The following is a 56832-nucleotide window of genomic DNA, read 5'->3' as shown; positions in this document are numbered from 1 at the left end:
CTTCGGTGAAAACCAACGGCAGCAGCAAGACGATCAAGGACAACACTTAATCGCGAGGCTCTCCTGGCGTGCGCCGGGCGCTGTGGTCTTTGACGCTACACTCAAGACTGCGCCCAGCCACCCAGGCAATCGCAATCATGAGCCTCATGCGCATCGCGCTCTTACCGTTACTGCTGACATTCAGGCTGCCTGCCCTCGCCTACGAATCCGACTTTCATTTCGGTCTGACCTACTGGCTTGCGATTCAGGCCGGCTTTGATCATCAACAGAGCCACGACATCGCCCGCGGTGATGAACTCACCGATACTGGCTTGCTCGACGCTAAACACGCGATCATCTGGCAGCTGTGCATCAAGCGCCAGGAAGACGCCAGCAAGCTCACCCGCTACCTTCACTTTCGCGCACAGAATCCACCGCCCGCATTACCGGCCGCTCGACCGGTGGATAACACCGAGGTATTTGCCCAGGGGCAGATCAACAGTGTGCTCGCCGAGCCGGGTCACGGCCCGCAAGCGCATCTGCTCAAGTTCGGCCAGGCCCTGCATGGCTGGCAGGATTCCTTTTCTCATCATGGCGTGTCGGACCACCATGCGCCCTGCCCTGAGCAATGGGTCTGGACTCACGCGATTGATCGCGGCGGTGCTTTGCAGCATCAGGCCGACCGTACCTATGTCTACCCCTTTGACTGCCGTGAGGCGGCAAAAACGAGCTACGGCTATCTGCACCGCTACCGGCAGTCGATGAGCCTGACCACGACGGCCAAAGACTGGTCGGCGTTGGAGCCACAAGTGTTCGCCTTCTGCCAGCTCAAGACCAGAACTGCCAAGTCTCAATGGTTAGAAACCCACAATGTGCCGCAGGCCCGAGCGATTGCCGGTAACACCAGCCTGTCCGATGGTGATCAACGCTTCTGGGGTAGTCCCGCCATCGACTTGCGCCCGGCGCCTGCAAAGGTCACAGCGGCGATGCCTGCTGTGCCTGACTACGAACGACAAACCACCGGCTGGCGCCTGGATACCGAAGCCGATGCCCTGTTGCAATCGACACTGGAGAGTCTTGCGGTCAAGTCGTCACCACAGGCCAGGCAGTGGGCCAATGCATTCCTGCAGACCTGGCTGACCAGCCCGCCAGAGCAACTGCCTCAGACTTTGGCGCCGTTTTTTGGCGGCCGTCCGATGACGCTCGAAGATCAACCCATCGACAGGCTGTTGCGCCTGCGAATGACCGATCGCGGCCTGGCCGACGACGCTGAGTTTCCTCCGGGAAAATTCGTTGGCGATGCGCAGGGTTTTGTCACCGCTGATGAGCAAACCTGGCGCTCATTGCTGGTACCGCCGCGGGCACAGGAACTACCTGCGCTGGTGGGCAACGGCCAGAACGATGAGCTGTTCCTGATCGCAGTGCTCAGAAGCGCACCCAATGCGGTATTGATCCTCAAGGCCAGGTCCGTGGAGCAGGGCTATGCCGTCGAAGGCCTGGTGGTTCAGGTATTTCATTGAGTCTTGCGCTCAGCCGTGCCGACGATTACCGTTTGCCCAAGGCCAGGCCTATAGTCGCAGCCGGCATCATCCACGTCGCCCGCCCGCGCAAAGGGCTAAGCCCAGGACGGTACTCCAGGAATGCTCACTACGACTCCCGGCCTGGCAGTGGGCGAGCAGGTATTGGAGCCTTCACACCGACGCTTGCCGTGGAACCAATGTGACCCAGTAGCGGCTACGCGATTGCACGGTCAGCGGCAGGCTGGCGGCCAGCAAGGCCAGAATCCGGTCCGTGTCGTTCAACTGGAAGGTACCGGTGACCTTCAGCGACTCCAACCCCGGTTCCCAGCGCAGGATGCCCGGACGATAGCGGGCGACTTCACGCAGGAACAGACCCAAGGGCTGGTTGTCGACACTCAACACGCCGTCACGCCAGTCAGGCATATGCGGATCGAAGCGCCCCATGGCGCCGCTGCCATCAGCGTACAGGGTCAGTTGGTCGCCATAATGCAGCGCCAGTTCCCCGCCCTGCCCCGGCTGCACCTGCACCGTGCCATGCAGCACCGAAATCTGGCAGCTGTCAGCGTCGCGGCGTAGACAGATCTGCGCCTGGCCCGTGCTCACCCGGCCCAAGCCGAAGCTGACGTCAATCGGCTGCGCGCGATTGACGCTGAGGGCAATCTCGCCTTCGATCAGGGTCAATCGATGCTCAGCCATCTGCAGATCCACCGCAGTGGCGGTGTTCAGCTGTAACAAGCTGCTATCCACCAGACGCACACCGCGCCGCTCACCGACGGCAGTACGCAAGTCTGCGCGCCACACCGCCAGCGGCAACTGCTGGCTCAGCAACCAGCCACCTGGCACCAGTACGGCCAACGCCAGGCCTCGCTTGAGCAAGGCACGGCGATCGACCTGCGCACGGTCCAGGCTGGCCATCGCCAACGCTTGCGGCACCGCCTGAAAGCGTTGACGCAGGCCCTCGGCGCGTTGCCACAGCTGTTCGTGACGCGGATCGGCCGCACGCCAATGATCAAGCCGTTGCAGATCTTCGGCACTGGCCCGCCCTGAGTCGAGTAACGCCAGCCAGACTGCAGCAGTACGGGCCAGCTGCCGCGCCTCGGGGCTATTCGTACGGTTCATAGTTCGGCCAACAGGCAGTGCTCGTAGGCCTGGGCCATGTAGCGTTTTACCGTGCGTTCGCTGACCTGCAGGCGCTCGGCAATTTGCGCATAGCCGAGGCCTTCGAGCTGTGACCAGAGAAAGGCCCGCCGCACCTGCGGCGCCAGGCCGTCAAGCAGTTCATCCAGGGCTTGCAGGGTTTCCAGCAGCAACCAGCGCTGCTCCGGTGACGGTGCCAGGGCTTCGGGCAAGTTGGCTAGCGCCTCAAGGTAGGCTTGTTCGAGACTGCGGCGTTTGTAGAAGTTGACCAGCAGCCGTTTGCCGACGGTCAGCAGGTAGGCGCGTGGCTCCCGCAGCTCTTCGAGCACCTGAGGGCTGGCAAGCACGCGCAGAAAGGTATCCTGACTGAGGTCGGCAGCATCCCAGCGATTGCCCAGGCGTCGGTGCAACCAGCTTTCCAGCCAGGTGCGGTGATCACGGTAAAGACCGTGCAGCGTCTGCTCAGAAAGGATCACCGCTTCGCTCATCTCAACGCACCTGCGAGGGAAAGAATCAAATGAGATTGATTCTAATTAATACCCTGATACAAGCCAAGTGCTGTCATGGGATCTGCTGACTATATTCGCTGCGGTGAAGCAGCGACACCCCCTCGCCGCTGCCGGTGGTGTATCAACGCGTGGCCTGGAACCGCGGGCACTGTCCTTCGAGCCGATAATGCAGGGTTACCAACTGTCCGGACGCATCCTCGTAGGTCATCAACATCGGCGCCGCTTCACAACCGCGGGCCATGGGAGTCTGTTCGATCAGCCGGGCGACATCGATCGATGTGCCGTAGCGGTAGTCCTGAACAGCCGGGACGGTTTTGCCGGTTCTTGCCGCATAGGCCTGCACTGCCTGCTCATGGGCAACCAGACGCGCATCCTTCACTTCTGGTGCCGAGGCCAGCGCGCTCTGGCCGGTCAGCAGCAACAGCGCTGCCACTACCAAACCTTGCTTGCGCTTCATTTCGCCTTACCTCTCAGGTGATGGAACGAACTGCCGGGTCAAACAGTTTCGAGCTTACGCCTGCCGGCGGCGACCGGCTACAAGGCGATATCCAGTGCCTTGCGCAGTTGTGCGCCGCGGCTGTCGGCTGCGGCGCTGATCAACGCATAGTTGTAGTCGCCGTGAGACCAGTAACGGGCCTGCAATTGGCCATCGGTGCGCTCGCCACTGGGCATGCGCGTGAACTGTTCGCTCGGCGAGCGCAGGAACAGACTGATACGTTGGCCCTGGGCATCCTCGAACACCAGCAAGGCGGCTGGCCCCTGCTCGTTACTCAGCAAGCGTGCACCCAACGGAGTAAAACCATAGGACGACAAGTCCGGCAGGTTGCCGACGTGACGAAAATGTTGTCCCAACCAGGCCTGCAGACGTGCCGGATCACGCGCGCTGAGGTCCAGGGCGCTGGCATCGGCGAACAGCCGATGGGCCTGCAGCGCATCGGCCATTGGCGGGTTGGTGGCCATCAGGCTGGTCTCGCGCACCTGCCAGCCACCCAGGCCACCGATGCCCAGCGTCAGCAACAGCACCGCAGCATTGGCCCAGCGCCGCTGCCGGCGCCGACGCAGCTGACGACGGACATGGGCCGGATCAAGCCGTGGATTGGCGGCCTGCCCGGCAAAGCCTGACAAAGCGGCGCGCAGTTGCCGCGCGTCCCGACGCCAGCCTTCGACCTGCCGGGCCTGCTCTGGGTTGACGGCCAGGTACAGCTCCACCGCCCGCCGGCGTTCCGGCTCCAGGCACTCGTCGACATAAGCGTGCAGTTCGTCTTCTGACGGGATCAACTGACTCATTTCAACCTCCGCAACGCCGGGGACGCGGTAGTGCCCTCGGCCAGTTCGCGCAACGCCACGCGTGCCCGCGACAATCGCGACATCACCGTGCCAATCGGCACTCCCAAGGCCTGGGCGGCCTCCTTGTAACTCAGGCCTTCGACACTGACCAGCAGTAACAAGGCACGTTGCTCGGTGGGCAAACGGGCAAAGGCAGCCAGGCCAGACTGGGCCATGACAATGTCCTCGGTAGCGTTGCCGGCCTCCTCGCCGCGTCCGAACCAGGCCAGCCAGCGAGCATGGCGACGCTCGCGGCGTTTGCCGTCGATAAATTGCCGGTAGAGGATCGAGAACAGCCAGGCCCGCAGGCTGTCGTGTTCGCGCTGCTGGCCGTGGCGGCTAAGGGCACGCTCGACGGTGGCCTGGACCAGGTCGTCAGCGCTGCTCGCCTCGCGGGTCAGCCACAGGGCGAAGCGGCGCAGGCGCTCAAGCATCTCGCGTAGTTGGTCGTCATCGAGTTCGTTCATTACCAGGGCCTTGGCCTGTAAGCGATCAGTGTACGAGGCAGACGCTGTAGAGAAAAAATTATTCCACGAGGCGAGGAATAAATAGTTGTCCCAAACGTCGTACCGGCTCATTCACTGACCCGGATCGCCGCCATGAGCACTCCGTTACACGGTCGTCCCCGCGCCTTGCGCCTGGCTGCAATCGGCCTGGGCCTAAGCACCCTGGCCGCAGGCTTTGCCTATGCCGCCGGCTGGATCGGCAGCGAACGCCTGACCCCGAAGCATATCATCGACACCTTCGAAGCCCAGGCCGGACACTACCCCGGCTACCGTAAGAATCACGCCAAGGGCCTGTGCGTCAGTGGCTACTTCCTCAGCAGCAACCAGGCCCAATCGTTGTCCCGGGCCCGGGTGTTCAGCCAGCAACGGGTGCCGGTGATTGGCCGCTTCGCGATTGGCGGCAGCAACCCCTACAGCGCCGATACCAGCGTCCCGACCCGCAGCCTGGCGCTACAGTTGAGCAGTGACGATGGCCAGGTCTGGCGCACCGGCATGAACACCCCGCCAGTATTGGCGGTGAGCAGCCCCGAAGCCTTCTACCAGCAAGTGCTGGCGATGACTCCGGATCCGGCAACCGGCAAACCGGACCCAGCGCGGGTCCAGGCGTTTTTCGCCACGCACCCGGAGAGTGCGGCCTTTCGCCAGTGGGCCAAGGACTACAAGGCCCCGGACAGTTTTGCCAACTCAAGCTTCAACAGCATCAATGCCTTTGCCCTGATCGACGCCGCAGGCAACCGCCAGTATGTGCGTTGGAGCCTGTTGCCGCAGACGCCGTTCGCCGCCTTGCAGGGCCAGGTCGACGACCGTGACTACCTGCAACACGACCTGCAACAGCGCCTGCGCCAAGGCCCCTTGCGCTGGAACCTGCGCCTGACCCTGGCTGAGGCCGCTGATCCGGTCGATGACCCGAGCCAACCCTGGCCAGCAGAGCGTCGCAGCGTCGATGCCGGCACCCTGGTGATCGAACAGGTCGACGGCCCTGAGCAAGGTGCCTGCCGCGACCTCAACTTCGACCCGTTGATCCTGCCCAGCGGCATCGAACCCTCCGCCGACCCGATCCTGGCCGCCCGTTCGGCGGCGTACGCCGAGTCCTTCAACCGCCGCAGCGTTGAGGCGGCCCAGTTGGGAGCACGACCATGAGTACCGTCCCTGTTGCCTTCCATCCCCTGGCGCGCCTGCTGCACTGGCTGATGGCGGTGCTGATCCTGGCCATGCTGTTCGTCGGCGTGAGCATGATCACTGACCTGTCGCCGCGCCACACCTGGTTGCTCAGCTTGCACAAGGCTATCGGCCTGGCCTTGCTGTTGTTGGTGCTGGTGCGCATCGTTTTGCGCCTGACCTTGCCCCACCCGCCGCTGCCCGCTGATCTGCCGACAGCACAGCGCCTGGCTGCCGGCGCTGCACATCTGCTGCTGTATGGACTGATGCTGGCCATGCCGTTGATCGGCTGGGGCATGCTATCGGCCGGTGGCTACCCGTTGCCCTTGCACCTGCCGGCTCTGTTGCCTCACGACCTGCAATTGTACGCAGCGCTGCGTAAGGCCCATGGCTGGTTGGCCTACGTGCTGTTCGCGACAGTGCTGGTACACCTGGGCGCGGCGCTGGTGCATGGCCTGGTGCGGCGCGACGGGGTGTTGCGCAGTATGTGGCCCGCCCCTTTGCGCAACCGCCAGCTCGACAATCAGGGCTGAGGTCGGACTGTGGCCGCACCCGCGTCAGTCGTCCATACAGGCGGGCCGCTAAAGCATCGCGGAATGTGCTTTAATGCTCCGCCAAAAAATTTTCGATATATAAGGCGGCTATGGACACGGGGACACGACTCAAACTGGTGCGTGAACGCAACAAACTCTCCCAGCGGGAGCTGGCCCGTCGTAGCGGGCTGACAAACTCGACGATCTCCCAGATCGAGCAAAATCGCGTCAGCCCCTCGGTCAGTTCCCTGAAAAAACTGCTCGAAGGCATTCCCATGTCCCTTGCAGAGTTCTTCAGCTTCGACGAACCGCCGCGCGAGGAACGCTTCGTGTTCCGTTCCACCGAACAGCCCGACCTGGGCAACAGCGGCTTGCGCATGCTGTTGGTGGGTGCCAGTGTCGAAGGCCGGCAGATGCGCATGCTGCGCGAACTGTACGCACCGGGCGCCGACTCTGGCGACGAGCCGATCGTCCACGCCGAAGGCGAAGAGTGCGGCCTGGTAACCCGTGGCACCATCGAACTGCGGGTGGATGGCCAGGTCAGCATCCTCAACTCCGGTGACGGCTACTACTTCCCGACCACATTGCCCCACAGCTTCAAGAACATCGGCCAGGACGAAGCGGAAATCATCAGCGCCAACACCCCGGCAAACTTCTGAAGATCCGCCTCGGCAGGAGCGGGCTTGCCCTGCGATTAGGTGTTGACTGATACACCGAATCGCGGGGCGGGCGGACTCCTACCGATAAGCCTACATCCAGCCTAGCCAGTGCCACCAGGTCGCGGCAAACACCAGCATCAGCAGATAACCGATCACCGTCACCAGAATCCCTACGCGCGCAAACTGCTTGGCACTGAACGTTTCAGTCCCCAGACACACCATGTTCTGCGGCGCATTGATCGGCAAAATAAAGCCATAACTGACCACAAAACCCAACGCCATGGTCATCCCCAGACGACTGAAATCCCCCGGCAAGGTCTGCAACACCGCAATCAGAATCGGCAACAGCGCCGAGGTCAGCGCCGTCGCGCTGGCAAACCCCAGATGGATCAGAATCAAAAACGCCGCCAGGATCGAAAACACCCCCAGCGTGCCCAACTGATCCAGCCCGGTATTGGCCACCACCTGCGCCCCCAGCCATTGCCCGGCCTGCGTGGTCAGCAAGGTAGTTCCCAGACTGATCCCGACCCCGAAGACAATCACCGTACCCCATGGAATCCGTGCTTGTACATCCTTCCAGGTCATCACCCCGAAGCGCGGCAGCAACAGTATCACCAGCCCGGCATAAGTGGTCGAAGTGGTATCGAAACTATGCAGCTTGCCCTCGGTAGCCCAAGCCAGCAGCAGCAACAGTGACACCCCGAGCAAACGCTTCTGCGCCCCGCTCATAGGCCCCAGCTCAGCCAGGGTCTTGCTCACCGCCGCCTTACCACCGGGAATGCTGTCACTCTCTGGCGGCAACAGTTTGAGCACAATAAAAATCAGCACCGCCGACATGATCAACGCCCAGGGTGCACCAGCGATCAGCCAGTCGATCCACGACACGCGGGCACCGAGCATCTTGTCCATGAAGCCCACGGTCAACAGGTTCTGCGCCGCCGCGGTCTGGATACCGATGTTCCATATACTGGTGCCCTGGGCCACGATGATCATGATCCCGGCGGCGATGTTGGAGCGCTTGTCGACACCAAAGGCGGCAATCACCCCCATCATGATCGGTACCACACAGGCACTGCGAGCGGTGGCACTGGGCACCACCAGACTGAGCAGAATCGTCACCACCACGGCGCCGAGCAAAATGCGTCGGGTGCTGACACCGACACGGGCCAGGGTCACCAGGGCGATACGCCGATCCAGCCCGGTGTGGGTCATGGCCGCCGCAATGAACAAGGCACCGACTACCAGGGCCAGGGCGCTGTTGGAAAACCCGGTCAGCGCCAGACTGATGGCTGCGGAAGACCCATAGGTCACCGAAGGATCGGCTACCGTTGGCGCCGTACCGAGCAAAAAGGCCATTAGCGAAGTGATCATGATCGCACTGGCTTCGTACGACACCGCCTCGCTGATCCACACCACCACGGCAAACGCCAGAATCGCCAGAACCCGCTGCCCGGCTACCGGCAAGTCGGCCGGTAGCGGCAGCAACATCACGCCAATCAGGGCAGCAATCCCCAACAACAAACCAATCGGCACCTTGACCTGGGTCGATTGTGCTTCCGGTGCGCTAGCCGACGAACTCATGAGAATCTCCCTGCAATACATGTGCGAACATGATCGGAGAGTTGCCATGGCGAGGAACTGATACGTATCAACACCAGCGAATCCAGTATTGTCGGACAAGAATGTAGTGCACAAAAAAAATCACTACAAAACCTATTGACGCCATTCGTCGGCCCTTGCATGATGAGGCCGTCTCCCCGATCGGGGACACTGGCAAGGGTGTTCCAGGCAGCTCGAAGGATCCATGAGCTGTATGCGGATGGGTACTGCCCAAAAGGCAGCGTGTAAAAGCCCCCAGTTGTGACGCTGCTGTAGCAGCTTTCTTTCTACGCTACATGACGTGCGCCAAGTTTGAACTCAACTACGAATGGTCAAGGGGGCTTTATGATGAATCTGAACAATCAACCGACTGTTGACGAATTGGCCCGGCTGTTCGCCGCGCGCAAAGACACACTCGACAGCCACATTCTCTGGGTGTGCGAATCGGGTGAAGTACGCCTGGACAGCCTGGGGCCACTGACCGATGAAGCGCAGTTCGAGCAACACACGCCGAACATGCGCGCCCGGTTGAAGATGTACCGTCGCGGACAGGGCTACGTCGGCAAGAAAGCCGCCGCCGATACCCAGTACGTAGGACGTGTGCTGCAGACCCTGCAACATGAGTGGGCCGAGCTGCAGGACAAACCAGGTATCGCGGTGATCGACCGCCTCTGCTGAAGACTACCGGTGGGCTTGCCCTGCGATGCAATGCAACTGAACAACCGCAATCGCGGGACAAACCCGCGCCCACCACAACAGGTAGTACATTGAAGCCCGGTCCGTAAGGATCGGGCTTTTTTCATTGGCGTGCGACCCGGCTACAATGCCCGCTTTTATCCAGGAGCCTGGCCATGAACACTCCCGCATTCGGCACCGGCGATGCCTCCTATCAGGCCGCAGGCGGCATCGAAGGGCTGCGTCGTCTGGTCGATGATTTCTACCGTTTGATGGACCAGACCCCGAGCGCCCGCGCAGTGCGGCAGATGCACCCGGACAACCTCGACAGCTCGCGAGACAAACTGGCCTGTTTTCTCAGTGGCTGGCTCGGCGGCCCGGCGCTGTTCAGTGAGCGCTATGGATCGATCGCCATTCCGGCCTTTCATGCCCACTGGCCGATCGATGAGTCCCACAGTGAAATATGGTTGAACTGCATGGCGCAGGCCATCGCTCTGCAAGGCTACTCACCGGCGTTCGCCGAGTACTTGCTGCGCCAGTTGCACGTGCCGGCCCAGCGCATTGTCCAGGCCAGCCGCAACCGTCACTCTCAGGCCTGACGCCGCAATGGCGCCTGCGCCATGGGAAAGTCACCCGTAAGCAGCGCCCGGGCTCGGTCCACACCCCAGACCATGGCCCGGCTCATGGTTTCGCCCGGGCGATTGTCATAGTACTCCTCCACCATCGCCTTGCCATGGCGGGCGTATACACCAATGAACAATTGTGTAGCGCCGGTGCGCGCCAGCCTGACCTGTACATCAATGCTGGTTCCGTCACTGAGCTGTTCGTCGTGGCTGCGACTGTGCAGCTGCGGGTCCGCCCATCTCCAGTAAGTTTCTTCCCTGATCCGCATTGGTTACCCCTGTATTGATAGCAGCCGGACAAGTAAGACATACAAGCGCGCTGCAAGCGAGCGCCAAAGCCTTAACCGTTGAGCAAGGTCAAACAATGCAGAAAAAACCCCGCAACAAAGTGCGGGGTGATGTGAGCCTGTTCACTTTTTCATCGGGACCCTGGGCATGAAACGACCCTTCTTGGCGCGCTGCAGGGGGCTCGGCCTGGCCTGCTCGGCATCGTCCTGGGTCATATGGGCAAAGCCCAAGCGGAAAGCCGCCTGACCGCAACGCACCTGGCTGTTGATGGGAAATTCGTCGCCGTTGTCCTCGAAGTAGAACTCACTCATGCCCTGTCTCCCTCTGACAGCGGGCCGATACCGGCAAGCAGACGATTGCCCAGTAGAATACCGGCCCAAGTGATTCTGAGACTAGCCGGTCATTTACAGACCAAGCAGACGAAAAAACAAAAGCCCGACCAATGGCCAGGCTATTTTGTCGCACCCAGGCAGTTACCTGAGCTTGACCGCAGTACCCGTGACAAACACCACGACCATCCCGCCACGGGCCGATGGCATGCTGATCTCATAGTCCAGGCCGACCACCGCATCGGCCTGCAGGCTGCGGGCACGGGCCTTGATTTCATCGGTGGCCTGCTCACGGGCTTCTTTCAAGGCGCTTTCCAGGGTTTGCGAACGACCCCCGAAAAAGTCGCGAAAGCTGGCGAATACATCGCGCACCACGTTGATCCCCTGGACCGATTCGGCGCTGACCACATCCAGGTAGGCGGCGATCTGCCGACCCTCGACAGTGCCTGTGGTGGTGATAATCATGCTGCTCTCCTTCCCTTCGGTCTTGCAGGTTGTACGCCGGGCCCGTCCAGGCGACGGCAAAAAAAACAATGGTAACAAATGCCAGAGTTCGTCCACCGGCTATTTATCCAAGCGACCATTTGTGTAATGCGGCAGGCAGTTGTATGCCACGCCCCTGGCTGTGGCATTGGCCGGACTGGTGAGCAACAGCGCCGGGTTAGTCGATCCCGGTGGCGTGGTCGGTGCCCAGCACGCAGCCTTGTAGTTGTTCGGCGGCGGTGTCGAACAACTGATCCAACGCATGGAAGCGAGCCACCGCGACGAATACCAGCAGGCCTGCAGCCAACTGCACAGCCTGCAAGACAAGGTGCGCACCATGCGCTACTCAGGCATTGCCTTGAGCGGCTGCCCGGGCTGCCAGCAGGCGCGGACCAAAGACATTGATCAGCAACCCGGCCATGACCAGCAGTGCGCCCCAGCCTTGCAACGGCGTCAGGCGCTCATCCAGCAGCAGCGCCGAGGAACTCAGGCCCACCACCGGCACCAGCAGCGAGAACGGTGCCACCTTGCCGGCCGGATAGCGTGACAACAAGTAGCCCCACAGGCTGTAACCGAGCATGGTGGCGATAAATGCCAGGTACGCCAACGACAGGATCGAGCTCCAGCCAATCCCGCGCAGCGCGCTTTCGATCAGCACCGGCCCTTCCAGCCACCAGGACAAGGCGAAGAACGGTAGCGGCGGAATCAGCCCGCCCCAGATCACCAGGGCGACCAGATCGACGCTGCCAAAGCGCCGGGTGATGATGTTGCCCATGGCCCACATGGACGCCGCGCACAGCGTTAGCAGCAGTGCGAAGAACGGCACGCTGGCGCCGTTCTCGCTGCCGATCAGGGTCAGCCCCGCTGCCGCGACCACTAGCCCCAGCACACTGGCCGCACGCAGCCGCTCGCCTAGAAAGATCGCGGCAAAAAACAGGGTGAAAAAAGCCTGAGACTGCAGCACCAGTGACGCCAGCCCCGGCGGCATACCGTTGCCCATGGCCTCGAAGAGAAAGGCGAATTGCCCCAGAGAGATGGTCGCGCCATAAGCGATCAACCAGCGCCACGGCAATTGTGGGCGTTTCACCAGAAATACGGCCGGGAAAGCCACCAGGGCAAAGCGCAATGCCCCCAGCAACATCGGCGGCAAGCCATCCAGGCCGACCTTGATCACCACGAAATTGACGCCCCAGGCAACGATCACCACCAGCGCCAACAGCAAGTCCTTTAACGGCATGTTCCTCACCCGGTTTTGTAATATTTCGCAACAGGGTAACCATTTTTCAGGGGAGATCGCATGCCTGATTGCGACCGGCTGCAACCTGGGGGGACCAGCGGGCTCGCCCCGCGAGGCAGGCCTGAAAGACCCAGTCGAGGGCACTGCCGGCAAACTGACGATCCACCACCGGGATGCCATTGATATAGGTGCCAATCGCCACCCCCCGGACACACCAGCCCGCAAGAGCCGCCGTGGGCGTTCAACGCTTCAAATCAAATAACGCCAACGGCGTAACGATCAGAGGTTCGCCGACGCAATCCGGCTGTTGCCCCGCGCCTTTTCAAGCTTGATGGCAATGAACTTCGAGGTTGGCGTAAACGTGCGGTCGCCATAGCTTTCCAGGGGCACCAGTGGATTGGTCTCCGGGTAATACGCTGCGGCCTGACCACAGGGAATGTCGTAGGCCACCAGGGTAAAACCGCTCACGCGACGCTCGCGGTCATCCTCCCAGAGCGACACCAGGTCGACTTTTTCATTGGGTTTGAAGCCCAGGCGGCGAATGTCCTGCTCATTGGCAAAAATCACTTCACGCAGGCCAAACACTCCGCGATAGCGGTCATCCAGGCCATACAAGGTGGTGTTGTACTGGTCATGCGAGCGCAAGGTCTGCAGGACCAGATCAGGCTTGTCGCCACGCGCCAGCACCGCCTCGTTGATCAGTTGCTCCGGCAACAGGCTCGGGGTGAACTGGGCCTTGCCAGAGGCGGTGTTCCACTGTCGTTCAGCGGCAGCGTTACCCAGATGGAAGCCACCGGGATGCTGCAAACGGGCGTTGAAGTCCTCGAAGCCTGGAATAGTGTCGGCGATCAGGTCACGGATGCGGCTGTAGTCGGCCACGGTCCATTCCCAATCGATCGGCCGGTCGCTCAAGGTGGCCTTGGCGATACCGGCAATGATTGATGGCTCCGAGCGCAGCAGCGGCGAACGCGGTTTGAGCTGGCCGTAGGAGATATGCACCATGCTGAAGGTGTCTTCCACGGTAACGCCCTGCGGGCCTTCAGCCTGCACGTCGATTTCGGTGCGTCCAAGGCACGGCAGGATCAACGCATCACGACCGGTGACCAGGTGCGATCGATTGAGCTTGGTGGCGATGTGCACGGTCAGCTCGCAGTTGCGCAAGGCGTCGTGAGTGCGCGGCGTATCCGGTGTGGCCTGGGCGAAGTTGCCCCCCAGGGCGATGAACACCTTGGCACGTTTTTCCTCCATCGCCTGGATTGCCAGCACCGCGTTGTGGCCATGTGCGCGTGGCACCTGAAAGCGCAAGCGCTGTTCCAGGGCATCAAGCAGCCGCGCTGGCGGTTGCTCGTCGATGCCCATGGTGCGGTCTCCCTGTACGTTACTGTGACCGCGCACCGGCGACAGCCCGGCCCCCGGTTTGCCGACGTTGCCGCGCAGCAATTGCAGGTTGATGATTTCCTGCACGGTGGGTACCGAATGGCGGTGCTGGGTCACCCCCATCGCCCAGCACATCACCACCCGTTCGGCACGCCGGTACATACGTGCGGCCAGTTCCAGCTCGGCCAGGCTCAGGCCGGATTGCTCGACGATGTGCGCCCAGCTGGTGGCATCGACTTGCGCCAGGTACGCCTCCACGCCCGAGGTATGCTCGGCAATAAAGGCATGGTCGAAGACCGCCGGTTCACCATTGGCCTGGGCTTCGCGCTCCCACGTGAGCAGGAACTTGGCGATACCGCGCATCACCGCCATGTCGCCGCCCAGGGCAGGCCTGAAGTACGCAGTATTGGTCGGTTCGGAGCCATTGCTGAGCATTTCGAAGGGATGCTGTGGATGCTGGAAGCGTTCCAGGCCGCGCTCCTTGAGTGGGTTGAAGCAGACCACCTGGGCGCCGCGTTTCACCGCTTCACGCAGAGGCTCAAGCATGCGCGGGTGGTTGGTGCCGGGGTTCTGGCCGATGACGAAAATCGCGTCCGCCTCCTCCAGGTCGTGGAACACCACGGTGCCTTTGCCTACCCCGAGGGTTTCACCCATGCCTACGCCGCTGGCCTCATGGCACATGTTCGAGCAGTCGGGGAAGTTATTGGTGCCGAAAGCCCGCACGAACAGTTGGTAGAGAAACGCCGCCTCGTTACTGGCGCGACCGGAGGTGTAGAACTCGGCCTGGTCAGGGGAGTCGAGGCCGTTGAGGTGCTGCGCGACCAGGGCAAAGGCCTCGTCCCAGGAGGTTTCGACGTAATGGTCGGTGGCCGCGTCGTAACGCATCGGGTGTGTCAGGCGACCCTGGTATTCGAGCCAGTAGTCGCTCTGCCCGGCGAGTGCGCTGACGCTGTAGCGGGATAAGAACGTCGGGTCGACAGCGCGACCGGTGGACTCCCAGTTAACCGCCTTGGCACCGTTTTCACAGAACTTGACCATGCCATCTTCAGGCGACTCGCCCCAGGCACAGCCCGGGCAATCGAAGCCGTCGTTCTGGTTGGTCTTGAGCATCACCCGCAGGTTCTTGAAAGCATTCTCACTGCCCAGCCAGCTCTTGGTGACGCTTTTCAGCGCCCCCCAACCGGCTGCCGGAGCATTATAGTTTTTGATGTGTTCGTCTTGACTCATCAGGGGATTCCTCGATAGGCACGCAGAGATTAATTAATCTCAAGGCAAGGGCTGCTATACGGCTAAATCAAGCTGCCATATAAACAACAATCAGCCGGACACTAACTGCCTTCCCGTTTCAATTACCCTTTCAGGCTATTGAGCCTATTCCTACGCGTCCAATCGAAAGTAATTACAGACCGATCAAAACCTTCTATCACAGCTGAAGACCACAGAATACGCGGGGCGCAGCAGCGATAGACGACACTTATCAATTAGTCACTAAAAGCAATTTGACGCACCTCCCACACCTCCCTATGCTCGATACAAGGCACCACGCTTATTTAATTAATTTGTACACCATGCGTTCACCGCAATCACCGAAATTAAATTAAAAGAGGTCATCGCAACCGTGAATGCAAACGACACTACATTGGTCGATGGCTTCAATAGAAAGATTGATTACCTGAGGATGTCGGTGACCGATCGTTGCGATTTCCGCTGCGTCTACTGCATGGCCGAAGACATGCAGTTCCTGCCGCGCCAACGCATTCTGACCCTTGAAGAGCTGTATCAAGTGGCCGAGCGTTTCGTCGCCATGGGCACCCGCAAGATCCGCCTGACCGGCGGCGAACCGCTGGTACGCAGCGGCATTGTCGAACTCTGTGCACGTGTCGCGGCACTGCCGGGCTTGCGCGAATTGTGCATGACCAGCAATGGCTCACAACTCGGGCGCCTGGCCAAACCCTTGTTCGATGCGGGCCTGTCGCGCCTGAACATCAGCCTTGACAGCCTCGACCCAGAGCGCTTCAACGCGCTTACCCGCAGCGGTGATCTGCACCAGGTGATCGCCGGTATCGACGCCGCACGCGCTGCCGGCTTTCGCCGCACCAAACTCAATTGCGTGGTGCTCAAGGGCCGCAACGACGGCGAGATCAATGACCTGGTGCGCTTCGCCATCGACCGCGAGCTGGACATTTCCTTCATCGAAGAAATGCCCCTGGGCGTCATCAGTGAACACCAGCGCAGCGAGTCCTATTGCTCAAGCGATGAAGTCCGCGCACGCATCGCTGAACAATTCACCTTGATCGAATCGGCCGAATCCACCCAGGGCCCTTCGCGCTACTGGCGCCTGGCCGAAGCGCCGCAGATTCGCATCGGTTTCATTTCGCCTCACAGCCATAACTTCTGCGGCAGTTGCAACCGCGTGCGGCTAACGGTCGAGGGGCGGTTGTTGCTGTGCCTGGGCAACGAGCACGCCAGCGACCTGAAGCAGGTGTTGCGCGCGCATCCTGGCGACAGCGCCCGGCTGGACACGGCCATTCGCGACGCCATGACCCTCAAGCCCTACCGTCACCACTTCGACATCAACGGCGACGTGCAGATCCTGCGCTTCATGAACATGACTGGCGGCTAACGAGACACTGATGATTGTTCACCCCAAACCCAACCTGCTCAATATCCTGATTACCCTTAAAGGCTCGATTGCCAAGCGTATTGCCCGGCGCTGCATCATGGTCACCCTGCTTGCCTCATTGATTGTCCTGTTCGAGAACCTGCACCCAACCTTGTTTTCCCGGGTCAATGCCACGCCCTTCACCCTGCTCGGTCTGTCGCTGTCGATCTTCATGAGTTTTCGCAACAACGCCTGCTATGAGCGCTGGTGGGAAGGCCGTAAAGCCTGGGGCCAGGTGATCATTGAAATACGTTCGTTTATCCGCGAGAGCTGCGTGATCACCGATCGGCAACTGCGCGAAAGCCTGCTGCTGAATCTTTCCGGCTATGCCCATGCGCTGAACGCAAGGTTACGCGGCGAAGACGAACAGCACGCCGCGCGCAAATGGGTGCCTGCTGTGTCCAGCCTGCCCGCTCACAACATCAGCGATGCAATCCTGCAAGAGACTGGCAGGATCTGTTCGCGTCTGGCCGAAGAAAACACCATCAGTGAATGGCGCTACATGACGCTTGAGCAGCGCTTGCACGGGCTGTCCGAAGCCCAGGCCGTTTGTGAGCGGATCAAAAGCACACCACTGCCCTTCCCCTACACCTTGTTGCTACACCGCACGATCTACATCTTCTGCGTCCTGCTGCCGTTCGCCATGGCCCAGCCGCTGGGGTGGCTGGCACCGATCTTCACGGCGATTGTCAGCTACACCTTCTTCGGCCTGGACGCCATCAGCGATGAGCTGGAAGACCCGTTCGGGCACGATGAAAACGATCTGCCTACCGATGCCATGGTGCGCACGATAGTGCGGGAAATTCTCTCAGCTATAGGTCACACCGAACTGCCTGCGCCCCTGCAGCCGGTGGACTTCGTCCTCAGTTGAAGGCATAGGGTGGGAGCGGGTTTGCCCCCACCATTATTCATTGCTCTTGACGCGACCCACACAGATTGCCGGGCTTGAGGTGGGCGACAAAGTTGCAGGGACGACGGCGGGCATCGAGTTGTTCGGCGAGGATACCTTCCCACGCCGTACGGCAGGCACCAGTCGAGCCCGGCAGGCAGCACACCAGGGTGCCATTGGCCAGCCCGGCCAGGGCACGGGTTTGCACTGTGGAGGTGCCGATATCCAGGATCGACAAGGCGCGGAACAACTCACCAAATCCGTCGATATGCTTATCGAGCAAACAAGCCACCGCCTCAGGGGTGCTGTCTCGGGCGGTAAAGCCGGTGCCACCGGTCACCAGCACCGCCTGCACCTGGTCGTCGGCAATCCAGGTCGCCACCTGCGCACGGATTTTGTAGACATCGTCCTTGACCAACTCACGGGCCACCAGGCGATGGCCCATTTCCACGGCGCGAGTCGCCAGCAATTCGCCGGAGGTGTCGGTGGCAAAAGTGCGGGTATCACTGACGGTCAGTACAGCGATGTTGATCGGTACGAAAACCGCATCCATTTTCACACTCATGTAATAGCCTCAGGGTCGAAGAGTAATCTTCGGGGAAACTAGTGACTAAAACAAAAGCCGTCCAATCGATAGTTCACAACAGCCTATCCACACCCTCTATTGGCAAAACACCACAACCACCCGCTTCATCGACCGCACTTATCAACCAGTCACTCATACTCATTGGACGCACTTCTGCCCTGCGAGTAGGGTTGCGTAACCGCACTATGCTCAACCCCATACCACTTGCCAGGCTGCACCATGGACATCAAACAACTCAAGTTTCTCATCGCTCTGGATCAGACCAGACACTTCGGCCAGGCCGCTGCGCTGTGCCACATCACCCAGCCGACGCTGTCCATGCGCCTGCGCAACCTGGAGGACGAGCTGGATCTGGTGCTGGTAACCCGCGGCCAACGCTTTGAAGGTTTCACCGAAGCCGGCGAGCGCATCCTGGCCTGGGCCCGGACCTTGCTGGCGGCCTATGACGGCCTGCAGGCCGAGGCTGCCAGCTGCCGCGGGCAGATTGTCGGCAACCTGCGCCTGGGCATGGTGCCGCTGTCGAGCATCAATCCCATGAGTTTCCTCACGCCCCTGGCCCAGCGCTACCCAGAGCTGCATTTCCAGCTTTCATCGCTGAGTTCGGAGCAGGTCGTCGATGGTTTGAGTCGCAACCAGCTCGACCTCGGTATCTGCTATCTGGACCAGATCAACACCAGCTTCTTCGAGGTCATCGAACTGGGCTCTACCAACATGGGCCTGCTGTACGACACGCGCCACTACCACTTTGATCAGCCCGAGCTGCCGTGGGAGGCGATCAGCGACCTCCCCCTGGGAATGCTGTCCAAGGGCATGCACTACCGCCAATCAGTCGACCTGAGTTTCAGAAGCCGGGGCCTGCACCCGCAACCGGTGCTGGAGAGCGACTCCACCTACCAGCTGATCCAGGCGATCTGCGCCGGCATCTGCTGCGCAATCATGCCGCTGCACAGTGGGTTGGATGAGTTGAGCGAACACATTCGTATCGTGCCGATTGCCAGTGCTGGCGTGCACGCCCCGATCGGCCTGCTGCTGCGCCGCAGCGAACCGCGCTCGGCCCTCGCGCAAAAGTGTTTTGCCGAGGTAAAAATGCTGCTAGAGCGCCCATGACAGCGTTCATTTATAAGTCAAACCATGCGCTCGGCAAGTGCTTCGAGCCCCTCGTGAATGGGCTGAAAAGCGGCAGCGTAGCAGAGCAGCAACACGACGACCGGCTTACTTGCAACCACCGGCCCCATGCACACCAGCGACCGTTCGGCGCCTCAAGCAATTACGGCATATTTTTATGCTGTAATTAACTTTGTAGGCCACTTCACCCGTCGAGGGTACCGCCATGAAGATCAGACTGTCGGTTGTGCTGCTGCTTGCGGCTTTGTGTGCGCTTCCCACCTTGAGCCCTGCGGCTCAAACGCCTCCCCCACAAGCCGAATCAGCCCCCCTGAGCACCCGCCTGGCCCTGCGCGACCTATGGGTCGAGCATATTTTCTGGATTCGCAATTACGCCATCGCCAACCAGGCCGGCAACCATCAACAGGCCGATGTCGCCAGTCAGGAGGTAGTCAGTAATGCCACCGCGATTGCCAACAGCATCACCCCGCTCTACGGCCAGCCTGCTGCCGACCAATTGCTGAAACTGCTCGCCGGGCATTGGGGAGCGGTCAAGCAATACAGTGATGCCAGTGTCAGCCAGTCGGCGTCGGGTAAACAGGCGGCGGTCAACGATCTGACCAGCAATGCCAAGGCCCTGGCCAAGTTCCTCGCCACGGCCAACCCCAACTTGCCGGAAGCAACCCTCAATACGATGCTCGCTGCACATGGCGGGCACCATATCGCCCAGATCGACGAACTGGCGAAAAAGGACTACAAGGCAGAAGCCAATACCTGGAAACACATGCGCGAGCATATTCTCGGGTTGGCCGACGCCTTGACGGCGGCGCTGGTCAAGCAGTTCCCGGACAAGTTCTGAGCGAGGTCTGTCAATGTTCGAAGGTCTGGGACGTACCCAACAGGATCTGCTTTCAGCCTTGCTGTACATGGCTGCAGGCATGAGCATCGAAGAACTCGCCAGCCAGCTGTCGGTCACCCGCACAGCGGTGCGTCAGCACCTGGCGGCGCTGGAGCGTGACGGTCTGGTGGTGCGCGGCGATCTGCGCGCCACTGGCCGCCGCCCCGAGCAGTTGTATCGCCTCAGCCCCCATGGCAGGGAGTTGTTCCCGCGCCACTATCACCTGCTGGCCAACCTGTTGATTGATGAAGTCGCCAGCCTGATCGGCCACGAAGCGCTGGTGCAGTTGATGCATAGTCTGGGCGAGAAAATGGCTGCGGACCTGAGCGCTACCCGGCTCGATGAACAGCAAATTGCCGCGCATATGAAAGATGTCGGCTATGAATCCGAAGTGTTTTTCCGCTCCGGTGGAGTTCCTGCGCAAATCGTCGCCCACAACTGCGTGTTTCATCAACTGGCCGAAGCTCACCCCGAAGTCTGTGAGCTCGACCTGGCGCTGATCGGCGGCCTGGGTGGAGGCAAGGTGCAGCACCTGGAATGCATGCTGCGCGGTGGACAGGTGTGTCGCTTTGAGCTGACGCGCAAACCCTCATAGCTTGGCGATCGACACCTCGGTGGATTTGACGAAGGCAATCACTTCACTGCCGACCTGCAACTCCAGCTCGTGCACCGATCGGGTGGTGATCACCGAGGTGACAATACCTGCGGAGGTCTGCACATCGATTTCCGATACCACCGGCCCTTCGATGATCTCCTTGACCGTGCCCTTGAACTGATTGCGTACGTTGATCGCCTTGATGGTCATGCTCTGCTTCCTCGTTCCGGGGGTGCACTGCGGCGCAGTGCTTGAAGTGCAGAGTGCACGCTCAGGATAAAATAAAAAAAGAATAATTAATCATTCAATTAGATCATTATAGAATATAAAAAAAGGCACGCTACCCACTCCCTCACCTCGCCCGCCTGCTACTTTCGTCTAATCTGCGAAACTGCCGCCCGATGTCCGAGGCGCGTAGGGCAAGGCTCTGCCAAGGTCAAACAGTTGACGATAGAGCCGCTCGATTGCGCCATCAACACCCTTGATTAGTCCTACATTCCATACGGGAATACACTACCGTTCATCCGCGTTACCCGAGCCCTGCGCCAGACAGGGCCTGCAACCAATCGTGATCTCACCACAGCCAACTGCGCTTGCGACGCCTTGTTGCCGGGCATACCTATGCCCGCTGCTTTGTGCAGCCGATAAAATAAGGAGATAACCATGGGACTTGGCAGACGTCAGTTCTTCAAGCTCTGTACCGCCGGGGTCGCCACCGCCACCTGCGCGACCCTGGGTTTTGCCCCCGGCATGGCCCAGGCCACCCAGTCGCGCCAGTACAAGCTGTTGCGCGCCAAGGAAACCCGCAACAACTGCACCTATTGCTCCGTAGGTTGCGGGATTCTCATGTACAGCCTGGGTGATGGCGCAAAGAACGCCAAGGCGCGCATCTTCCACATCGAAGGCGACCCGGATCACCCGGTCAGCCGCGGCTCGCTGTGCCCTAAAGGCGCCGGCTTGGTGGACTACGTGCACAGTGAACAGCGCCTGCTGTTCCCCGAGTACCGCGCGCCGGGTTCGGACAAGTGGCAGCGCATCAGCTGGGAGCACGCCATCGAGCGCATCGCCCGCCTGATGAAGGACGACCGCGACGCCAACTTCATTGAAAAAAATGCCAAAGGCACCACGGTCAACCGCTGGCTCACCACTGGCATGCTCTGCTCATCGGCCGCCAGCAGCGAAACCGGCTCGCTCGACCAGCGCTTCACCCGTGCCCTGGGCATTCTCGGCACCGACAGCCAGGCCCGCGTCTGCCATGCCCCGACCGTCTCGGCCCTGGCGCCGACCTTCGGCCGTGGCGCCATGACCAACAACTGGGTCGACATCAAGAACGCCAACGTAGTGCTGATCATGGGCGGCAACCCGGCCGAGGCGCACCCGGTGGGCTTCAAATGGGTGATCGAGGCGAAGATTCGCAACGGCGCCAAAGTCATCGTCGTTGACCCGCGTTTTAACCGCAGCGCCGCAGTGGCCGACATCTACTCGCCGATCCGCGCGGGCTCTGACGTGACGTTCCTGATGGGCGTGGTCAACTACCTGATCAGCCATGACAAGGTTCAGCACGAGTACGTGCGCCACTACACCAACGCCAGCCTGATCGTGCGCGATGACTACCATTTCGACGACGGCCTGTTCAGCGGCTACGACGAGAAAAAACGCAGCTACGATCGCAGCTCCTGGACCTACGAGCTTGACGAAAAAGGTTATGCCAAACGTGACCTGACCCTCAGCCACCCACGCTGCGTGTGGAACCTGCTCAAGGCGCACGTCAGCCGCTACACCCCTGAGGTGGTTAGCAACATCTGCGGTACCCCCAAGGATGATTTTCTGCAGATCTGCGCGATCCTCGCCAGCACCTGCGTACCTGACCGCACCGCCACCTTCCTCTACGCCCTGGGCTGGACCCACCACACCAACGGCGCGCAGATGATCCGCGGCTCGGGCATGATCCAGTTGCTGCTGGGTAACATCGGCATGGCCGGTGGCGGGGTCAACGCCTTGCGCGGCCACTCCAATATCCAGGGTTACACCGACCTGGGCCTGCTGTCGCTGCGCCTGCCCGGTTACATGAACCTGCCGTCCGACGAGCAAACCTCGCTGACCAGCTACCTCAAGCAGACCACGCCGACGGCGCTGCTGGAAGATCAGGTCAACTACTACAAACACACACCAAAGTTCTTCATCAGCCTGATGAAAAGCCTCTGGGGAGACAAAGCCACTGCCGACAATGATTGGGGCTTCGACTGGCTGCCCAAGTGGGACGACAGCTACGATGTGCTCAACTACAGCAACCGCATGTTCGAAGGCAAGGTCAACGGCTACATCGCCCAGGGCTTCAACCCGGTGGCGGCCTTCCCGGACAAGAACAAGGCCCAGACGGCGCTGGCCAAGCTCAAGTTCCTGGTGATCATCGACCCGCTGGCCACTGAAACCTCGAGCTTCTGGCAGAATCACGGCGAGCAGCACGACGTCGATACCGCCTCGATCCAGACCGAGGTGTTCCGCCTGCCCTCCTCCTGCTTTGCCGAAGAAGACGGCTCGATCGTCAACTCCGGGCGCTGGCTGCAGTGGCACTGGGCCGGTGCCGCACCGCCCGGCGAGGCCTGGCACGATGGCAAGATCCTCGGCCACCTGTTCATGAAAATTCGTGAACTGTACGAAAAAGAAGGCGGTGCCAACCCGGCCCCGATCCTCAACATGGCCTGGGATTACGCCGACCCGTACGACCCCAAGCCCGAGGAAGTGGCCAAGGAATCCAACGGCCGCGCCCTGGCCGACCTGCACGACGAGCAAGGCAAGCTGATCCTGCGCAAGGGCCAGTTGCTCAACGACTTCTCGCAACTGCGCGATGACGGCAGCACCCAGTGCTTCAACTGGATCTTCGCCGGTTCCTGGACCGAACAAGGCAACCAGATGGCCCGTCGTGACAACGCCGACAGTGGTCTGGGCTGCACCCCGGGTTGGGCCTGGGCCTGGCCGCAGAACCGGCGCATCCTCTACAACCGCGCATCGGCCGACCCGCAGGGCAACCCGTGGGACCCGAAACGCAAACTGATCGGCTGGGACGGCCAACGCTGGAGCGGCATCGACGTGCCCGACTTCGCCGTCACCGCCGCACCGGGCGGCAAGGTCAATCCGTTCATCATGCTGCCTGAAGGCCTCGGCCGGCTGTTCTCGGTCGGCGCCCTGAACGACGGCCCGTTCCCGGAACACTATGAACCGACCGAAAGCCCGTTGGCGCACAACCCGCTGCACCCGAAGGTGACTTACAGCCCGACGGCGCGCGTGTACGAGAGCGACCGCAAACGCATGGGCAAGCGCGAAGACTTCCCCTACGTGGCGACCACCTACTCGATTACCGAGCTGTTCCGTCACTGGACCAAGCACGCACGGCTGAACGCCATCGTCCAGCCCGAGCAGTTCATTGAAATCGGTGAAAAGCTGGCCAAAGACAAAGGCATCGTCCAGGGCGACACGGTCAAGGTCAGCACCCAGCGCGGCTACATCAAGGCCAAGGCTGTCGTGACCAAACGCATCCGGCGCCTGGCCATCGATGGCCAGGATGTCGACACCATCGGTATTCCGTGCCACTGGGGTTACGAAGGCGCGACCCGCAAGGGCTTTCTGGCCAACACCCTGACCCCCGGCGTCGGCGACTCGAACACCCAAACGCCGGAGTACAAGGCGTTTCTCGTGAACATTGAAAAGGTCTGAGGGCGAAACCATGTCCATGCAATCCCAAGACATCGTCCGCCGCTCGGCCACCAGCGTGCTGACCCCGGCGCCACACGCCCGCGACCACCAGGCCGAAGTGGCCAAGCTGATCGACGTGAGTATCTGTATCGGCTGCAAAGCCTGCCAGGTGGCGTGTAACGAGTGGAACGACCTGCGTGACGAGGTCGGCCACAACGTCGGCGTCTACGACAACCCGGCGGACCTGTCCGCCGACACTTGGACGCTGATGCGTTTTGACGAAGTCGAAGACGAGAGCGGCAAGCTCGAATGGCTGATCCGCAAGGACGGCTGCATGCACTGCGCCGATCCCGGTTGCCTGAAAGCCTGCCCACAACCGGGGGCGATCATCCAGTACGCCAACGGCATCGTCGACTTCCAGTCTGAACATTGCATCGGCTGCGGCTACTGCATTGCCGGTTGTCCATTCGATGTACCGCGCATTAGCCAGAAGGACAACAAGGCCTACAAGTGCACCCTGTGCGTGGACCGCGTGTCGGTCGGCCAGGAGCCGGCCTGCGTCAAGACCTGCCCCACCGGCGCGATCAACTTCGGCAGCAAGCAAGACATGCTGCACCAGGCCGGTGAACGGGTCACTGAGCTGCAGGGCCGTGGTTTTGCAGGGGCCGGCATCTACGACCCGCAAGGCGTCGGCGGCACCCATGTGGTCTACGTGCTGCAACATGCCGACAAGCCGCAGCTGTACCACAAACTGCCCACCGATCCGCGCATCAGCAGCGCCATCCAGGGCTGGAAAGGCTGGATGAAGCCGGTGGCCGCCGCGGCGTTTTTCGCCACCCTGGCCGGCACCCTGTTCCATTACATCGGTGTCGGCCCCAACGAGGTCGACGAACAGGACGAGAAACGCGAGGAGGATACGCACGCATGAACACTGACAAACTGATCTTGCGCACCCGCTTCATCGACCGTGCCTGCCACTGGTTCATGGTGATCTGCTTCTTCGCCGTGGCCTTGTCGGGGCTGTCGTGGTTCTTTCCGTCGTTCAATGGCCTCAACGCGGTGTTCGGCACCCCGCAGCTGGCGCGTATCCTGCACCCGTTTTTCGGGGTGGTCGTGTTCGTGTTACTGATGTTCCTGTTTGTGCGCTTCGTGCGTTACAACCTGCCGGAACGCGAAGATGTGCTGTGGTTCAAGAACGTCAAACAGGTGCTGGCCGGCAAGCATGACCCGGCGCTGAACATCGGCAAATACAACGCCGGGCAGAAGGTGTTGTTCTGGGGAATCATGAGCCTGATCACTCTGCTGTTGCTCAGTGGGGTGGTGATCTGGCGGCCGTATTTCGCCCCATTGTTCTCGATCCCGACCATCCGTATCGGTCTGTTGCTGCATGCAGTTGCCGGCATCAGCTTGATCTTGCTGATCATTGGTCATGCCTACCTGGCGTTCTGGGTCAAAGGTTCAATTCGCGGCATGCTTACCGGCTACGTCAGCCGCGCCTGGGCCAAGACCCACCATGATCGCTGGTACCGGCAGATCAGCAAGCAGGACAAGACCGGGAGCAAACCATGAGCAGCATTCAGATGACGCCAGTGCAGACGCCCACGGGCGGGGTCAACGAGATCGTGCCGGTGCTGCTGCCGTCACTCAAGGAGCGCTACAGCAAGCGCGCCGCGCGCCTGCGCCAGCTGGCCGAGGGGCATGCCATGGGCGATTACCTGGGATTCTGCGCACAGCTGGCCCAGGCCCAGCAGCAACTGCTTGTACGTATGCCACTGCCCCAGGCGCTGGCAGCCGGGCTCACTGATCGACTGAGCAGCGGCCAGACGCCACTGACGAGTACCGACTACCCACGTGACCCGTACTGGCAGCAATTGCTGCAGGGGTTGATCGAGCAGCTGTACCCGGATGCCAACCCGGCCGTACGCGCGACACTGGACGGCCTGAGCGCGCTTACTCCGGCGCAATTGGAACATCTGGCCAGTACATTGCTGGCTGCCGACTATGAAGCGGTTGGCAGCGGCCAGGCGTTGTTCCTCTGGGCTGCACTGTCGCTGTACTTCACCCAATTGGCCAACGCCTTGCCGGCATCGGCCAGCGCCGCGCTCGGCGAACAGCGCCAGCACTGCCCGGTATGCGCCAGCGCGCCGATGGCCAGCGTGGTCATGACCGGTCCTCAGGCGGGCTTGCGCTACCTGCAATGCAGCCTGTGCGAGTGCCGCTGGCATATGGTCCGGGTCAAGTGCAGTAACTGCGAAGCCACCGGCGCACTGGACTACTGGTCGCTGGAACGCCAAGATGCCGCGGTCAAAGCCGAAAGCTGCAACGATTGTCACAGCTACCTGAAAGTCTTTTACCCGGAAAAGGACCGCGACCAGGAACTGCTGGCCGACGACCTTGCCTCCCTGGCGCTGGATGCCGAGGTGGAGCGTGAGGGGTTTGGCCGTAGTGGGGTCAGTCCGTTTCTGTTTCCTGGTTGAAGAAAGCATCGCGGGGCAAGCCCGCTCCCACAGGGGATATTTCTGTGGGAGCGGGATTGCCCCGCGATAGGCCCCCCACTCAATCTACATACCTCGGAGACCCCCATGGGCCTGAAAAAATCCTCCGCCGAACTCAAGCGTGACCTGAAGAGCGTGGCCTCCAACCTGGAGCGCACCGCCGGGGAGGTCAGCAAACTGGCCGAGCGTATCGACGATGTCGATGTGGTTGCCGTGCTGCACCTGATGAACCGTCTGTACAAGGACTCGGACAAACTCCATGCCTATGCCGACGAGATCAAAAGCGGGCGCATTGTGCGGGCCAAAGCCGAGTGATCAGCGGTTGCAACCGGCTCTATGTTGCTCAGTGCTCCAGGCTTACCGCCGAGAGAAGAAGCCCGGACTGTGTGCCACTTGCAGCGGCATTGGCTAAATCCGACGCTTCACGCCTGGTTCTCTGCACAAGCGCCAGCCAGTTGGGCAACTGGCCAACACTGCCAACCCGCTGTAAAGCTGCGTGATCAAAGTTATAGAGATTGAGTTCGTCAAAGGCAAATTCTGCTTTTAAATCATTACGTTGCACGAAAGAACGAATGCCGTCTTCAAGATTGTCCAGCAATACGGGCTCCGTTCCAGCGTCCGCCCAATAGCCGAGCACCATATGCGCTTGTCTGGTTTTTGCCTGGGTGGCGTAGACAAGACGCAAGCTGTCTTCAGGAATCCCTAGCAACCGCAGCGTAAAGTATTTTGCCAACGCAAAATCCTCACAATCACCCCTGCCCTTTTCTAGCGTTTCAAGGGGGGATGCCCAATAGTCAGCCTGACTCCATACATCCGTATCTTCGCCATAACGGATCGTACGATTGAAAAACGCATTGACCCGCCGTAGCTTTTCGCGATCAGAAAGGTGAGTCGATTCAAAGACCAAAGTACGCCAGTCGCTAACGCGTTGCACGCTCGCCTGGCTCTGCTGCAAATCCTGGGACAGCGGTATAGCGAAAGCACTCCCGCACATGATGCTCCAACCGAGTACACAAGCAAAAAAATTCTTCAATTGCCGCTTAATGCTTTTGGGGATAAGGATATGCAGTTTTATCAAGCAGTACCTCACTTAATAACCATTGGTTCCTACAGGCCGATCTCCTAGTTCGGTCAGCACCATAAGGCATATGGCATGCCGCAGACAAGGTGCGTCCGTCGGATACCGGCGGAGGATACCATCAGTCCGGATATCTGTAACAAACACCCCCTGCTGCTCGTCTATGAATAGCAGGCCTCAAGCTCGTTAACATTCTGAGGAAACCTCCATGAAATTGACATTAAAAATGTCGGGGCTAGTTGCGGCTGCCGTTTTTAGCAGCGTTACTTTTGCGGAATGTAAAACTGAAAATCCTAGCAACTTTCACGCCGACAATGGATTATCTCCATTACTACTCGCCGAGGGCGGTAGTGATCGGCTGATGGACTACCATCTACAAAATACATTGGTAAAAAATCAGCCAACCCCAACTTCCAGCGAACGCTATGTACAAATGTTAAAAGAACAACCCACTGCTTCTGGCGTAAACCCAACGAGTGAACCACTTCAACAAACGACCGAACCGAAACAAAACTTCACCTCCCCCATCATCAGAGACAGAGAGGAATATCGAAGCGCTCACTGAGCCTGCGCGCTTAACACTATTGTAGTTTTTCCAATGCACAGGGACGTGCCCTGATGCACAAGCAGACCGAATAGTATATTTTTACATACGTATAAGTAAGGCTAGCATTTCACAGTTATTCAACAGCCAACAGCGTACTTATTCTTGAAAATGGCTGAGCATCGCTTGCATACGTTGGCGCCCACGATGTACTAACACACGTACATTCACCTCTGTCAGCCCTAAGATAGTAGCAATTTCCTTGTACTCGAGCCCGCCAAGGTCACGCATTATCACCACACTTCTCTGCGCCCCTGGCAAGCGATACAAATGTTTTCGAATACAGGCATGCAGCTCAACTTCGACCAACAACTCTTCAGGACCGTCATGGTGCCATTGCTTAGGCGCCGACACCCAAGCGCCATCATTCATGTCAACATTTGAAACAGTCACTGAGCGGTGATCCTCACCCCACCAATCCAGAGAAATCTCTCGCCCTTTTCTTCGGTTTATTGAATGGGCTTCATTAATGGCAATTCTCGCCAGCCATGTCCGAAACTTTGAGCGCCCCTCAAACATATCGACTGCCGCGACAGCTTTCAGCCAGGTTTCCTGAGCGACATCATTTGCAGAGTCTGGCCCCACCAATGGCGTTGCGAGCGTGATAAGAAACGCATGATGGGATTTAATCAAGCGTTCCAATGCGAAAGTGTCACCTTTGCGTAGGCGCTCTATCAGATCTCGCTCATTATCCATAACCTTTCTCCGCAAAGCTCCCGCACCGCCTTGATTTAAACAAGGCGCATCCGATCGAGCACTTTCGACTCCTCCCCACACAAAAACACAACGACAGATAAAAACCAACAGTAGAAACTACCATTGATCCTATTGATTCCACAGAAATCACAGATTTTGCCAATGCCCTGTAACACTGGCTTTACACTAACCACCGACCAAAATTACCACACCGCCATCCTTGGATCCTAGATCACTTTCCACGTTAGGCAAGCACCGTTCACCTGCCACCTGAAACACAACTTGCACACTTGCTCACGGTATTAAAAAGCCTTTTTATTACCTTATTTTAGAATATTGTGCTTCAGCAGACAGCGGTTAGTACTATGCTTTTCTGATCGGTGGAGCCCACTTGTTCCGCCCTGGCGTTCGCCCAACGCTGAGGAGCGCGTGCGATGAAGCGCTGTGAGGTTTTGATCGTTGGCGCCGGCCCTACCGGGCTGGTACTGGCCTTGTGGCTGAGCAAACTGGGCATCAAGGTGCGCATCATCGACAGGACCGCCGGCCCCGGTACCACCTCGCGGGCCCTGGCGGTACAGGCGCGAACCCTGGAGCTGTACCGCCAGCTGGACCTGACCGCAGCCATCCTCGAACGCGGCCACCGGGTGCCGGCGGCCAACCTCTGGGTAACAGGCCAGGTCGCAGCGCGCCTGCCCTTCAGCGTCATCGGCGCGTTCGTTACACCCTACCCGTTCCTGCACATCTTCCCCCAGGATGAACATGAGCAGTTGCTGATCGAGCGCCTGCGGGGCTTTGGCATCGAGGTAGAGCGCGAGACCGAGCTGCTGCGATTCAACCAGGACGCCCATGGTTTCAGTGCCCAATTGCGCCATGGCGACGGCCTGGAAGAGCGCTGCGAAGCGAGCTACCTGGCCGGTTGCGACGGCGCCCGCTCCACCGTGCGCAAGGCCCTGGGTATCGAATTTCCCGGCGGCACCTACCAGCAGGTGTTCTATGTCGCCGATGTCCAGGCCTCAGGCCCTGCCCTCAACGGCGAACTGCATGTAGACCTCGACGAAGCCGACTTCCTCGCCGTCTTCCCCCTGGCTGGCAGCGGCCGAGCGCGGCTGATCGGCACCGTACGCGATGAACGTGCCGAACACCCTGAGCAGTTGCGTTTCGAAGACGTCAGCCAGCGGGCCATGGACCATCTCAACGTCCAGGTACAGCAAGTCAACTGGTTTTCCGCCTACCGCGTGCACCATCGAGTAGCGCTACACTTCAGCCGCAAGCGGGCGTTCCTGCTGGGTGACGCCGCCCATGTCCACAGCCCGGCCGGTGGCCAGGGCATGAACACCGGCATTGGTGACGCCATCAACCTGGCCTGGAAACTGGCCAGCGTCCTGCGCGGCAAAGCCCAGGCCAGTTTACTCGACACCTACGAAATCGAACGTGGCGCCTTTGCCCAGCGGCTGGTGTCCACTACCGACCAGGTGTTCAACTTCATCACCGCCGATGGCCGCGTGGCGGCCCTGCTGCGCACCCGCCTGGCACCGCGGCTGATCGCTCGACTGGTGGCGTTCAAATCGGCGCGTGAATTTCTCTTTCGCACCATCTCACAGGTCGCCCTCAACTACCGCTACATGCCCCTGAGCACCGGCAATGCTGGCCATATCCAGGGAGGCGATCGCCTGCCCTGGGTGGCGGAAGACGGGCGCGACAACTTTAACTGCCTCAATCGGATCTGCTGGCAAGTGCAGGTTTACGGCGCCGTGAGCGCCAGCCTGGTGCAGTGGTGTGCAGGTCACGGCATACCGGTGGACGTCTTCAACTGGAGCGAAGCCCATGAAGCTGCGGGCCTGATGCGCGATGCCGTCTACCTCATACGACCGGACGGTTACATCGCCTTGGCCCACAGCATTGCGGATGCGCAGGTGCTTGAAGACTATTTCGAAGAACGCGGCCTACGCCCGAGCTAACACCACCAACAAAAAGCAAGAGCGCAGCGAATTGTGCCCTTGATCTTGATCCACATGGAAATGCCTGCAAATCCGGGGGGCTCATCGCGGGGCAAGCCCGCTCCCACGGGCAAACCGGTAGGTGGTCGCCCCACACAACACCAACCCCGCCAACGCCAGCGATCCCCCGACCAGCCCGATATTGCCCAGCCCCATGTGCACACTGACCAGGCTACCAATCAACGCCCCCGCCCCGATGCCAATGTTGTAAATCCCGGAGAACATCGCCATCGCCACATCCGTTGCATCGGATGCCAGGATCAACACCTTCGACTGCAGCGCCAGGCTGAAACACATGATCGAAATCCCCCAGAACACACTCAGGGAACCGAGCCAGACAAAGTCACCCGACAGCGGCAGCAGCAACAACAGAGAGGCCGCCAGTATCGTAATGGCAGCCAGCAGAAAGCCATTGGGGAAACGCTCACTGTAACGACTGAACAATACCGATCCGAACACCCCGGCCCCACCAAACAACAACAGCAGCACCGTCGTCAGCTCGCCACCAATCTGCGCGACATTCAAGGCAAACGGCTCGATATAACTGTAAGCGGTAAACTGCGCGGCAATCACCAACGCTACCAGCACATACACCGTCACCAGCGCCGGGCGCTTGAACAACACCGGCACACTGCGCAACGATCCAGAATTCTGACTGGGCAACAGCGGCAGCGACTTGACCAGACAGATCAAGGTCGCCAACGCCACCCCGGCAATCGCCAGAAACGTGATACGCCAACCCAGCGCTTCGCCCACTACCCGCCCCAACGGAATGCCCATCACCATCGCCAGCGTCGTGCCGGTCGCCAACAGCCCCAGCGCTTTGGCCTGCTGCCCTGGCGGCGCCACCCGCACCGCCAGGGAGGCAGTAATCGCCCAGAACACCGCATGCGCCAAGGCAATCCCGATCCGGCTGAACAACAGCATGGCGAAACTCTGCGCCATCCAGGACAGTAAATGGCTGACGATAAACAGCACAAAGACAATGATCAGCAGCTTGCGCCGCTCGACATTGCGCGTCAGCAGCATCATCGGCAATGACGCCAGGGCCACCACCCAGGCATAGATCGTCAGCATCAGGCCAACCTGGGCCGTGGACATTTCGAAACTGCTGCCAATGTCACTGAGCAAGGCCACCGGCACGAACTCGGTGGTGTTGAAGATAAAGGCCGCCAGGGCCAGGGCAATCACACTGAGCCAGCTGCCGGCTCGCGCATCCACGGGGGTATTCATCGGTAGGGGTGTTACTCCAGATCGATTGCAGACGCCGGCCAGTCACAACCGCGCCGCTGCATATTGGCCAGGCGCAAGAGAGCAGATTTCACCGGCGCTGCTACACTGAATTCGCTGAAAGGAGGATTGCACCATGTCCGAAAAAGACATCACCACGCTACTGACCCTGATCGATCACCGGCAAGCCACGCTGACCTCGGCCTGCAAGGAAATTGCCGACTGGATCGATCGTCAGGGCGACGTACCGGTCGCCGGCCGCATCCGTGCCAGCCTCAAGGCGGTGGAAGCCGACGAAGCACTGGTCAAGAAAACCCTGACATCGCTGAAGGTCGATCGCCCCCTGCCACGCTTTCGCTGAGCAGTGCCTGCAAGTCCGAACGGATTGGTGAGACATTCACCAATGTCACCCGATCTGACATAAGCTCAACCAGGCTTCATGGCTGTGCTGCCACGTGTTCCACGCTCACGCGGGTACACGACAGGCTGCCTGTCCTTGACCGCAGCCTGACTTTGATATGCCTGTCAACACGCGATCAATGCATGTGCTCGTGACCGTGCATGGCTTCGGCGTTCAGGGCACGTACTGGCGCCTTGACCTCGAGGGTCTGCTTATGGCCCTTGGCGTCTTCAATCACCAGGGTCAGGGGCACCTGCTCGCCCTCCTTGACCTGCTGCTTGAGCTTCATCAACATCACGTGATAACCGTTGGGGTCGAGGCTGACCGCCTTGCCGGCGGGCAAATCGACGCTATGCACCTGCTTCATGCCCATGACATCGTTGTCCATGGTCATCTGGTGTACCTGGACGATTTCGGCTACCGGCGACTGCACATCCACCAGCTTGCTGTCGCTGCTGGCGGTGAGGGTCATGAAGGCCCCGGTCGACTGCTGGTGCGGCACAGTAGCGCGAACCCAGGCGTCGCTGACGCTGGTATCGGCCATGGCCGGCAACGCCAGGCAAAGCAGGACCAGAGCGGCCAGGGTGCGTTTGAACGGTTGGGCTGGGTAACGCATTAACATACCTCCATGACCGTGAGCAGATCTTCGGTGCACTCTTTGGCGGTCAGTGAATGGGACAGTCCCAGGCGCAACTGGCCACGGGAATCGAAGACATAACTGGTTGAGGTGTGCGAGATGGTGTAGGTGTCGCCACTTGGCACCTTCTCGTAGAACACACCGAATTCCTTGGCGGCCGCGGCTGTCTCTTCGAGGGTGCCGGACAGCGCCACGAACGAAGGATCGAAGGCCTTGACGTAGGCATCGAGCACCTCGGGGGTGTCGCGCTCAGGGTCGAGACTGATGAACACCACCTGCAGGAAACCACCATCGCGGCCCATCAGTTTCTTGATCTGTGCCGCGCGCGCCAGGGTGGTCGGACACACCGCCGGGCACTGGGTAAAGCCGAAGAACACCATCGGCATCGAGCCCCAGAAGCTGGACAGCGTGCGTGGATTGCCTTGGGTGTCCTTGAGTTTGAAGGAGCGGCCGAGGATCTTGTTGCTCATGTCCTTGCCGTATTTGAAATCGAGCGCACCACCGGAGCGGGGGTCGCAACCTGCCAGAACACCGAGGCTCAGCAGGCTGATCCCGGCCATGACCTGGCGCCGGGTCAGTAAATCAGTCATGTAACCATCCTTTGGGGAAGGTGTTGCGCCTCGCGCACGAGGCCTGTCGTGAAAGCGCGACATTTTGTCATGGGGGTCCGCCAAGGTTCCAGCGTCTATCGCCCCGTACGTCTGTATCCCTTTATTTTCGGGGTGCGGCCCGTTGTCGCAGATTGTGACAAGAACCTGAAAGCGACGCATGCGCCCACGGTTGAGCGCAGCATGCCCTGACAGACGGCCTTGATCTCCATTACCATATCGGCCCTCGGGCGCGGCCCCTTCTGCGCCCAATCGATTAAGTCCATGCCATGCCTTTCGAACTTAGCGTAGATCTGACCACCCTCGCCATTCTCGCCGCCGTTGCCTTTGTTGCCGGATTCATCGACGCCATCGCCGGTGGCGGTGGCTTGTTGACCACCCCCGCCCTGCTGACCGCCGGTATGCCGCCACACCTGGTACTGGGCACCAACAAACTCAGCTCAACCTTCGGCTCGGCCACTGCCGGATTCACCTACTACCGACGCAAACTGTTCCACCCGCACCAGTGGCGCCATGCACTGGGTGGCACCTTTGTCGGCGCCCTGATCGGCGCGGTGGTCGCGCACTACCTGCCAGCTGAGTGGCTGAACAAGATGCTGCCGGTGATCGTCTTCCTCTGCGGGGTCTACCTGCTGTTCGGCGGCACGCCCAAGGCACCGCTGGATGCCGATGTGCCGGTGAAGAAGAAATGGCAGCTGCCCCAGGGCCTGACCCTGGGCTTCTATGACGGTGTGGCCGGGCCTGGTACCGGTGCGTTCTGGACCGTCAGCACCCTGTTGCTCTACCCCATCGACCTGGTCAAGGCCAGTGGCGTGGCGCGCAGCATGAATTTCGTCAGCAACGCTGCGGCCTTGTCAGTGTTCATCTTTTCCGGTCAGGTCGACTGGCTGGTCGGCTTGTCCATGGGCTCGGCACTGATGGTCGGGGCCTTTTTCGGCGCGCGTACCGCCATCAGTGGCGGCAGCAAGTTCATCCGCCCGGTGTTCATCACCGTGGTGCTGGCCTTGACCGTGCGCCTAGCGTGGCAGCACTGGTTCGGCCAGGCCTAAGCGCCGCGCCACGTAGAGATCGATCAGGTACCGGGCAATCGAGCGCCCCGCCGGCAACGGCGGCAGCGCATCGACCCGGAACCACTGCGCATCCTCGATCTCGTCCGCCTGCATGACAATCTCACCTGCGGCGTATTCGGCATGAAAACCGAGCATCATCGAATGCGGGAACGGCCAGCACTGGCTACCGACGTACTGGATGTTCTGCACCTCGATCGCCACCTCTTCGCGCACCTCGCGCACCAGGCAGTCCTCGGCCGATTCGCCAGGCTCGGCAAAACCGGCCAGGGTGCTGTAGACCCCGGTGACAAAGCGCGGTGAGCGGGCCAGAAGAATTTCGTCACCACGGGTGATGAGCACAATCATGCTCGGCGAGATACGCGGGTAGCTGCGCAGGTCACAGGGCTGGCAGTACATCGCCCGTTCCAGGTGGATCTGGCTCATGGCCTGGCCGCAACTGCCACAAAACCGGTGCTCACGGGCCCAGGTGGCGATCTGCGCCGCATAGCCGAGAATCTTGTAGGTATCGAAGTCACCTTCAAGCATGAACTGGCGCAACCCGCGCCAACTGCAACCGGCCAGCGCTTGCGGCTGGCGCAGTTCGAGCAGGTACACCGGCTGACCATCGAAATGGCCGATACCGTGCTCGAACAACACGTCCAGCTCCTGACGCTTGAGCCAGTCGCGCGGGAACAGCGCACCATTGCCGTCAACCAGGAAGCCCTCATTGCAGCGTGCGACCGCCCAGCCGCCTGCGAGGTTTGTGTCCAGTACCGCGGTGGTCCAACGCACAGCCATGTTCCGGTTCCTTGCGCGGGCCCGCCGCTGCAATCAGTCGGCGAACTCGGGTTTCTGTTTGCTCATGTGGGCGGCAACGGCCACCCGCAGATCGGTGGATTGCAACATGGCGGCGTTCCAGGTGGCAATGTACTCCAGGCCATCGTCGATACGGTGATCGCGCATATAGCTGAGCATTTCTTTGGTACCGGCCACGGCAATGGGGGATTTTCCCGCAATTTCGGCGGCAATGGCAAAGACTCCTTCGAGCAATGCCTGATGGTCGTCGTAGACCCGGTTGACCAGGCCGATGCGCTGCGCCTCATCAGCTTCGACATTGCGCCCGGTGTAGGCCAGTTCGCGCATGACACCATCGCCGATGATGCGTGGCAGGCGCTGCAAGGTGCCGACGTCGGCCGCCATGCCCATGTCGATTTCCTTGATCGAGAACTGTGCATCTTTGCTGCAGTAGCGCATGTCGCAGGCCGAGACCAGATCAATGGCGCCGCCGATGCAGTAGCCCTGGATCGCCGCCAGTACCGGCTTGCGGCACTTGTCCACGGCATTGAAGGAGGCTTGCATGCGCAGGATGGTGCGCCGCAGCAGGCGCGCATTGCGGCCGACATCCTTGCCCAGTTCGTTGGCCACCGAAGCCAGCAGCATCAGGTCGATGCCGGCGGAGAAGTGTTTGCCCGCGCCGCTGATGACCACCGCGCGTACCGCGTCGGTGTCATCGATCCATTTGAAGATCTCGACGATTTCGCTCCAGAAAGGCGCGTTCATCGCGTTGTACTTTTCCGGGCGGTTGATCTGCACATGGGCGATGTTGTCGTTGAGTTCGACCTTGAATGCCTGGTACTCAGTCACGGCGCTTTCCTTGAAGGTGGCGAGGATAATTGCCGGACTATATCAAGGCACAAGCGTGCCCAAAGGCCGCACTTGTGCCAAAACCGGGACTTTTACCTCTTGATATGAAGGCCTGTATCCGGCACCTTGCGCTCCTGTTGAATTATTAGGATACATTTTCATGCCCCGCTCCCTGGCCGGCGCCCTGGCCCATAACTTCCTCGGGCAGTCGCCCCGCTGGTACAAGGCCACCCTGTGCCTGTTCCTGCTGCTCAACCCGCTGCTGCTGGTCACCCTCGGGCCGGTGGTCACCGGTTGGGTACTGGTGATTGAGTTCATCTTTACCTTGGGCATGGCGCTCAAGTGCTACCCCTTGATGCCAGGCGGCTTGCTGGTGGCCGAAGCTCTGGCGCTGGGCATGACCACGCCGCAGGCGCTGTATGACGAGCTGCTGCACAATTTCCCGGTGCTCCTGCTGCTGATGTTCATGGTCGCCGGCATCTATTTCATGAAGGATCTGCTGTTATTCGCCTTCTCGCGGATTCTCCTCGGCGTGCGTTCCAAGGCGTTGCTGGCCTTGCTGTTCTGCTTTCTCTCAGCCTTTCTCTCGGCGTTTCTCGATGCCCTGACCGTTACCGCAGTGATCATCAGCGCAGCGGTGGGTTTCTACTCGGTGTACCACCGGGTCGCCTCAGGGGCAAACCCTCGGGAAGAGTCGAACCTGGACAGTGACCACGACATCGCCCAACTGCTACGCGACGACCTGCAACAGTTTCGCGCCTTCCTGCGCAGCCTGCTGATGCATGGCGCTGTCGGCACCGCGCTGGGTGGCGTCTGCACCCTGGTAGGCGAACCTCAGAACCTGCTGATTGGCCATGAGATGGGCTGGCACTTCGGCGATTTCTTCCTCAAGGTTGCCCCCGTGTCGTTGCCAGTGCTGGCCGCCGGCCTGGTGACCTGTGTGTTGCTGGAGAAACTGCGCTGGTTTGGCTATGGCACCCTGCTGCCGGACAACGTGCGCCAGGTGCTGGCCGCCTATGCCGCCGAAGACGATGCCCAGCGTACCTCGCAACAACGTGCTGCGCTCCTGGTACAAGGTCTGGCCGCACTGATCCTGATTATCGGCCTGGGCCTGCACATTGCTGAGGTGGGCCTGATCGGTCTGTTGGTGATCGTGCTGATCACCGCCTTCACTGGCATCACCGACGAGCACCGCCTGGGCCGCGCCTTCCAGGATGCCATGCCGTTCACCGCGCTACTGGTGGTGTTCTTTGCGGTGGTCGCGGTGATTCATGACCAGCAACTGTTCACCCCGCTGATCCAGTGGGTGCTGGCGCTGCCGACTGATCAGCAAGCGGGCATGCTGTTCATTGCCAACGGCTTGCTCTCGGCCATCAGCGACAACGTGTTCGTCGCCACCATTTACATCACCGAGGTCAAACAGGCGTTCCTCAATGGTCATATGAGCCGCGAGCACTTCGAGACCCTGGCCGTGGCAATCAACACCGGCACCAACCTGCCGAGTGTGGCGACCCCCAATGGCCAGGCGGCTTTCCTGTTTCTGCTGACCTCAGCGATTGCACCGTTGATTCGTCTGTCGTACGGGCGGATGGTGTGGATGGCCTTGCCTTACACCGTGGTGATGGGCAGCCTGGGCTGGTGGGCGGTGACTTACTGGCTGTGACGGCCTCACCCTATCGGATGCCACACCCGCCGGTCCCGGGCCAGCAACTCGTCAGCCGCCGCCGGCCCATCCTCACCGGCGGCATAGGGCTGAACCTCTCCACCCTCCTTCCAGGCATCGAGAAACGGCTGCACTGCACGCCAGCCGTTCTCGATGTTGTCGGCGCGCTGGAACAGCGTCTGGTCCCCGGTCAGGCAGTCATAGATCAAGGTTTCGTAGCCTGTTGAAGGCTGCATCTTGAAGAAGTCCTTGTAGGCAAAACCCAGTTCGATGTTCTCCATCGCCAACGCCGGCCCCGGCCGCTTGGCCTGCAAATCGAACCACATGCCTTCGTTTGGCTGAATCTGGATACGCAGGTAGTTGGGCTGCAACCGCTCAACCTCGGTATCGCGAAACTGTGCATACGGCGCCGGTTTGAAGCAAATGGCGATTTCCGTGTCGCGCACGCTCATGCGCTTGCCGGTGCGCAGGTAAAACGGCACACCGACCCAGCGCCAGTTATCGATCATGACCTTCAGCGCCACATAGGTTTCAGTCTGGCTCTGCGGATCGACCCGCGGCTCTTCGCGATAGCCAGGCAGTTGCTTGCGCCCTTGCTTGCCTGCGCTGTATTGACCGCGCACGGAGTTCTTCAAGGCCATGGTCTTTGACCAGGGCCGAATAGCGCCGATGACCTTGGCTTTTTCACTGCGCACCGCGTCGGCACCGAACGCCGCCGGTGGCTCCATCGCCACCATGGCCAACAACTGGAACAGATGGTTGGGCACCATGTCGCGCAGGGCACCGGTGCTGTCATAGAAGGCACCGCGGCTTTCCACACCGACGGTCTCGGCAGCGGTGATCTGTACGTGATCGATGTAATGGTTGTTCCAGAACGCTTCGAAGATCCCGTTGGAGAAGCGACTGACCAGAATGTTCTGCACCGTCTCCTTGCCCAGGTAGTGATCGATACGATAAATCTGTTTTTCGTTGATGACCTTGAGCAGGCAGGCGTTGAGCGCCTCGGCGCTGGCCAGGTCCGAGCCGAAGGGCTTTTCCACCACCACTCGACGAAAGCCTTCGCTTTCATCAAGCAGCCCGGCCGCGCCCAGGCGTTGCACGACCTCGCTGAAAAAGCCTGGCGAGGTGGCAAGGTAAAACACCGCGTTGGCGCTGGGGTTCTTCTCGATGCGCCGGGCAATGGCCTGATAGGTGGCATCGTCAAGGAAGTCGCCGGTCTGGTAACCGATGCGCTTGGCCAGGCGGCTCCAGTGCTTTTCATCCAGGCAGTTGGCGCCCTGACTGGCTTTGTCGCGCTCGCGCATGAAGGCTTGCAGGCGTGCGGCGAACTCGGCGTCGCTGGCGGCATTGTGGTCCACCCCGACAATACGCAGGTCTTTATCCAGCAGCCCGTCGCGGCTCAAGTTGTAAAGGGCCGGCATCAACAGGCGCTTGACCAGGTCGCCATTGGCGCCGAACAGAAACAGGTTGCAAGGTGGCGCAGCTTCGATCGGTGTATTGCTCATTCGGCTTTGTTCTCAACGTGGCCACCAAAGCCAAAGCGCATGGCCGAGAGCATCCGGTCTGCATAGGTGCCCTGCTGCTGGCGTGAGCGAAAGCGTGCGAACAAGGCGCTGGACAACACCGGTACGGGAACGGCCTGCTCCACCGCGGCATCGATGGTCCAGCGGCCTTCGCCACTGTCGGCCACCGAGCCGCTGTAGCCACTGAGCTGCGGGTCGGCCACCAGCGCATCAGCGCTCAGGTCCAGCAACCAGGAGGTGACCACGCTGCCACGCCGCCAGACCTCGGCGATCTCGGCGACATCCAGATCAAAACGCTGCTCGGCCGGCAATACCTCGCTGCCCTTGCTTTGGAGTATGTCGAAGCCTTCGGCATAGGCCTGCATCAGGCCATACTCGATGCCGTTATGAATCATCTTCACATAATGACCAGCACCTGCAGGGCCGGCATGGATGTAGCCCTGCTCGGCACGCCCGGCCGGGCCCTGGCGACCACGGGTACGGGGGATGCTGCCAACGCCGGGGGCCAGGCTGGCGAACAGTGGATCAAGGCGGTCGACGACTGCTTTCTCTCCACCGATCATCATGCAATAACCGCGTTCCAGCCCCCAGACACCGCCCGAGGTGCCGACATCAATGTAGTGCAACTGACGTTTGCCCAGGTCAGCGGCGCGGCGGATGTCGTCCTTGTAGAAGGTGTTGCCGCCATCGATGATCACATCGTCGGCGTCGAGCATATCTGCCAGTTTCGCGATGGTCTGCTCGGTCGGCTCGCCGGCTGGCAGCATCACCCATACCGCTCGCGGTTTCTTCAGTTTGGCCACCAGCGCGCCAAGGTCGTGCGCGCCATTGGCGCCCTCTTTTTCCAGTGTTTTAACAGCATTGTGGTCGCGGTCATGCACCACCGTACTATGGCCGCCGCGCATCAAGCGTCTCGCAATATTGCCGCCCATGCGGCCCAGACCGACGATTCCCAGTTGCATGTGCCGATGCTCCCATAGCTGATGAAAACTGACCGCTCAGGCCTTCAAGGTTAGTCCAGCCTGCGCCTGCCTGGTTCATCGACGAGCGGCAAGACAGCGCGAGACAAAAAAGTTCCCATGATGAGAAAAAGAATTCAGAATCGCGCCCGATCGAGCGGCTACGCTTGTAACAACGACCAGCCCTTCGCGAGGTATGCAATGGCCCCCCTTCTACCGAAAATGCCGCCCCAGACCCTCTACGTCACAGTTCACCGGGATGAATTGCGCCGCTTGCGCGAAGAACGTGACCGCCTCCAGCAGCAAGTAGAGCAATTGAGCCAGCAATTGCAGCAAGCCCAGGCCGGCAATCCAGCCACACCCGCCTGAGCCCAACCCAAGGCTGTCTAACGCGCTTTGCTGGCGAACGGCGAGGCGCCTGTGCCTGCGCGGTTTGCTCAACGTCCGTTGTCACCCCACCGCCATCCGCCAAGTGCCTCCCCGTAAGCGCCGAGATCGTCCGGCAAAAATACCCAGCGCTCCCCTTTCAGAAAGGAAAGTGACCAATGGGTCACATATTCCACACTATCTCTCCTACACTCAGTATTCGGCCACGAGACTGTCTGGAAAATACGACAGAAATAAGTCGAATTTTCTGAAATCGCAGTAGGTCAGCAAGTTATGAGACCTACGTTTCTGGACATCCAGGCGAGGCTCGAACATCCCATTTCGCTTCACCACGCCGTCGGCTGGATCGCCGTATCGCGTAGCGCTTGCGCGCAAGGTTAAGGGCATGGATCGCAAGGTTGCTTCCACACACAGAGAGACGCTGAGCAGACAAACAACAACGGGTGACCACACCCGCCACATAGGGACGGAGAGAAGTATGATCAGTGCCGCTGTCGAACCTCATGTAGAGCATTTCACCCCGGACAACCGTGCGTCTGTGACCACGGACTTCAATACGACAGCCAAGGCACCCGGCGCCGATTCCCGGCACCATCCGAACAAGCGCAAAGTCTTGTTCGTCACTTCGGAAATCGCCGATCTGGTCAAGACCGGCGGCCTGGGCGACGTGTCCGCCGCCCTGCCGCGAGCGATGCGTCATCTGCATGATGTACGCGTGTTGATCCCCGGTTACCCGCAGGTACTGGAAAGCGAAAACCCCATTCACCTGGTCGGTGAACTGGGCGGTCATGCGGCATTGCCGCCGTGCAAGATCGGGCGCATGGACCTGGCCGACGGCCTGGTCATCTATGTGCTGATCTGCCCGGAACTGTATCAGCGTGAAGGCACTCCCTATGGTGCCAACAACGGCCGTGACTGGCCGGACAATCACATTCGCTTCGCCCGCCTGGGCCTGGCAGCCGCCGAGATCGCTGCCGGTGAAGGCATGGTTCACTGGAAGCCCGACCTGGTCCATGCCCATGACTGGCCCGCAGGGCTGGCCCCGGCTTACATGCACTGGCGCGGCCTGCAAACCCCTACCCTGTTCACCATTCACAACCTGGCTTATCAAGGCGTGGTCAGCCGTGCCTGCTGCCCGGAACTGGCGATTCCCGCCCATGCCCTGCAGCAGGAAGGCATGGAGTTCTACGGCAAGCTGTCGTTCCTCAAGGCCGGCCTTGCCTACTCCAGCCATATCACCACGGTCAGCGCCACCTACGCCCGGGAAATTACCACCCCGGCCTTCGGCTGCGGCCTCGACGGGTTTCTCGGCAGCAAGGCGCAACAAGGTCTGCTCAGCGGCATCCCCAACGGCATTGATGAAAGCTGGGACTCGGCCAGCGACCCGCACCTGGCTCACCCCTTCAGCCTCAATGACTGGGACGGCAAGGCGGTCAATAGCCGTCAGGTGCGCGAACTGTTTGAGCTCAAACCCTCAACCGGACCACTGTTTGCCGTGGTCTCCCGCCTGGTCTACCAGAAAGGCCTGGACCTGACCCTGGGGGTGGCCGACTACATTGTCAGCCAGGGCGGCCAGATCGCGATTATCGGTCGTGGCGAACCGGAAGAAGAACAGGCCATGCGCGAACTGGCCCAGCGTCACCCCGGCCAGATCGGCGTGCGTATCGGCTTCAACGAAACCGATGCCCGGCGCATGTTCGCCGGCAGCGATTTTCTGCTGATGCCGTCGCGCTATGAGCCCTGTGGCCTGAGCCAGATGTATGCGCAACGCTTCGGCTCGCTGCCGGTCGCGCGCAACACCGGCGGCCTGGCCGATACCATTGAAAACGGTGTCACCGGCTTTCTGTTCGACGAGTCCACGGTCGACAGCTACCGCGAAGCACTCAGCCGGGCCTTCTATGTGTACGGCAAAAAGGACCTGCTGGGCGCCATGCGCTGCCTGGCCATGACCCAGCCGTTCAACTGGTGCCAGGCGGTGGAACCCTATGCGCGATTGTACGAGGAACTGGTCGAGCGGGCGCAGGTGACAGGTCGCTGAGCACGAGGTGGCAGGTATGCCCTTGAGGTCAGATCAATTCGCGACCCACGGGGCCGTGATGCTCGATAACACCACCGTGCGCTTCGCGCTGTGGGCCCCCGATGCCCACAGCGTCGAGGTCTGCCTGCAGCCGGACCTGCGCCTGCCGTTGCAACGCGGCGCCGACGGCTGGTTCCGTGGACGATGGCCGGCGACTGCCGGCAGTCGTTATCGCTATTGCATTGACGGCGAACTGCAGGTGCCCGACCCGGCATCGCGTTTTCAACCGCAGGGCGTGCACGGCCCCAGCCAGGTCGTCGATCCTGCCGCCTACCCTTGGCAGCACCGTCATTGGCAAGGCCGCCCCTGGCATCAAGCAGTGATCTACGAACTGCACGTTGGCCTCATGGGGGGGTACACCCAGGTAATCGAGCAGTTACCGCGACTGGTAGCGCTGGGTGTGACCGCCATCGAACTGATGCCCCTTGGCCAGTTTCCAGGTGATCGCAACTGGGGTTATGACGGCGTGCTGCCCTTCGCCCCGCAACACAGCTACGGCACGCCGGAGCAACTGTGCCAGTTGATCGACCAGGCCCACGGCCATGGCCTGATGGTGCTGCTGGATGTGGTCTACAACCACTTCGGCCCGGACGGCAACTACCTCAATCACTATGCCAGCGCATTCTTTCGTCCGGACCAGCATACCCCCTGGGGCAACGCCATCGACTTTCGCCGCCGTCAGGTGCGCGACTTCTTTATCGAAAACGCACTGATGTGGCTGCACGATTACCGCTTCGACGGCCTGCGCCTGGATGCGGTGCATGCCATCGACGATCCAGACTTTCTGCAGCTTTTCAGTCAGCGCGTGCGCCGTACCGTGACACCCGGTAGGCAGGTCTGGCTGGTGCTTGAGAACGAACACAACCAGGCCAGCCTGCTCGAAGGCGCGTTCGACGGACAGTGGAACGATGACGGCCACAACGCCTTGCATGTGCTGCTGACAGGGGAAGATGACGCCTACTATGCCGACTACAGTCAGGCGACCGTGCACATACTGGCCAGGTGCCTGAGCCAGGGTTTCGTCTTTCAGGGTGAGGTTGACCGCAATGGCCGTCCCCGTGGCGAACCCAGCGTACACCTACCGCCCAGCGCCTTCGTCCTGTTTTTGCAGAACCACGATCAGGTCGGCAACCGTGCCAAGGGCGAGCGCCTGACCCGACTGTGCCCACCCCAGGCATTGCGCGCCGCCACCACCCTGCTGTTGCTGTCACCGATGATCCCGCTGCTGTTCATGGGGGAAGAATGGGGCAGCGAGCAGCCGTTCCTGTTCTTTACCGACCATCACGATGCCCTGGCCGATGCCGTGCGCGAAGGACGGCGGGCCGAGTTTGCCGGGTTCAAGGCCTACGCCGACGCTGAGCAAAGGGCGGCAATCCCCGACCCTAACGCCCTGGCCAGCTACACTGACTCGCGCCCACACGCACCCGACGATCCTCACTCACCCTGGCAAGCGTTCTACCAACAGCTGTTGCACCTGCGCCAACACCACATCAGCGCACAATTGCCCGGCTGCCGTGCCCTGGGCGCAAAGGTGATAGCTGACAAGGCGCTGACCGCCCGCTGGCGCCTGGCCAACAGCTGCGAACTGCGTATTGATCTGAACCTTGGCACGACCGCTGTACCTTGCAGACTGCCCGAAGCCTCGACACACCTCTACTACTGTACAGGCGAGCCTCTGGACCACAACCAACTGGGCCCTTACTCCACCCTGGTCAGCCTGCTACCCCCTCATACGCCGGAGCATGTCCATGACTGATGCACTTTTGCAGCAACTGGCCGAACTGGCGGGCATCGCCGTGGACTGGATTGACGCCAATGGCCGTGCACAACGCGTCAGTGACGCCGCCTTGCGCCGGGTCCTGGCCGGGCTTGGTCATCCGGCCGACGATGCACAACGCATCAGCGCCAGCCTGCACGCGCTCAAGGTTGCCCATGATGCCCGGCACTTGCCGCCGCTGTTTACCGTCGATGTGGAGCAGGCGCTGAACCTGTCGACTTACTTTCCCGCAGCCAGCACGTGTCGGGTGCAGCAGGAAGACGGCACAGAGCGACAGTTGCAACTGGACGCCCACAGTGCGTTCCCCGCTGGACTGCCGATCGGCTACCACCGGGTAGAGATCGGCGACCGTCAGTTTACCCTCGCTGTCGCTCCCACACGCTGCTTCAGCCTGCAGGATGCCCTGGACACCCCGACACCCCGCTGCTGGGGGATCAGCGCGCAACTGTACAGCCTGCGCCGTACCGGTGATGGTGGTTTCGGCGACTGCCTGGCGCTGGAACAACTGGCCCGCAGCGCCGCCGAACGGGGTGCCGATGCCCTGGCCATCAGCCCGCTGCACGCCATGTTTGCCAGCGATACCCAGCGCTACAGTCCCTATTCGCCGTCCAGCCGCTTGTGGCTCAACAGCCTGTACGCTAGCCCCGCAGCCCTGTTGGGTGAACAGGCCGTGCGTATGGCGATCGAGACCCTGGGGCTGGAGGAGCAACTCCAGCAACTCGAACAACAACCCTTGATCGACTGGCCCGCAGCTGCGGCTGCACGCTACCAACTGCTGCGCCTGCTGTTTGAAGACTTCATCGACGGCGATCACCCGCTACGGGCCGACTTCGATAGCTACCGTGAACAGGCCGGCGTTGCCCTGGAGCAACACTGCTGCTTTGAAGCACTGCAGGAGCAAGCCCAGGTTCGCGGGCTGAGCCCGGACTGGCGACAATGGCCCAACGCCTGGCATGACCCGCACAACCCGGAGGTGAGCGCCTTTGCCGCGCAACATGCGCAGCAGATCCAGTTTCATGCCTTCTGCCAGTGGTTGATCGAACGCAGCCTGCAACGTGCTCAGGACGCCGCCCGCAGCTATGGCATGGGCATCGGTCTGATCGCTGACCTGGCGGTCGGTGCCGACGGTGCCGGCAGCCAGGCCTGGAGCCGTCAGGATGAGCTGCTGGCCGGGCTCAACGTCGGTGCCCCTGCCGATGCCCTCAACCGCTCGGGGCAGAACTGGGGCATCTGCGCCTTTTCACCCGAGGGCTTGCGGCGCAATGGCTATCGCGCCTTCATTGAAATGCTGCGGGCCAATTTTGCCCATGCCGGCGGCTTGCGCATCGACCATGTCATGGGCCTGCAGCGCCTGTGGCTGGTCCCCCAAGGTGCGCACGCCAGCGAAGGCGCTTACCTGTACTATCCGCTGGACGACCTGTTGCGCCTACTGTGCCTGGAGTCCGTACGCCACCAAGCCATTGTGCTGGGCGAAGACCTCGGCACCGTGCCCGAAGGGCTGCGAGAAAAACTCGCCCAGCGGGCTATTCTGGGCATGCGTGTATTGCAGTTCGAGCAAGAGCGCCCCGGCCATTTCAAACCCATCCTCGACTGGCCCGATCATGCCCTGGCCACCTCCAGCACCCATGATCTGCCGCCCTTGGCCGGTTGGCTGGAGGCGCGTGACATCGACTGGAACCAGCGCCTGACGCTGATCGATGCGATCAGCGAACGGCAGTGGCGTGACATTCGACAGCAGGAGCGTCAGGGTTTGCAACAGACCCTTGAGCACAATTACGCGGTGCAATCCGACACTGATAGCCTGATCGACGCCGGCGTTCGTTACCTGGCACATACCCGCGCGCCCTTGGTGTTGATACCGCTGGAAGACCTGCTGGGCATCGAAGAACAACCCAACCTGCCCGGCACCATCGACGCCCATCCCAACTGGCGCCGGCGCTTTACCCTCCCGGCCACTGCACTGCTGGACGATGCCGATGCCGCGAGGCGCCTGGAGCTCCTGGCTCAAGCCCGTGAGCAGGCCTGGGAGCGCGACCGTTGAACAGCTTGAATGCCACTTTGCGCCTGCAGTTTCATGCCGGCTTCACCCTCGATGACGCGCTGCCGCTGGTGCCCTACTTCGCCCGGCTGGGCATCAGCCACCTGTACGCCTCTCCGCTGCTCAGCGCGCGTCCTGGTTCGCGCCATGGCTACGACGTGATTGACCCGACCCGCATCAACCCGGCACTTGGCGGCGAAGCGGCACTGATCAGGCTGGTAGCGGCGTTGCGCCTGCATGGCATGGGCCTGATCCTCGACATCGTCTCCAACCACATGGCGGTTGGCAGTGACAATCCCTGGTGGCAAGACCTGCTGAGCTGGGGCCAGCGCAGCCGCTACAGCACGTTCTTCGATATCCAGTGGCACTCCACCGATCCCTTGCTCGAAGGCCAGTTGCTACTGCCGTTTCTCGCCAGTGACTACGGCGCAGCCTTACAGGCTGGAGACATCCCGTTGTGCTATCAAGCCAGCGAAGGCAGCTTCCATATCCGTCACCATGAACACCGCTTTCCCGTCTGCCCGGCCGACTATGGACACATCCTCTGTCTGAGTGATAACCCTGCAGTGCAAGACCTGGGCAGACGCTTTGGCGCTTTGCACGGCGATACACAGGCCGCCGACAAGGCCATTCGGTTGCAACAGCAACTGCTGGCGCTGGCCGCCCAGGTTGCGATCGACCGCCTGCTCGATGCCTTTGACGGGCGCACAGCGACAGGCGTCGAGCGCCTGCACCGCCTGCTCGAACACCAGACCTATCGCCTGGCCAGTTGGCGTACCGCCGCCGATGACATCAATTGGCGGCGTTTTTTCGACATCAACGAGCTGGCCGGCCTGCGGGTCGAGCGTAGCGAGGTGTTCGAGGCCACGCATCAGAAGATTTTCGAGCTGATCCGCACAGGCCTGGTCGATGGCCTGCGCATCGATCATATCGACGGCCTGGCCGATCCACGTGGTTATTGCCGCAAATTGCGCCGGCGCGTCGATGCCCTGCTGGCTCAGCGCCCACTGGGCTCAGCGCTGGAACACCTGCCGATCTACGTTGAGAAGATTCTCGGCGCTCACGAGCAATTGCACCGTGACTGGGGCGTGGACGGCACCACCGGTTATGAATTCATGAACCAGGTCAGCCTGTTACAGCACGACCCGGAGGGCGAAGACATCCTCAACGAAGCCTGGAGCGCCCTCAGTGAGCGCCAAAGCTTTGCCGAAGAAGTACGTCTGGCCCGCCAGCAGGTGCTCTCCACCAGCCTGGCCGGGGATTTCGAATCGGTTGCCCAGGCCTTGTTGCAGGTCGCGCGCGACGACCTGATGAGCCGCGACCTGACCCTGGGTGCGATTCGCCGGGCACTGCTAGCGCTGGTCGAGCATTACCCGGTGTACCGCACTTACCTGCATGCTGGTGGTCGCAGCGCCGATGATGCAGTGTTCTTTGCTCACGCCATGGCGGGGGCCCGGCAAAACCTGAGCGAAGACGACTGGCCAGTGCTCGACGCCCTGCAGCGCTGGCTCGGCGGACAACCCTGGCGCAACCTGCCACCCGGCCCGTCACGCAAACATCTGCGCCATGCCTGCATCCGCTTTCAACAACTGACGGCACCGACAGCCGCCAAAGCCGTCGAAGACACCGCCTTCTACCGCTCGGCGTTACTGCTTTCGCGCAATGACGTGGGCTTTGATGCCGAGCGTTTCAGCGCACCGCCCGAAGCCTTTCACCAGGCCTGCGAGCAACGCCTGCAACGATTCCCGCACAACCTGCTGTGCACCGCCACCCACGATCACAAGCGCGGCGAAGACAGCCGTGCGCGCCTGGCGGTGTTGAGCGAACGCAGCCGCTGGTTCGTCAGCCGGGTCGAGCACTGGCGTGAACTGGCCGCGCCGCTGCGCAGCTCGCTGGCCGATGGCATGGCGCCGAGCCCAGGAGATGAATGGCTGCTGTACCAGAGCTTGTTGGGTAGTTGGCCACTGGACCTGAACGAAGACGACCCATTGGCGCTGCAGGCCTATAGCGAACGCCTGCAGCAATGGCAACGCAAGGCCCTGCGTGAAGCCAAACTGCGCAGCAGCTGGAGCACACCGAACGAAGCCTACGAGCAGGCGTGCCAGGCATTTATCCGTGGCCTGCTGCAAGATCCGCAAAACCAGCAACTACGTCACTCCCTGGCCCAGGTAGCGCAGTCCATCGCCTGTGCCGGGGCCTTGAACGTCCTCGCTCAGTGCCTGCTGCGCATGACCGTCCCAGGTGTGCCTGACCTGTACCAGGGTAATGAATTCTGGGATTTGAGCCTGGTTGATCCGGATAATCGTCGTGCCGTGGACTTCGTTGCCCGGCGCCAGGCGCTGGACGACAGCACCAACACCGCGCAGCTGCTCCAGGAGTGGCGCACTGGCCGGATCAAACAGGCGCTGATCAGCCAGGTACTGGAACGTCGCCAGCAGTACCCCGAACTGTTCAGCCAGGGTCACTACCTGCCACTGCAGGTGCGCGGGAGGCACGCCGGACAGGTACTGGCCTTCGCCCGACTTGGTGATACTGCACGAGCGATCGTGATTGTGCCGCGTCTGGCCTGTGGCTTGCTTGCAGATACCTCGGTTCCGTTGATCCCGGCACAGAACTGGGATGATACCCGGCTGCTATTGCCGTTTGCCTTGTCACCTGCCCATTGCTCGGGACTTTTTGCCAGCAGCGTAGTCACAGCCTCAAAGGCGCTGTTACTCAGCGCTGCCCTCAAGGAGTTTCCGGTCAACCTGCTGATTGATCATGCCTAAACCCTCAGGAGCGTCGAGATGAGTATCGAAGAAAAGCGTGTCCGCGAATTCGCCTACCAGATCTGGGAATCGGAAGGTAAACCCGAAGGCCAGGAGTCCCGCCATTGGGAAATGGCGCGCAAACTTGCCGAAGCCGAAGCGCTAGCGCCCAAGGCAACGCCGCGCAAGGCCGGAGCCAAACCGGCAGCGCCAGCGTCACCGCCGGGCAAACCGGCTGCGCTGAAAAAGCCGCGGGCGACCAAGAAGCCACCAGTGGCATGATCCTTTTCGCGGGGCAAGCCCGCTCCCACCAGCTCTCGGTGGGAGCGGGCCTGCCCCGCGATTAACCAGTCCGATCAAGGAGCGCCATGAAAAAGCCCGCCCCTGTCGCCGAACCCTCACGCATCCGTGAAGGCCTGCCCTTCCCGCTGGGCGCCACCTGGGACGGCCTGGGGGTCAACTTCGCGCTGTTCTCCGCCCATGCCACAAAGGTCGAGCTGTGCCTGTTCGACGCCAGCGGCGAGGTTGAACTCGAACGCATCGAACTACCGGAATACACCGACGAAATTTTCCACGGTTACCTGCCCGACGCCCACCCCGGGCAGATCTACGGCTATCGCGTACATGGCCCCTACGAGCCGCAGAACGGCCACCGTTTCAACCCCAACAAGCTGCTGATCGACCCTTACGCCAAACAACTGGTAGGCAGCCTGAAATGGTCCGAAGCGCTGTTCGGCTACACCATTGGCCACCCCGATGGCGACCTCAGTTTCGATGAGCGCGACAGTGCTCCGTTCGTGCCCAAGTGCAAGGTCATCGACCCGGCTTACACCTGGGGCCGCGACCAACGTGTCGGCGTCCCCTGGGACCGCACCATCCTCTATGAAGCCCATGTGCGCGGCATCAGCATGCGCCATCCGGCAGTGCCGGAAAGTAACCGCGGCACCTTTGCCGGACTGATGTGCGACGATTTGCTCGAGCACATAAAGCAGCTGGGTGTTTCATCCATCGAGCTGTTGCCGATCCATGCCTTCGTCAACGACCAGCACTTGCTGCAAAAGGGCCTGAACAACTACTGGGGCTACAACAGCATCGCCTACTTCGCCCCCCATCCGCGTTACCTGGCCAACGGCAAGATCGCCGAGTTCAAGGAGATGGTTGCGCACCTGCACAATGTCGGCCTGGAGGTCATTCTCGATGTGGTTTACAACCACACCGCCGAAGGCAACGAACTGGGCCCGACCCTGTCCATGCGCGGCATCGACAACGTCTCCTACTATCGCCTGCGACCCGACGACAAGCGCTTCTACATCAACGATTCGGGGACCGGCAACACCCTCGACCTGAGCCACCCCTGCGTACTGCAGCTGGTCACCGACTCGCTGCGCTATTGGGCCGGCGAGATGCATGTGGACGGTTTCCGCTTCGACCTGGCAACCATCCTTGGCCGTTACCACGAAGGCTTCGACGAGCGTCACAGCTTCCTTGTGGCCTGTCGCCAGGACCCGCTGCTCAGCCAGCTCAAGCTGATCGCCGAACCGTGGGACTGCGGCCCCGGTGGCTATCAGGTGGGTAATTTCGCCCCTGGCTGGGCCGAGTGGAACGACCGCTTTCGCGATACTGTGCGCGCCTTCTGGAAAGGCGATGAAGGCCAGTTGGCCGACTTCGCCGCACGCATGACCGCGTCTGGCGAGTTGTTCAACCGCCGCGGACGGCGGCCCTATGCCTCGGTCAATTTCGTCACCGCTCACGATGGCTTCACCCTGCGCGATCTGGTCTCGTACAACGACAAGCACAACGAAGACAACGACGAAAACAACGAAGATGGCAGCAACCACAATATTTCCTGGAACCACGGTGTCGAAGGGGTCACCGATGATCCCGAGATCAATGCCCTGCGCCTGCGCCAGATGCGCAATTTCTTTGCCACTTTGCTGCTGGCCCAGGGCACACCGATGATCGTCGCCGGCGACGAGTTCAGCCGCACCCAGCACGGCAACAACAACGCCTACTGCCAGGACAGCGAAATCGGATGGGTCAACTGGCAGCTTGATGACGAGGGCGCGGCGCTGCTCAAGTTCGTCAAACGCCTGACCAGACTGCGTCTGGCCTACCCGGTATTGCGCCGCTCACGCTTTCTGGTCGGCGACTACAATGAGGCGATCGGGGTCAAGGACGTCACCTGGCTAGCGCCAGACGCCAGCGAGATGAGTATCGAGCAATGGCAGGACAGCCAGGGCCGTTGCCTGGGCATGTTGATGGATGGTCGCGCCCAGGTCAGCGGTATCCAGCGCCCGGGGGCGGATGCCACCTTGTTACTGATCGTCAACGCCCATCACGACACGCAAGCCTTCACCCTGCCACAGGTGCCTGAGGGTCAACACTGGAACTGCCTGATCGACACCGATCGACCACAGTTGCGCAGGGGTGAACGGCATGGCTTCGACAGCCCGTTGCAGGTGCAAGGACGCTCGCTGGTACTGCTGGAGCTGCAACCTGAAGACGACAGTTGATCAACGGGAACTGACGCCTGGACCGTATTTACTTGCACAACGCCAACAGTCATGCGCCACGGATCCTGGGTAACAAGCCCTGGAGTCATCTGTCCGATCATCTGCCGCTCGCGGTTGAAGTGCAGCTTTAGCAATGATTCGGCATAGCCACTTTGGCTGAAATCGCCATCACGACTATCCACTGTAAATAGTTGTTTATTTTCAGCAAATTGCCCCATCCAATAGCTTGACAAGTGTTATTCAACACATTCTTGACGCCCGCCCGCTCCTCTCCTTAGCTACAGGTAATGCAGCATTGCAAGACTCCTTTCCGGGCCTCTAGCTCGCGCTTTTCAGCGCGCGGGAGAGACCGGTCTTGCTGGTTTGGGTCGCCCTCTGGTTTTGCCTTACAGCCCGTGACATCAGGCCAGAATCCTTGGCTGTAATAACAGAGGAGATCCGCCATGAAAAAAACTCTGAATCCTGCTGGCTTTGAGTATGTTTTCTACGCGGTTTCCACGTCGCTGCTTCTTGCAACCCCGTTGGAAACCCATGCGTTGGGCCTGGAGGATAACGACCCTTTCAGCACCTTTGTACAAGCGCAGGCGCAGACTTTGCCGGCACTATCGCTGACACCCGTCAGTGCCAGTGGCCTGGGCCTGAACACCCTCAGCGCGTTCTCCGAGCGCCTGGCCGAGCGCAACGCGCCGACAGCCTCCGACACGATCGCCAGCCAGTGGGCGCCGTTCTTTCCGGCCCCCATCAGAAACGGCGCACCGGCGCCCTCGCGCCTGGAACTGAACAACCAGAGCCTGCAGATCAGCCCGGACCTGTTCATTCGGGAAAGTAGCGGCGGCAATACTCACCGTGCCGGTTTTTTCGTTGGTCACAGCAGTCTGCACAGTGGCTTCGACGGTATGCGCAAGCCCCAGGTCGGCGACAGGAAATCCAACGTCAGCCTCGAAGGTGAAAGCCTGGGTATGTACTGGAGCATGACCCACGATCAGGGTTGGCACGTGGATGCGGTGGCCATGGGCACCCGTTTCGACGTCAACGGCCGCAGCGAGAACGGCCAGCGTCTGGATGGCGATGGTCATGCGCTGACCTTGTCGGTCGAAGGTGGCTTCCCCATCAACCTGGGCGCCAACTGGACGATTGAACCGCAAGCGCAATTGATCAACCAACAGTACTTCCCGGGCAGCCAGACCCAGACCGACACCCGGCAAGCCTTCGACCAACAGCCAAACTGGACCGGCCGGGTCGGTGCCAAATTGTCTGCGCGCTACAACGTGCGCGGCATGCCCATCGAGCCCTTCCTGCGTACCAACGTCTGGCACGACTTCTCCAACGCCGACACCGTCAGCCTGGACAAGGTCGACAAGATCAGCAGCGGACGTAACTCCACCACCGTTGAACTGGGCCTGGGCCTGGTGGCACGCGTCACCCCAAAAGTGGCGTTATTCGTCAGCGCCGACTATAGCAGCGATGTCGATGACAATGATTTGAACGGGGTGATTGGCAACCTCGGAGTCAGGGTCCGGTGGTGAGTGGGCGGTAGGCCATCGTGTGAGTAGAATCGTTCAAGGCGGCGATAATACGGAGTCTTTGCGTGTATGCGCCGCCAGAACCAATGGGTAAATCTCAGACGCCAGCTTATGCAAAGAAAGATGATCGCCCCTTCCGTGAAGGGTGGTCCTGGCATCCGGAATGCTGTTTGCCTATCAAATTTTATACCACGATACAAAAAAACAATGAAAACGACCGTTACACTTCTGTCGATGCCTTTCTACACTGCGCCCAATGCTACTTACCTGCCTGAGCACGAACTACGTTTGCTCGCTGTGGAACCTCTTATAGGCTCGGACGCCTGCAGTAAAATCTAATTCATCCTACATGGAGGTACGATGAAAAATCGGACAACAGCGCAATGGCAGCCCTTGGTCGACTTGCCTCATCTGCTCGACAGCCTGCCATTGCTCATAGAGGAACTGGGGTTTCACTTCTACGCATTTGCGTTCATCAGCCCCACACGATGCGAAAAGCCGACACCTTACCCGTGCCCTCCGAGCAACTATCCGGACCACTGGTTCAAACACTACAATCTGCACAGCTATGCTGCCTTCGACCCAGTCCCCATCCATTGCCAGACCTCCAGCTTTCCCTTGCCCTGGAACGCAGCGACCTTCAACAACACACCTGAGATCTGGACTGAGGCCCGGGCGCATGGCCTGAATCACGGCTGGGTGCAGCCCATCCATCATGAACAAGCGCGCAGCCATTTGAGTGTGATACGGCCACATGTCAGCGTCACGCCCCAGGAGTTTTACCAAAAGGCCGCGCAGGTGATGTGGCTAGGCGAGCTGCTGCACCGGGCTTCGAGCGATTACTTCGCCGACCACAAAGACGATCACCGGCCCGGTGCACCTGCTTAGGCACAACTGCCGCCCCAAGTGGAGTAATGCGTCTTGAGCGTTGTCAGCACACGCTGAAACAGCTGCCGGCGCCAGATCAACTCGGCCAGGTTCTGGTCGGACAACCCGGCAGGCGCTGGGCATGCAGCCTAGCCGCGCAGTTCAAACAGTGGAAACAAACCGCCAAGCGCGTCCCACAGTGCGGGTAATGCATTATGCGTCGATAGCGTTGGCAAGCTGGCATCGAGCATCCGGCTCGTACGCACTTGCTGCACGACAAACTGTTTGACCCCGCGCTCGCTCAAACGCCGGGCCAGAGTCAATAGCCGTGCGGGGTCGGTCAGTTGCCAATGCACCGTGGTCCGGCATTCATACTTCACACCGCTGGCCAGCAGCAGCTCCAGGCTGCGCCAGTTGGCCAGCCCGCTACCCTGTACCCGGGTAATCAGCGCGCACTCCTCGGCCAGCGCCTTGACGTCGAAACCGACCCAGTCAGCCCCCGGCAACGCCCGGGCGAACGCCTGCGGCTTGATCCCGGCACTGTGCAGGCCAACGGCAAAGCCCATCTGCCGAACCTCGGCCATGGCCGCAGGCAGGCTGTCCTGCAAGGTCGCTTCACCGCCACTGAACACCACCGCATCGAGCAGGCCCTGACGGCGCTGGAGGAATTCCAGCACCTGGTTCCAGTGCAGCTCTTGACTGCCGCGCGGTGGAATAAGTTGTGGGTTGTGGCAGTAACGACAACGCCAGGCACACCCCTGACAGAACAACACGCAGGCCAACTTGCCCGGATAGTCGAGGGTGGTCAGGGGCACCATGCCCCCGACCCGTAGCGCTCGACTCATGGATGCCCGGCCGGTGCCGCGTCCTCAGTGAAATGCTGACGCTCGCGGTGCTCGGACTGTTTGCCCGGGTTGAACGCCGACACCGGCCGGTGATAACCCATCACCCGGGTCCAGACTTCGCAGCGTTGGCGTTGCGCCATCGGCAGGGTTTGCAGTGCAGTCATGATGAAGCTCCTTGCGGTTGGGAAAACTCAGTGAGCAGTCTCGGCCTGTTGCGCCAGTAACAGGGCTTCGTCGCATTTCGGGCAGAACTCGTGTTCGCCATCCAGATAGCCATGCACCGGGCAGATGGAAAAGGTCGGGGTGATGGTCAGGTAAGGCAGGCGGAAGCGCCCCAGGGCCTTGCGTACCAGTTGCTTGCAGGCCTGGGCTGAGGAAATCCGTTCGGCCATGTACAGGTGCAGCACCGTGCCACCGGTGTACTTGCACTGCAGTTCGTCCTGCAGTTCCAGCGCCTCGAACGGATCATCGGTGTAGCCCACCGGCAGTTGCGAGGAGTTGGTGTAGTACGGCGCCTGCACGCAGCCAGCCTGAAGAATGCCGGGAAAACGCTTGAGGTCTTCCTTGGCGAAGCGGTAAGTGGTGCCTTCAGCTGGTGTCGCCTCCAGGTTGTAGAGGTGCCCGGTTTCTTCCTGGAAGCGCACCAGGGTGGCACGTATATGGTCCAGCAGGTTCAAGGCAAAGCGCCGCCCCTGTTCGGTATGCAGGCCCATCTGGTCATCACTGAAGTTGCGCAGCATCTCGTGCAGGCCGTTGACGCCGATAGTGGAGAAGTGATTGCGCAAGGTGCCCAGATAGCGCTTGGTGTAGGGGTACAAACCGGCGTCCATGTGGTGCTGGATCACCTTGCGCTTGACCTCCAGACTCTCCATGGCCAGTTCCATCAAGCCATCCAGGCGCTGCAGCAGACCGCTGGTATCACCTTTGAACAGATAGCCCAGGCGTGCGCAGTTGATGGTCACTACGCCCAGTGAACCGGTCTGTTCCGCCGACCCGAACAGACCACCACCGCGCTTGAGCAGTTCACGCACATCCAGTTGCAGGCGGCAGCACATCGAGCGTACCTGGTTAGGCAGCATGTCGGAGTTGAGGAAGTTCTGGAAATACGGC

At 60.7% G+C, this 56832-nt stretch carries 54 protein-coding genes and 3 pseudogenes (2 of these 57 running past the window's edge); 32 read left to right on the top strand and 25 right to left on the bottom strand.

Features of this window, described 5'->3' with window-relative positions; translation table 11 throughout:
- Both C6382_RS07665 and C6382_RS07660 read left to right on the top strand, forming a co-directional pair.
- A protein-coding gene (locus tag C6382_RS07665; protein WP_107023915.1) for a YegP family protein crosses the window boundary here: on the top strand, positions 1-50 show its 3' end. The gene continues 283 nt to the left of window position 1, outside the view; the window shows 50 of its 333 coding nt (coding positions 284-333); its start codon lies off the left edge, out of view; it ends in the stop codon at positions 48-50.
- Between the two features lie 87 nt (positions 51-137).
- Positions 138-1499 (top strand): hypothetical protein, encoded by a 1362-nt coding sequence (locus C6382_RS07660; protein ID WP_107023914.1) that lies wholly within the window; start codon positions 138-140, stop codon positions 1497-1499.
- A 171-nt stretch (positions 1500-1670) separates the two neighbouring features.
- Here C6382_RS07660 and C6382_RS07655 read toward each other — a convergent pair whose 3' ends face one another.
- From C6382_RS07655 to C6382_RS07635, 5 genes are all read right to left on the bottom strand, one after another.
- Entirely contained in the window at positions 1671-2618 is a 948-nt protein-coding gene (locus C6382_RS07655; protein WP_107023913.1) for a DUF4880 domain-containing protein, read from the bottom strand.
- Positions 2615-3124: a sigma-70 family RNA polymerase sigma factor gene (locus C6382_RS07650; protein WP_107023912.1), complete on the bottom strand. Its 510-nt coding sequence runs from the start codon at positions 3122-3124 to the stop codon at positions 2615-2617. Before C6382_RS07650 ends, C6382_RS07655 begins: the two co-directional genes overlap by 4 nt.
- Positions 3125-3266: 142 nt before the next feature.
- Entirely contained in the window at positions 3267-3602 is a 336-nt protein-coding gene (locus tag C6382_RS07645; protein ID WP_107023911.1) for a DUF2790 domain-containing protein, read from the bottom strand.
- Positions 3603-3679: 77 nt separating this feature from the next.
- Entirely contained in the window at positions 3680-4432 is a 753-nt protein-coding gene (locus C6382_RS07640) for an anti-sigma factor (protein WP_107023910.1), read from the bottom strand.
- The gene (locus tag C6382_RS07635; protein ID WP_107023909.1) at positions 4429-4938 is read right to left on the bottom strand and encodes a sigma-70 family RNA polymerase sigma factor; all 510 of its coding nucleotides are present in this window, start codon (positions 4936-4938) and stop codon (positions 4429-4431) included. The genes C6382_RS07640 and C6382_RS07635 overlap by 4 nt, the downstream gene beginning before the upstream one ends.
- Before the next feature lie 132 nt (positions 4939-5070).
- Here C6382_RS07635 and C6382_RS07630 point away from each other — a divergent pair, with 132 nt between their 5' ends.
- The 3 genes from C6382_RS07630 (at position 5071) to C6382_RS07620 (ending at position 7327) form a co-directional block, all read left to right on the top strand.
- Positions 5071-6117 carry a catalase family peroxidase gene (locus tag C6382_RS07630; protein WP_107023908.1) on the top strand — a complete coding sequence of 349 codons (1047 nt, stop codon included), beginning with the start codon at positions 5071-5073 and terminating at the stop codon, positions 6115-6117.
- Positions 6114-6668 (top strand): cytochrome b, encoded by a 555-nt coding sequence (locus C6382_RS07625; protein WP_107023907.1) that lies wholly within the window; start codon positions 6114-6116, stop codon positions 6666-6668. Before C6382_RS07630 ends, C6382_RS07625 begins: the two co-directional genes overlap by 4 nt.
- A 110-nt stretch (positions 6669-6778) precedes the next feature.
- Entirely contained in the window at positions 6779-7327 is a 549-nt protein-coding gene (locus C6382_RS07620) for a cupin domain-containing protein (RefSeq protein WP_107023906.1), read from the top strand.
- Positions 7328-7417: 90 nt separating this feature from the next.
- Here C6382_RS07620 and C6382_RS07615 read toward each other — a convergent pair whose 3' ends face one another.
- Entirely contained in the window at positions 7418-8908 is a 1491-nt protein-coding gene (locus C6382_RS07615) for a DASS family sodium-coupled anion symporter (RefSeq protein ID WP_107023905.1), read from the bottom strand.
- 363 nt (positions 8909-9271) lie between these two features.
- Here C6382_RS07615 and C6382_RS07610 point away from each other — a divergent pair, with 363 nt between their 5' ends.
- Together C6382_RS07610 and C6382_RS07605 are read left to right on the top strand one after the other, a co-directional pair.
- Positions 9272-9604: a hypothetical protein gene (locus C6382_RS07610; RefSeq protein WP_107023904.1), complete on the top strand. Its 333-nt coding sequence runs from the start codon at positions 9272-9274 to the stop codon at positions 9602-9604.
- A 173-nt stretch (positions 9605-9777) separates the two neighbouring features.
- Positions 9778-10200 (top strand): group II truncated hemoglobin, encoded by a 423-nt coding sequence (locus C6382_RS07605; RefSeq protein ID WP_107023903.1) that lies wholly within the window; start codon positions 9778-9780, stop codon positions 10198-10200.
- Here C6382_RS07605 and C6382_RS07600 read toward each other — a convergent pair.
- From C6382_RS07600 to C6382_RS07580, 6 genes are all read right to left on the bottom strand, one after another.
- Positions 10191-10493 carry a hypothetical protein gene (locus tag C6382_RS07600; RefSeq protein ID WP_107023902.1) on the bottom strand — a complete coding sequence of 101 codons (303 nt, stop codon included), beginning with the start codon at positions 10491-10493 and terminating at the stop codon, positions 10191-10193. The genes C6382_RS07605 and C6382_RS07600 overlap by 10 nt on opposite strands.
- A 141-nt stretch (positions 10494-10634) precedes the next feature.
- Positions 10635-10823 (bottom strand): hypothetical protein, encoded by a 189-nt coding sequence (locus C6382_RS07595; protein ID WP_107023901.1) that lies wholly within the window; start codon positions 10821-10823, stop codon positions 10635-10637.
- A gap of 162 nt (positions 10824-10985) precedes the next feature.
- Complete coding sequence (locus C6382_RS07590; RefSeq protein WP_038611801.1) at positions 10986-11306, bottom strand: YbjQ family protein; 321 nt, start codon at positions 11304-11306, stop codon at positions 10986-10988.
- 196 nt (positions 11307-11502) lie between these two features.
- Positions 11503-11631: a hypothetical protein gene (locus tag C6382_RS24320; protein WP_256589038.1), complete on the bottom strand. Its 129-nt coding sequence runs from the start codon at positions 11629-11631 to the stop codon at positions 11503-11505.
- Positions 11632-11670: 39 nt separating this feature from the next.
- Positions 11671-12561 (bottom strand): EamA family transporter, encoded by an 891-nt coding sequence (locus C6382_RS07585; protein ID WP_107023900.1) that lies wholly within the window; start codon positions 12559-12561, stop codon positions 11671-11673.
- A gap of 279 nt (positions 12562-12840) precedes the next feature.
- Positions 12841-15165, bottom strand: coding sequence for an FdhF/YdeP family oxidoreductase (locus C6382_RS07580; RefSeq protein WP_107023899.1), 2325 nt, complete (start codon positions 15163-15165; stop codon positions 12841-12843).
- Positions 15166-15556: 391 nt separating this feature from the next.
- Here C6382_RS07580 and moaA point away from each other — a divergent pair, with 391 nt between their 5' ends.
- Both moaA and C6382_RS07570 read left to right on the top strand, forming a co-directional pair.
- Positions 15557-16561 (top strand): GTP 3',8-cyclase MoaA, encoded by a 1005-nt coding sequence (gene moaA, locus C6382_RS07575; RefSeq protein ID WP_107023898.1) that lies wholly within the window; start codon positions 15557-15559, stop codon positions 16559-16561.
- Positions 16562-16571: 10 nt separating this feature from the next.
- Positions 16572-17471, top strand: coding sequence for a bestrophin family protein (locus C6382_RS07570; RefSeq protein WP_107023897.1), 900 nt, complete (start codon positions 16572-16574; stop codon positions 17469-17471).
- A 37-nt stretch (positions 17472-17508) separates the two neighbouring features.
- On the opposite strand, the gene moaB is transcribed toward C6382_RS07570, so the two are convergent.
- The gene (moaB, locus tag C6382_RS07565) at positions 17509-18054 is read right to left on the bottom strand and encodes a molybdenum cofactor biosynthesis protein B (RefSeq protein WP_107023896.1); all 546 of its coding nucleotides are present in this window, start codon (positions 18052-18054) and stop codon (positions 17509-17511) included.
- 240 nt (positions 18055-18294) lie between these two features.
- On the opposite strand from moaB, the gene C6382_RS07560 reads away from it, so the two are divergent.
- The 3 genes from C6382_RS07560 (at position 18295) to C6382_RS07550 (ending at position 20672) form a co-directional block, all read left to right on the top strand.
- On the top strand, positions 18295-19182 hold the full coding sequence (locus C6382_RS07560; RefSeq protein WP_107023895.1) for a LysR family transcriptional regulator: 888 nt from the start codon (positions 18295-18297) through the stop codon (positions 19180-19182).
- Positions 19183-19405: 223 nt separating this feature from the next.
- A complete protein-coding gene (locus C6382_RS07555; protein ID WP_107023894.1) occupies positions 19406-20038 on the top strand; it encodes a hypothetical protein in 633 nt (210 codons plus the stop codon).
- Positions 20039-20051: 13 nt separating this feature from the next.
- Complete coding sequence (locus C6382_RS07550; protein WP_107023893.1) at positions 20052-20672, top strand: metalloregulator ArsR/SmtB family transcription factor; 621 nt, start codon at positions 20052-20054, stop codon at positions 20670-20672.
- Here the strand turns inward: C6382_RS07550 and C6382_RS07545 are convergent.
- Positions 20667-20882 (bottom strand): molybdopterin-binding protein, encoded by a 216-nt coding sequence (locus C6382_RS07545; protein WP_107023892.1) that lies wholly within the window; start codon positions 20880-20882, stop codon positions 20667-20669. The two genes, C6382_RS07550 and C6382_RS07545, sit on opposite strands and share 6 nt — an antisense overlap.
- Positions 20883-21335: 453 nt before the next feature.
- Here C6382_RS07545 and fdnG point away from each other — a divergent pair, with 453 nt between their 5' ends.
- The 5 genes from fdnG (at position 21336) to C6382_RS07520 (ending at position 27175) form a co-directional block, all read left to right on the top strand.
- Positions 21336-24386 carry a formate dehydrogenase-N subunit alpha gene (fdnG, locus tag C6382_RS07540; RefSeq protein WP_107023891.1) on the top strand — a complete coding sequence of 1017 codons (3051 nt, stop codon included), beginning with the start codon at positions 21336-21338 and terminating at the stop codon, positions 24384-24386.
- A gap of 16 nt (positions 24387-24402) precedes the next feature.
- Positions 24403-25293 carry a formate dehydrogenase subunit beta gene (fdxH, locus tag C6382_RS07535; protein WP_305888084.1) on the top strand — a complete coding sequence of 297 codons (891 nt, stop codon included), beginning with the start codon at positions 24403-24405 and terminating at the stop codon, positions 25291-25293.
- Positions 25290-25934, top strand: a complete 645-nt coding sequence (locus C6382_RS07530; RefSeq protein ID WP_107023889.1) for a formate dehydrogenase subunit gamma — start codon at positions 25290-25292, stop codon at positions 25932-25934. Before fdxH ends, C6382_RS07530 begins: the two co-directional genes overlap by 4 nt.
- Entirely contained in the window at positions 25931-26842 is a 912-nt protein-coding gene (gene fdhE / locus C6382_RS07525) for a formate dehydrogenase accessory protein FdhE (protein ID WP_107023888.1), read from the top strand. Before C6382_RS07530 ends, fdhE begins: the two co-directional genes overlap by 4 nt.
- A 105-nt stretch (positions 26843-26947) precedes the next feature.
- Positions 26948-27175 (top strand): hypothetical protein, encoded by a 228-nt coding sequence (locus tag C6382_RS07520; RefSeq protein WP_107023887.1) that lies wholly within the window; start codon positions 26948-26950, stop codon positions 27173-27175.
- A 28-nt stretch (positions 27176-27203) separates the two neighbouring features.
- Here C6382_RS07520 and C6382_RS07515 read toward each other — a convergent pair whose 3' ends face one another.
- Entirely contained in the window at positions 27204-27938 is a 735-nt protein-coding gene (locus C6382_RS07515) for a transglutaminase-like cysteine peptidase (RefSeq protein WP_146146897.1), read from the bottom strand.
- A 208-nt stretch (positions 27939-28146) separates the two neighbouring features.
- Here C6382_RS07515 and C6382_RS23870 point away from each other — a divergent pair, with 208 nt between their 5' ends.
- Positions 28147-28503 carry a hypothetical protein gene (locus C6382_RS23870; RefSeq protein ID WP_146146896.1) on the top strand — a complete coding sequence of 119 codons (357 nt, stop codon included), beginning with the start codon at positions 28147-28149 and terminating at the stop codon, positions 28501-28503.
- A 138-nt stretch (positions 28504-28641) separates the two neighbouring features.
- Here C6382_RS23870 and C6382_RS07510 read toward each other — a convergent pair whose 3' ends face one another.
- Positions 28642-29238: an RNA polymerase sigma factor gene (locus tag C6382_RS07510; protein ID WP_107023885.1), complete on the bottom strand. Its 597-nt coding sequence runs from the start codon at positions 29236-29238 to the stop codon at positions 28642-28644.
- A gap of 434 nt (positions 29239-29672) precedes the next feature.
- Here C6382_RS07510 and C6382_RS07505 point away from each other — a divergent pair, with 434 nt between their 5' ends.
- On the top strand, positions 29673-31196 hold the full coding sequence (locus C6382_RS07505; protein ID WP_107023884.1) for an FAD-dependent monooxygenase: 1524 nt from the start codon (positions 29673-29675) through the stop codon (positions 31194-31196).
- Between the two features lie 81 nt (positions 31197-31277).
- On the opposite strand, the gene C6382_RS07500 is transcribed toward C6382_RS07505, so the two are convergent.
- A complete protein-coding gene (locus C6382_RS07500) occupies positions 31278-32468 on the bottom strand; it encodes a sugar transporter (protein WP_107023883.1) in 1191 nt (396 codons plus the stop codon).
- A 133-nt stretch (positions 32469-32601) separates the two neighbouring features.
- On the opposite strand from C6382_RS07500, the gene C6382_RS07495 reads away from it, so the two are divergent.
- Positions 32602-32826: a hypothetical protein gene (locus C6382_RS07495; protein WP_107023882.1), complete on the top strand. Its 225-nt coding sequence runs from the start codon at positions 32602-32604 to the stop codon at positions 32824-32826.
- A 175-nt stretch (positions 32827-33001) separates the two neighbouring features.
- Here C6382_RS07495 and C6382_RS07490 read toward each other — a convergent pair whose 3' ends face one another.
- Positions 33002-33481: a copper chaperone PCu(A)C gene (locus C6382_RS07490; RefSeq protein ID WP_107023881.1), complete on the bottom strand. Its 480-nt coding sequence runs from the start codon at positions 33479-33481 to the stop codon at positions 33002-33004.
- Entirely contained in the window at positions 33481-34092 is a 612-nt protein-coding gene (locus tag C6382_RS07485; RefSeq protein ID WP_107023880.1) for an SCO family protein, read from the bottom strand. The genes C6382_RS07490 and C6382_RS07485 overlap by 1 nt, the downstream gene beginning before the upstream one ends.
- Before the next feature lie 287 nt (positions 34093-34379).
- Here C6382_RS07485 and C6382_RS07475 point away from each other — a divergent pair, with 287 nt between their 5' ends.
- Positions 34380-35159: a TSUP family transporter gene (locus C6382_RS07475; protein WP_107023878.1), complete on the top strand. Its 780-nt coding sequence runs from the start codon at positions 34380-34382 to the stop codon at positions 35157-35159.
- Here C6382_RS07475 and nudC read toward each other — a convergent pair.
- Together nudC and C6382_RS07465 are read right to left on the bottom strand one after the other, a co-directional pair.
- Positions 35127-35957: an NAD(+) diphosphatase gene (gene nudC, locus C6382_RS07470; RefSeq protein WP_107023877.1), complete on the bottom strand. Its 831-nt coding sequence runs from the start codon at positions 35955-35957 to the stop codon at positions 35127-35129. The two genes, C6382_RS07475 and nudC, sit on opposite strands and share 33 nt — an antisense overlap.
- A 33-nt stretch (positions 35958-35990) precedes the next feature.
- Positions 35991-36803 (bottom strand): crotonase/enoyl-CoA hydratase family protein, encoded by an 813-nt coding sequence (locus C6382_RS07465; protein ID WP_107023876.1) that lies wholly within the window; start codon positions 36801-36803, stop codon positions 35991-35993.
- Positions 36804-36963: 160 nt separating this feature from the next.
- On the opposite strand from C6382_RS07465, the gene nhaB reads away from it, so the two are divergent.
- Positions 36964-38466, top strand: coding sequence for a sodium/proton antiporter NhaB (gene nhaB / locus C6382_RS07460; protein ID WP_107023875.1), 1503 nt, complete (start codon positions 36964-36966; stop codon positions 38464-38466).
- Positions 38467-38471: 5 nt separating this feature from the next.
- On the opposite strand, the gene zwf is transcribed toward nhaB, so the two are convergent.
- Both zwf and gnd read right to left on the bottom strand, forming a co-directional pair.
- Positions 38472-39971 carry a glucose-6-phosphate dehydrogenase gene (zwf, locus tag C6382_RS07455; protein WP_107023874.1) on the bottom strand — a complete coding sequence of 500 codons (1500 nt, stop codon included), beginning with the start codon at positions 39969-39971 and terminating at the stop codon, positions 38472-38474.
- Positions 39968-40954: pseudogene (gnd, locus tag C6382_RS07450) on the bottom strand (phosphogluconate dehydrogenase (NAD(+)-dependent, decarboxylating)); the annotation flags it as partial. The gene zwf and the pseudogene gnd, both read right to left, overlap by 4 nt.
- 195 nt (positions 40955-41149) lie before the next feature.
- Here gnd and C6382_RS24135 point away from each other — a divergent pair.
- From C6382_RS24135 to C6382_RS07405, 10 genes and pseudogenes are all read left to right on the top strand, one after another.
- Positions 41150-41317, top strand: a complete 168-nt coding sequence (locus tag C6382_RS24135) for a DUF6026 family protein (protein WP_178082754.1) — start codon at positions 41150-41152, stop codon at positions 41315-41317.
- Between the two features lie 496 nt (positions 41318-41813).
- Positions 41814-43373, top strand: coding sequence for a glycogen synthase GlgA (gene glgA / locus C6382_RS07440; protein ID WP_107023871.1), 1560 nt, complete (start codon positions 41814-41816; stop codon positions 43371-43373).
- A 16-nt stretch (positions 43374-43389) separates the two neighbouring features.
- Positions 43390-45168, top strand: coding sequence for a malto-oligosyltrehalose trehalohydrolase (treZ, locus tag C6382_RS07435; RefSeq protein ID WP_305888083.1), 1779 nt, complete (start codon positions 43390-43392; stop codon positions 45166-45168).
- Entirely contained in the window at positions 45161-47230 is a 2070-nt protein-coding gene (malQ, locus tag C6382_RS07430) for a 4-alpha-glucanotransferase (protein WP_107023869.1), read from the top strand. The genes treZ and malQ overlap by 8 nt, the downstream gene beginning before the upstream one ends.
- The gene (locus C6382_RS07425; RefSeq protein ID WP_107023868.1) at positions 47227-49995 is read left to right on the top strand and encodes a malto-oligosyltrehalose synthase; all 2769 of its coding nucleotides are present in this window, start codon (positions 47227-47229) and stop codon (positions 49993-49995) included. Before malQ ends, C6382_RS07425 begins: the two co-directional genes overlap by 4 nt.
- Positions 49996-50013: 18 nt before the next feature.
- A complete protein-coding gene (locus C6382_RS07420; protein WP_107023867.1) occupies positions 50014-50256 on the top strand; it encodes a DUF2934 domain-containing protein in 243 nt (80 codons plus the stop codon).
- 86 nt (positions 50257-50342) lie between these two features.
- Positions 50343-52487, top strand: coding sequence for a glycogen debranching protein GlgX (gene glgX, locus C6382_RS07415; protein WP_107023866.1), 2145 nt, complete (start codon positions 50343-50345; stop codon positions 52485-52487).
- 17 nt (positions 52488-52504) lie between these two features.
- Positions 52505-52618, top strand: a pseudogene (locus C6382_RS23865) (EEP domain-containing protein); the annotation flags it as partial.
- Positions 52619-52930: 312 nt separating this feature from the next.
- Positions 52931-54013 (top strand): autotransporter outer membrane beta-barrel domain-containing protein, encoded by a 1083-nt coding sequence (locus tag C6382_RS07410; protein ID WP_107023865.1) that lies wholly within the window; start codon positions 52931-52933, stop codon positions 54011-54013.
- Between the two features lie 390 nt (positions 54014-54403).
- Positions 54404-54898 (top strand): autoinducer binding domain-containing protein, encoded by a 495-nt coding sequence (locus tag C6382_RS07405; RefSeq protein WP_158262101.1) that lies wholly within the window; start codon positions 54404-54406, stop codon positions 54896-54898.
- Positions 54899-55026: 128 nt separating this feature from the next.
- Here the strand turns inward: C6382_RS07405 and C6382_RS07400 are convergent, their stop codons facing one another.
- Both C6382_RS07400 and C6382_RS07390 read right to left on the bottom strand, forming a co-directional pair.
- Entirely contained in the window at positions 55027-55722 is a 696-nt protein-coding gene (locus C6382_RS07400; protein ID WP_107023863.1) for an anaerobic ribonucleoside-triphosphate reductase activating protein, read from the bottom strand.
- Positions 55719-56832 (bottom strand): annotated as a pseudogene (locus C6382_RS07390) (ribonucleoside triphosphate reductase); it runs 1070 nt beyond the window's last position. Before C6382_RS07390 ends, C6382_RS07400 begins: the two are co-directional and overlap by 4 nt.

The sequence above is a fragment of the Pseudomonas sp. BBP2017 genome (assembly GCF_003024385.1).
In the GTDB taxonomy this organism is placed as follows: Bacteria; Pseudomonadota; Gammaproteobacteria; order Pseudomonadales; family Pseudomonadaceae; genus Aquipseudomonas.
The sequence above is the reverse complement of the archived record's forward strand: the minus strand, read 5'-3'. Positions and strand labels throughout refer to the sequence as shown.

Bases quoted from the DNA above. Each gene is read 5' to 3' on its own strand.
- C6382_RS07580 (WP_107023899.1), bottom strand. From the start codon at position 15,165: ATGAGTCAAGACGAACACATCAAAAACTATAATGCTCCGGCAGCCGGT.
- C6382_RS07410 (WP_107023865.1), top strand. From the start codon at position 52,931: ATGAAAAAAACTCTGAATCCTGCTGGCTTTGAGTATGTTTTCTACGCG.
- C6382_RS07650 (WP_107023912.1), bottom strand. From the start codon at position 3,124: ATGAGCGAAGCGGTGATCCTTTCTGAGCAGACGCTGCACGGTCTTTAC.
- C6382_RS07530 (WP_107023889.1), top strand. From the start codon at position 25,290: ATGAACACTGACAAACTGATCTTGCGCACCCGCTTCATCGACCGTGCC.
- C6382_RS07400 (WP_107023863.1), bottom strand. From the start codon at position 55,722: ATGAGTCGAGCGCTACGGGTCGGGGGCATGGTGCCCCTGACCACCCTC.
- C6382_RS07490 (WP_107023881.1), bottom strand. From the start codon at position 33,481: ATGCGTTACCCAGCCCAACCGTTCAAACGCACCCTGGCCGCTCTGGTC.
- C6382_RS07615 (WP_107023905.1), bottom strand. From the start codon at position 8,908: ATGAGTTCGTCGGCTAGCGCACCGGAAGCACAATCGACCCAGGTCAAG.
- C6382_RS07560 (WP_107023895.1), top strand. From the start codon at position 18,295: ATGGACATCAAACAACTCAAGTTTCTCATCGCTCTGGATCAGACCAGA.
- C6382_RS07485 (WP_107023880.1), bottom strand. From the start codon at position 34,092: ATGACTGATTTACTGACCCGGCGCCAGGTCATGGCCGGGATCAGCCTG.
- C6382_RS07545 (WP_107023892.1), bottom strand. From the start codon at position 20,882: ATGACCATCAAGGCGATCAACGTACGCAATCAGTTCAAGGGCACGGTC.
- C6382_RS07620 (WP_107023906.1), top strand. From the start codon at position 6,779: ATGGACACGGGGACACGACTCAAACTGGTGCGTGAACGCAACAAACTC.
- moaB (WP_107023896.1), bottom strand. From the start codon at position 18,054: ATGAGTGTGAAAATGGATGCGGTTTTCGTACCGATCAACATCGCTGTA.
- C6382_RS07600 (WP_107023902.1), bottom strand. From the start codon at position 10,493: ATGCGGATCAGGGAAGAAACTTACTGGAGATGGGCGGACCCGCAGCTG.
- C6382_RS07655 (WP_107023913.1), bottom strand. From the start codon at position 2,618: ATGAACCGTACGAATAGCCCCGAGGCGCGGCAGCTGGCCCGTACTGCT.
- C6382_RS07635 (WP_107023909.1), bottom strand. From the start codon at position 4,938: ATGAACGAACTCGATGACGACCAACTACGCGAGATGCTTGAGCGCCTG.
- C6382_RS07475 (WP_107023878.1), top strand. From the start codon at position 34,380: ATGCCTTTCGAACTTAGCGTAGATCTGACCACCCTCGCCATTCTCGCC.
- C6382_RS23870 (WP_146146896.1), top strand. From the start codon at position 28,147: ATGAAATTGACATTAAAAATGTCGGGGCTAGTTGCGGCTGCCGTTTTT.
- C6382_RS07640 (WP_107023910.1), bottom strand. From the start codon at position 4,432: ATGAGTCAGTTGATCCCGTCAGAAGACGAACTGCACGCTTATGTCGAC.
- C6382_RS07660 (WP_107023914.1), top strand. From the start codon at position 138: ATGAGCCTCATGCGCATCGCGCTCTTACCGTTACTGCTGACATTCAGG.
- C6382_RS07550 (WP_107023893.1), top strand. From the start codon at position 20,052: ATGTTCGAAGGTCTGGGACGTACCCAACAGGATCTGCTTTCAGCCTTG.
- C6382_RS07585 (WP_107023900.1), bottom strand. From the start codon at position 12,561: ATGCCGTTAAAGGACTTGCTGTTGGCGCTGGTGGTGATCGTTGCCTGG.
- C6382_RS07625 (WP_107023907.1), top strand. From the start codon at position 6,114: ATGAGTACCGTCCCTGTTGCCTTCCATCCCCTGGCGCGCCTGCTGCAC.
- C6382_RS07630 (WP_107023908.1), top strand. From the start codon at position 5,071: ATGAGCACTCCGTTACACGGTCGTCCCCGCGCCTTGCGCCTGGCTGCA.
- nudC (WP_107023877.1), bottom strand. From the start codon at position 35,957: ATGGCTGTGCGTTGGACCACCGCGGTACTGGACACAAACCTCGCAGGC.
- C6382_RS07495 (WP_107023882.1), top strand. From the start codon at position 32,602: ATGTCCGAAAAAGACATCACCACGCTACTGACCCTGATCGATCACCGG.
- C6382_RS07610 (WP_107023904.1), top strand. From the start codon at position 9,272: ATGATGAATCTGAACAATCAACCGACTGTTGACGAATTGGCCCGGCTG.
- C6382_RS07595 (WP_107023901.1), bottom strand. From the start codon at position 10,823: ATGAGTGAGTTCTACTTCGAGGACAACGGCGACGAATTTCCCATCAAC.
- C6382_RS07505 (WP_107023884.1), top strand. From the start codon at position 29,673: ATGAAGCGCTGTGAGGTTTTGATCGTTGGCGCCGGCCCTACCGGGCTG.
- C6382_RS07555 (WP_107023894.1), top strand. From the start codon at position 19,406: ATGAAGATCAGACTGTCGGTTGTGCTGCTGCTTGCGGCTTTGTGTGCG.
- zwf (WP_107023874.1), bottom strand. From the start codon at position 39,971: ATGAGCAATACACCGATCGAAGCTGCGCCACCTTGCAACCTGTTTCTG.
- nhaB (WP_107023875.1), top strand. From the start codon at position 36,964: ATGCCCCGCTCCCTGGCCGGCGCCCTGGCCCATAACTTCCTCGGGCAG.
- glgX (WP_107023866.1), top strand. From the start codon at position 50,343: ATGAAAAAGCCCGCCCCTGTCGCCGAACCCTCACGCATCCGTGAAGGC.
- C6382_RS07570 (WP_107023897.1), top strand. From the start codon at position 16,572: ATGATTGTTCACCCCAAACCCAACCTGCTCAATATCCTGATTACCCTT.
- fdhE (WP_107023888.1), top strand. From the start codon at position 25,931: ATGAGCAGCATTCAGATGACGCCAGTGCAGACGCCCACGGGCGGGGTC.
- C6382_RS07510 (WP_107023885.1), bottom strand. From the start codon at position 29,238: ATGGATAATGAGCGAGATCTGATAGAGCGCCTACGCAAAGGTGACACT.
- fdnG (WP_107023891.1), top strand. From the start codon at position 21,336: ATGGGACTTGGCAGACGTCAGTTCTTCAAGCTCTGTACCGCCGGGGTC.
- C6382_RS07605 (WP_107023903.1), top strand. From the start codon at position 9,778: ATGAACACTCCCGCATTCGGCACCGGCGATGCCTCCTATCAGGCCGCA.
- glgA (WP_107023871.1), top strand. From the start codon at position 41,814: ATGATCAGTGCCGCTGTCGAACCTCATGTAGAGCATTTCACCCCGGAC.
- C6382_RS07500 (WP_107023883.1), bottom strand. From the start codon at position 32,468: ATGAATACCCCCGTGGATGCGCGAGCCGGCAGCTGGCTCAGTGTGATT.
- fdxH (WP_305888084.1), top strand. From the start codon at position 24,403: ATGCAATCCCAAGACATCGTCCGCCGCTCGGCCACCAGCGTGCTGACC.
- C6382_RS07645 (WP_107023911.1), bottom strand. From the start codon at position 3,602: ATGAAGCGCAAGCAAGGTTTGGTAGTGGCAGCGCTGTTGCTGCTGACC.
- treZ (WP_305888083.1), top strand. From the start codon at position 43,390: ATGCCCTTGAGGTCAGATCAATTCGCGACCCACGGGGCCGTGATGCTC.
- C6382_RS07590 (WP_038611801.1), bottom strand. From the start codon at position 11,306: ATGATTATCACCACCACAGGCACTGTCGAGGGTCGGCAGATCGCCGCC.
- C6382_RS07420 (WP_107023867.1), top strand. From the start codon at position 50,014: ATGAGTATCGAAGAAAAGCGTGTCCGCGAATTCGCCTACCAGATCTGG.
- malQ (WP_107023869.1), top strand. From the start codon at position 45,161: ATGACTGATGCACTTTTGCAGCAACTGGCCGAACTGGCGGGCATCGCC.
- C6382_RS24135 (WP_178082754.1), top strand. From the start codon at position 41,150: ATGGCCCCCCTTCTACCGAAAATGCCGCCCCAGACCCTCTACGTCACA.
- C6382_RS07520 (WP_107023887.1), top strand. From the start codon at position 26,948: ATGGGCCTGAAAAAATCCTCCGCCGAACTCAAGCGTGACCTGAAGAGC.